Source organism: Streptomyces sp. AB3(2024), assembly GCF_041862025.1.
GTDB lineage: Bacteria > Actinomycetota > Actinomycetes > Streptomycetales > Streptomycetaceae > Streptomyces.
Map to the genome: position 1 here is coordinate 1 of NZ_JBGWAB010000054.1, position 48,955 is coordinate 48,955.

49 protein-coding genes and 1 pseudogene are annotated in these 48,955 nt (G+C 72.2%); 30 read left to right on the forward strand and 20 right to left on the reverse strand.

The genetic code is table 11. The annotated features are described in order from the left end of the window. Positions 1-55: 55 nt before the first annotated feature. From ACEPPI_RS21300 to ACEPPI_RS21355, 12 genes and pseudogenes are all read left to right on the forward strand, one after another. Positions 56-358 (forward strand): annotated as a pseudogene (locus ACEPPI_RS21300) (cytidylyltransferase domain-containing protein); the annotation flags it as partial. A 381-nt stretch (positions 359-739) separates the two neighbouring features. Continuing rightward, the gene (locus ACEPPI_RS21305) at positions 740-1,654 is read left to right on the forward strand and encodes an N-acetylneuraminate synthase family protein (protein ID WP_373916875.1); all 915 of its coding nucleotides are present in this window, start codon (positions 740-742) and stop codon (positions 1,652-1,654) included. Positions 1,655-1,686: 32 nt separating this feature from the next. Then, entirely contained in the window at positions 1,687-2,874 is a 1,188-nt protein-coding gene (locus ACEPPI_RS21310; protein ID WP_373916839.1) for a hypothetical protein, read from the forward strand. Between the two features lie 137 nt (positions 2,875-3,011). After that, complete coding sequence (locus tag ACEPPI_RS21315; RefSeq protein ID WP_373916876.1) at positions 3,012-4,256, forward strand: amidohydrolase; 1,245 nt, start codon at positions 3,012-3,014, stop codon at positions 4,254-4,256. 242 nt (positions 4,257-4,498) lie between these two features. Further along, positions 4,499-5,572 (forward strand): BMP family protein, encoded by a 1,074-nt coding sequence (locus ACEPPI_RS21320; RefSeq protein ID WP_373916840.1) that lies wholly within the window; start codon positions 4,499-4,501, stop codon positions 5,570-5,572. Between the two features lie 165 nt (positions 5,573-5,737). Next, positions 5,738-7,471, forward strand: coding sequence for an ABC transporter ATP-binding protein (locus ACEPPI_RS21325; protein ID WP_373916877.1), 1,734 nt, complete (start codon positions 5,738-5,740; stop codon positions 7,469-7,471). Beyond that, positions 7,468-8,583, forward strand: a complete 1,116-nt coding sequence (locus tag ACEPPI_RS21330) for an ABC transporter permease (RefSeq protein ID WP_373916841.1) — start codon at positions 7,468-7,470, stop codon at positions 8,581-8,583. Before ACEPPI_RS21325 ends, ACEPPI_RS21330 begins: the two co-directional genes overlap by 4 nt. Next, on the forward strand, positions 8,580-9,845 hold the full coding sequence (locus tag ACEPPI_RS21335; RefSeq protein WP_373916842.1) for an ABC transporter permease: 1,266 nt from the start codon (positions 8,580-8,582) through the stop codon (positions 9,843-9,845). Before ACEPPI_RS21330 ends, ACEPPI_RS21335 begins: the two co-directional genes overlap by 4 nt. After that, positions 9,842-10,240, forward strand: coding sequence for a cytidine deaminase (locus ACEPPI_RS21340; RefSeq protein ID WP_371677015.1), 399 nt, complete (start codon positions 9,842-9,844; stop codon positions 10,238-10,240). The genes ACEPPI_RS21335 and ACEPPI_RS21340 overlap by 4 nt, the downstream gene beginning before the upstream one ends. A gap of 138 nt (positions 10,241-10,378) precedes the next feature. Then, positions 10,379-11,656 carry a thymidine phosphorylase gene (locus ACEPPI_RS21345; RefSeq protein ID WP_030231066.1) on the forward strand — a complete coding sequence of 426 codons (1,278 nt, stop codon included), beginning with the start codon at positions 10,379-10,381 and terminating at the stop codon, positions 11,654-11,656. Positions 11,657-11,753: 97 nt separating this feature from the next. Further along, positions 11,754-12,344 (forward strand): Uma2 family endonuclease, encoded by a 591-nt coding sequence (locus tag ACEPPI_RS21350; protein WP_356219665.1) that lies wholly within the window; start codon positions 11,754-11,756, stop codon positions 12,342-12,344. Positions 12,345-12,443: 99 nt separating this feature from the next. After that, the gene (locus tag ACEPPI_RS21355; RefSeq protein ID WP_373916843.1) at positions 12,444-12,782 is read left to right on the forward strand and encodes an STAS domain-containing protein; all 339 of its coding nucleotides are present in this window, start codon (positions 12,444-12,446) and stop codon (positions 12,780-12,782) included. On the opposite strand, the gene ACEPPI_RS21360 is transcribed toward ACEPPI_RS21355, so the two are convergent. From ACEPPI_RS21360 to ACEPPI_RS21370, 3 genes are all read right to left on the reverse strand, one after another. Continuing rightward, positions 12,678-13,676 (reverse strand): sigma-70 family RNA polymerase sigma factor, encoded by a 999-nt coding sequence (locus tag ACEPPI_RS21360; protein WP_373916844.1) that lies wholly within the window; start codon positions 13,674-13,676, stop codon positions 12,678-12,680. The two genes, ACEPPI_RS21355 and ACEPPI_RS21360, sit on opposite strands and share 105 nt — an antisense overlap. 80 nt (positions 13,677-13,756) lie before the next feature. Then, on the reverse strand, positions 13,757-14,473 hold the full coding sequence (locus ACEPPI_RS21365) for a L,D-transpeptidase family protein (RefSeq protein WP_373916845.1): 717 nt from the start codon (positions 14,471-14,473) through the stop codon (positions 13,757-13,759). A gap of 191 nt (positions 14,474-14,664) precedes the next feature. Continuing rightward, complete coding sequence (locus ACEPPI_RS21370) at positions 14,665-15,960, reverse strand: MFS transporter (RefSeq protein WP_373916846.1); 1,296 nt, start codon at positions 15,958-15,960, stop codon at positions 14,665-14,667. A 92-nt stretch (positions 15,961-16,052) separates the two neighbouring features. Between ACEPPI_RS21370 and ACEPPI_RS21375 the strand changes: the two genes are divergently transcribed. Further along, positions 16,053-16,997 (forward strand): LysR family transcriptional regulator, encoded by a 945-nt coding sequence (locus tag ACEPPI_RS21375; protein WP_373916847.1) that lies wholly within the window; start codon positions 16,053-16,055, stop codon positions 16,995-16,997. A gap of 15 nt (positions 16,998-17,012) precedes the next feature. Here ACEPPI_RS21375 and ACEPPI_RS21380 read toward each other — a convergent pair whose 3' ends face one another. Then, entirely contained in the window at positions 17,013-17,654 is a 642-nt protein-coding gene (locus tag ACEPPI_RS21380) for a hypothetical protein (RefSeq protein WP_373916848.1), read from the reverse strand. A gap of 20 nt (positions 17,655-17,674) precedes the next feature. After that, positions 17,675-18,736 (reverse strand): LuxR C-terminal-related transcriptional regulator, encoded by a 1,062-nt coding sequence (locus tag ACEPPI_RS21385; protein WP_373916849.1) that lies wholly within the window; start codon positions 18,734-18,736, stop codon positions 17,675-17,677. A 144-nt stretch (positions 18,737-18,880) separates the two neighbouring features. Between ACEPPI_RS21385 and ACEPPI_RS21390 the strand changes: the two genes are divergently transcribed. Together ACEPPI_RS21390 and ACEPPI_RS21395 are read left to right on the forward strand one after the other, a co-directional pair. After that, entirely contained in the window at positions 18,881-20,134 is a 1,254-nt protein-coding gene (locus ACEPPI_RS21390; RefSeq protein WP_373916850.1) for an ATP-grasp domain-containing protein, read from the forward strand. 57 nt (positions 20,135-20,191) lie between these two features. Next, positions 20,192-21,691 (forward strand): CehA/McbA family metallohydrolase, encoded by a 1,500-nt coding sequence (locus ACEPPI_RS21395; RefSeq protein ID WP_373916851.1) that lies wholly within the window; start codon positions 20,192-20,194, stop codon positions 21,689-21,691. Here ACEPPI_RS21395 and ACEPPI_RS21400 read toward each other — a convergent pair whose 3' ends face one another. Together ACEPPI_RS21400 and ACEPPI_RS21405 are read right to left on the reverse strand one after the other, a co-directional pair. Continuing rightward, positions 21,692-22,060, reverse strand: a complete 369-nt coding sequence (locus tag ACEPPI_RS21400; protein ID WP_373916852.1) for a cupin domain-containing protein — start codon at positions 22,058-22,060, stop codon at positions 21,692-21,694. It lies immediately after the preceding gene. Between the two features lie 83 nt (positions 22,061-22,143). After that, positions 22,144-22,866, reverse strand: coding sequence for an alpha/beta hydrolase (locus tag ACEPPI_RS21405; RefSeq protein ID WP_373916853.1), 723 nt, complete (start codon positions 22,864-22,866; stop codon positions 22,144-22,146). 113 nt (positions 22,867-22,979) lie between these two features. Between ACEPPI_RS21405 and ACEPPI_RS21410 the strand changes: the two genes are divergently transcribed. The 3 genes from ACEPPI_RS21410 (at position 22,980) to ACEPPI_RS21420 (ending at position 25,413) form a co-directional block, all read left to right on the forward strand. Continuing rightward, a complete protein-coding gene (locus tag ACEPPI_RS21410) occupies positions 22,980-24,128 on the forward strand; it encodes an adenosine deaminase (protein ID WP_373916854.1) in 1,149 nt (382 codons plus the stop codon). A gap of 136 nt (positions 24,129-24,264) precedes the next feature. Beyond that, positions 24,265-24,534 (forward strand): hypothetical protein, encoded by a 270-nt coding sequence (locus ACEPPI_RS21415; RefSeq protein ID WP_373916855.1) that lies wholly within the window; start codon positions 24,265-24,267, stop codon positions 24,532-24,534. 132 nt (positions 24,535-24,666) lie between these two features. Beyond that, positions 24,667-25,413, forward strand: coding sequence for a hypothetical protein (locus ACEPPI_RS21420; protein ID WP_373916856.1), 747 nt, complete (start codon positions 24,667-24,669; stop codon positions 25,411-25,413). A gap of 79 nt (positions 25,414-25,492) precedes the next feature. Here ACEPPI_RS21420 and ACEPPI_RS21425 read toward each other — a convergent pair whose 3' ends face one another. The 3 genes from ACEPPI_RS21425 to ACEPPI_RS21435 all read right to left on the reverse strand — a co-directional run bounded on the left by ACEPPI_RS21425 (position 25,493) and on the right by ACEPPI_RS21435 (position 27,095). Beyond that, the gene (locus ACEPPI_RS21425) at positions 25,493-25,711 is read right to left on the reverse strand and encodes a PspC domain-containing protein (RefSeq protein WP_371676991.1); all 219 of its coding nucleotides are present in this window, start codon (positions 25,709-25,711) and stop codon (positions 25,493-25,495) included. Between the two features lie 68 nt (positions 25,712-25,779). Beyond that, the gene (locus ACEPPI_RS21430; protein WP_373916857.1) at positions 25,780-26,355 is read right to left on the reverse strand and encodes a VanZ family protein; all 576 of its coding nucleotides are present in this window, start codon (positions 26,353-26,355) and stop codon (positions 25,780-25,782) included. Positions 26,356-26,456: 101 nt separating this feature from the next. Next, positions 26,457-27,095, reverse strand: coding sequence for a PH domain-containing protein (locus ACEPPI_RS21435; RefSeq protein WP_373916858.1), 639 nt, complete (start codon positions 27,093-27,095; stop codon positions 26,457-26,459). A gap of 114 nt (positions 27,096-27,209) precedes the next feature. On the opposite strand from ACEPPI_RS21435, the gene deoC reads away from it, so the two are divergent. From deoC to ACEPPI_RS21450, 3 genes are read left to right on the forward strand one after another with little or no spacing between them, the layout of a single operon-like run. Next, a complete protein-coding gene (gene deoC, locus ACEPPI_RS21440) occupies positions 27,210-28,172 on the forward strand; it encodes a deoxyribose-phosphate aldolase (RefSeq protein WP_373916878.1) in 963 nt (320 codons plus the stop codon). A 5-nt stretch (positions 28,173-28,177) separates the two neighbouring features. Next, complete coding sequence (locus ACEPPI_RS21445) at positions 28,178-29,614, forward strand: aldehyde dehydrogenase family protein (RefSeq protein WP_371676988.1); 1,437 nt, start codon at positions 28,178-28,180, stop codon at positions 29,612-29,614. Further along, on the forward strand, positions 29,607-30,506 hold the full coding sequence (locus tag ACEPPI_RS21450) for an aldehyde dehydrogenase family protein (RefSeq protein ID WP_373916859.1): 900 nt from the start codon (positions 29,607-29,609) through the stop codon (positions 30,504-30,506). Before ACEPPI_RS21445 ends, ACEPPI_RS21450 begins: the two co-directional genes overlap by 8 nt. A gap of 183 nt (positions 30,507-30,689) precedes the next feature. Here ACEPPI_RS21450 and ACEPPI_RS21455 read toward each other — a convergent pair whose 3' ends face one another. Next, positions 30,690-31,040, reverse strand: a complete 351-nt coding sequence (locus ACEPPI_RS21455) for a hypothetical protein (protein WP_373916860.1) — start codon at positions 31,038-31,040, stop codon at positions 30,690-30,692. 186 nt (positions 31,041-31,226) lie between these two features. Here ACEPPI_RS21455 and ACEPPI_RS21460 point away from each other — a divergent pair, with 186 nt between their 5' ends. Beyond that, a complete protein-coding gene (locus ACEPPI_RS21460; protein ID WP_373916879.1) occupies positions 31,227-31,823 on the forward strand; it encodes a uridine kinase in 597 nt (198 codons plus the stop codon). A gap of 156 nt (positions 31,824-31,979) precedes the next feature. On the opposite strand, the gene ACEPPI_RS21465 is transcribed toward ACEPPI_RS21460, so the two are convergent. After that, entirely contained in the window at positions 31,980-32,675 is a 696-nt protein-coding gene (locus ACEPPI_RS21465; protein ID WP_373916861.1) for a SigE family RNA polymerase sigma factor, read from the reverse strand. 172 nt (positions 32,676-32,847) lie between these two features. Between ACEPPI_RS21465 and afsQ1 the strand changes: the two genes are divergently transcribed. From afsQ1 to ACEPPI_RS21480, 3 genes are read left to right on the forward strand one after another with little or no spacing between them, the layout of a single operon-like run. Next, complete coding sequence (afsQ1, locus tag ACEPPI_RS21470; RefSeq protein ID WP_373916862.1) at positions 32,848-33,525, forward strand: two-component system response regulator AfsQ1; 678 nt, start codon at positions 32,848-32,850, stop codon at positions 33,523-33,525. Further along, positions 33,522-35,009 (forward strand): ATP-binding protein, encoded by a 1,488-nt coding sequence (locus ACEPPI_RS21475; protein ID WP_373916863.1) that lies wholly within the window; start codon positions 33,522-33,524, stop codon positions 35,007-35,009. Before afsQ1 ends, ACEPPI_RS21475 begins: the two co-directional genes overlap by 4 nt. Continuing rightward, complete coding sequence (locus tag ACEPPI_RS21480; protein ID WP_373916864.1) at positions 34,993-35,649, forward strand: hypothetical protein; 657 nt, start codon at positions 34,993-34,995, stop codon at positions 35,647-35,649. The genes ACEPPI_RS21475 and ACEPPI_RS21480 overlap by 17 nt, the downstream gene beginning before the upstream one ends. 476 nt (positions 35,650-36,125) lie before the next feature. On the opposite strand, the gene ACEPPI_RS21485 is transcribed toward ACEPPI_RS21480, so the two are convergent. Beyond that, positions 36,126-36,383: a hypothetical protein gene (locus ACEPPI_RS21485; RefSeq protein ID WP_373916865.1), complete on the reverse strand. Its 258-nt coding sequence runs from the start codon at positions 36,381-36,383 to the stop codon at positions 36,126-36,128. Between the two features lie 287 nt (positions 36,384-36,670). Between ACEPPI_RS21485 and ACEPPI_RS21490 the strand changes: the two genes are divergently transcribed. Next, complete coding sequence (locus tag ACEPPI_RS21490; RefSeq protein ID WP_373916866.1) at positions 36,671-37,972, forward strand: DNA-binding protein; 1,302 nt, start codon at positions 36,671-36,673, stop codon at positions 37,970-37,972. A gap of 3 nt (positions 37,973-37,975) precedes the next feature. On the opposite strand, the gene ACEPPI_RS21495 is transcribed toward ACEPPI_RS21490, so the two are convergent. Continuing rightward, positions 37,976-38,995 (reverse strand): NAD-dependent epimerase/dehydratase family protein, encoded by a 1,020-nt coding sequence (locus ACEPPI_RS21495; RefSeq protein WP_373916867.1) that lies wholly within the window; start codon positions 38,993-38,995, stop codon positions 37,976-37,978. Between the two features lie 83 nt (positions 38,996-39,078). Between ACEPPI_RS21495 and ACEPPI_RS21500 the strand changes: the two genes are divergently transcribed. Further along, positions 39,079-39,387, forward strand: a complete 309-nt coding sequence (locus ACEPPI_RS21500; protein WP_373916868.1) for a putative quinol monooxygenase — start codon at positions 39,079-39,081, stop codon at positions 39,385-39,387. A 71-nt stretch (positions 39,388-39,458) separates the two neighbouring features. Here ACEPPI_RS21500 and ACEPPI_RS21505 read toward each other — a convergent pair whose 3' ends face one another. The 3 genes from ACEPPI_RS21505 to ACEPPI_RS21515 form a co-directional block, all read right to left on the reverse strand. Further along, positions 39,459-41,123: a phospho-sugar mutase gene (locus ACEPPI_RS21505; protein ID WP_373916869.1), complete on the reverse strand. Its 1,665-nt coding sequence runs from the start codon at positions 41,121-41,123 to the stop codon at positions 39,459-39,461. A gap of 28 nt (positions 41,124-41,151) precedes the next feature. Next, a complete protein-coding gene (locus ACEPPI_RS21510; protein WP_373916870.1) occupies positions 41,152-41,958 on the reverse strand; it encodes a purine-nucleoside phosphorylase in 807 nt (268 codons plus the stop codon). Between the two features lie 140 nt (positions 41,959-42,098). Further along, positions 42,099-42,536, reverse strand: coding sequence for a gamma-glutamylcyclotransferase (locus ACEPPI_RS21515; RefSeq protein WP_030231145.1), 438 nt, complete (start codon positions 42,534-42,536; stop codon positions 42,099-42,101). Positions 42,537-42,720: 184 nt separating this feature from the next. Here ACEPPI_RS21515 and ACEPPI_RS21520 point away from each other — a divergent pair, with 184 nt between their 5' ends. Together ACEPPI_RS21520 and ACEPPI_RS21525 are read left to right on the forward strand one after the other, a co-directional pair. Further along, positions 42,721-44,160 (forward strand): NAD(P)H-quinone dehydrogenase, encoded by a 1,440-nt coding sequence (locus ACEPPI_RS21520; RefSeq protein ID WP_373916871.1) that lies wholly within the window; start codon positions 42,721-42,723, stop codon positions 44,158-44,160. Between the two features lie 224 nt (positions 44,161-44,384). Next, the gene (locus ACEPPI_RS21525; RefSeq protein ID WP_373916880.1) at positions 44,385-45,323 is read left to right on the forward strand and encodes a DeoR/GlpR family DNA-binding transcription regulator; all 939 of its coding nucleotides are present in this window, start codon (positions 44,385-44,387) and stop codon (positions 45,321-45,323) included. Between the two features lie 145 nt (positions 45,324-45,468). Here the strand turns inward: ACEPPI_RS21525 and ACEPPI_RS21530 are convergent, their stop codons facing one another. Then, positions 45,469-47,232 (reverse strand): biotin carboxylase N-terminal domain-containing protein, encoded by a 1,764-nt coding sequence (locus ACEPPI_RS21530; RefSeq protein ID WP_373916872.1) that lies wholly within the window; start codon positions 47,230-47,232, stop codon positions 45,469-45,471. Between the two features lie 377 nt (positions 47,233-47,609). Between ACEPPI_RS21530 and ACEPPI_RS21535 the strand changes: the two genes are divergently transcribed. Beyond that, complete coding sequence (locus tag ACEPPI_RS21535) at positions 47,610-48,047, forward strand: hypothetical protein (protein WP_373916873.1); 438 nt, start codon at positions 47,610-47,612, stop codon at positions 48,045-48,047. Here ACEPPI_RS21535 and ACEPPI_RS21540 read toward each other — a convergent pair. Then, positions 48,028-48,645, reverse strand: coding sequence for a nucleoside triphosphate pyrophosphatase (locus ACEPPI_RS21540; protein WP_373916874.1), 618 nt, complete (start codon positions 48,643-48,645; stop codon positions 48,028-48,030). The two genes, ACEPPI_RS21535 and ACEPPI_RS21540, sit on opposite strands and share 20 nt — an antisense overlap. Before the next feature lie 39 nt (positions 48,646-48,684). Further along, positions 48,685-48,819 (reverse strand): morphogenic membrane protein MmpB, encoded by a 135-nt coding sequence (gene mmpB, locus ACEPPI_RS21545; RefSeq protein WP_356219583.1) that lies wholly within the window; start codon positions 48,817-48,819, stop codon positions 48,685-48,687. Positions 48,820-48,955: the final 136 nt, after the last annotated feature.

The following is a 48,955-nucleotide window of genomic DNA, read 5'->3' on the forward strand; positions in this document are numbered from 1 at the left end:
TGGGCGAGCTGTGAGGGTCCTCGCGGTGATCCCGGCCCGCGGCGGGTCCAAGGGGGTGCCCGGCAAGAACACCGCACCCGTCGGCGGGATCCCGCTCGTCGCCCGCGCCGTGCGGGCCTGCCGGGCCGCGCCCACCGTCACCGACGTGGTGGTCTCCACCGACTCCCCGGCCGTCGCGGCGGCCGCCCGCGCCGCGGGAGCCGCGGTGCTCACCCGGCCCGCGGCCCTCTCCGGGGACACCGCGAGCAGCGAGGCGGCCCTGCTGCACGCCCTGGACTCCTTCGAGGAACTGCACTCCCTCACCGTGGACGTGCTCCTGCTGGTCCAGTGCACCAGCCCCTTCCTGACCCCCTCGGACGTCGAGTCGGTGGCCGCGGCCGTGGCCTCGGGCGCCGCCGACACCGCCCTGACCGCAGCCCCCTTCCACGGCTTCCTGTGGCGGACGGGTCCCGACGGCCGCGGAGCCGGGGTCAACCACGAGGCGGCGTACCGGCCCCGCAGGCAGGACCGCCCCGCCGAACTGCTGGAGACCGGCGCCGCCTACGCCATGGACGCGGCCGGCTTCCGCACGGCCCGCCACCGCTTCTTCGGCCGGACCCTGCCGGTGCCGGCCGACCCGGCGCGGGTCCTGGAGGTCGACGACCCGCACGACCTCGCCCGCGCCCGCCTCCTGGCGCCCCTCCTCGACGCCCCCCACGTACCGGACTCCGCCCCCACCGACCGAAGGACACCCCCTGCCATGACCGTCGCCACCCCCAACTCCCGCCAGCGCGGCTTCGGTTCGCGCATCGCGGGCCCCGGCCACCCGGTCTACGTCGTCGGCGAGATCGGCATCAACCACAACGGCGACCTCGGCACCGCCTTCGCCCTCGTCGACGCCGCCGCCGACGCGGGCTGCGACGCCGTCAAGTTCCAGAAGCGCACCCCGGAGATCTGCACCCCGCGCGACCAGTGGGACGTCGAACGCGACACCCCCTGGGGCCGGATGACGTACATCGACTACCGCCACCGCGTGGAGTTCGGCGAGGCCGACTACCTGGCCATCGACGAGCACTGCGCCCGCCGCGGCATCGCCTGGTTCGCCTCCCCCTGGGACACCGAGGCCGTCGCCTTCCTGGAGAAGTTCGACCTGCCCGCCCACAAGGTGGCCTCCGCCTCCCTCACCGATGACGAACTCCTGCGCGCCCTGCGGGCCACCGGCCGCACCGTCGTCCTGTCCACGGGCATGTCCACCCCGAAGCAGATCCGGCACGCCGTCGAGGTGCTCGGCAGCGACAACATCCTCCTCTGCCACGCCACTTCGACGTACCCGGCGAAGGCGGAGGAGCTCAACCTGCGCGTCATCAACACCCTCCAGGAGGAGTACCCGAACGTCCCGATCGGCTACTCCGGCCACGAGACCGGCCTGCAGACCACGCTCGCCGCCGTCGCCCTCGGCGCCACCTTCGTCGAGCGGCACATCACCCTCGACCGCGCCATGTGGGGCTCCGACCAGGCCGCCTCCGTCGAACCCGGCGGCCTCGCCCGCCTCGTGCGCGACATCCGCACCATCGAGACCGCACTCGGCGACGGCGTCAAGAAGGTCTACGGGTCCGAGCTCGGCCCCATGAAGAAGCTCCGCCGCGTCCAGGGCCAGGCCCCGGCAGCGGTCTGACCCGGCCCCACCCCTCCTCCAAGAGCGGAACAGTGGTGAACTCTCCCGCCCCCACGCTGGCCCTCGTCGAGAGCCCGGTCCAGCTGCTCAACGTGCTCGAATGGGCCCACGCCCACGCCCACACCCACGCGCATGCCGAGTCCGAGACCGGGGACACCGCGCCCCTGCTGTCCGCCGTCCCCCGCCAGCCCGGTTCCCTCCCCGGCCGCGCCGGCCGCCCGCAGGACGGCCCGCCGCGGCCGGCCGCCGGGTGGCTGCGCGTCGTCGTCCTGCCGCCCACCGACCCGATGTCCCGCGGACAGCTGCGCCGGGTCGCCGGAATCGCCCGCGACGAGGGCCACGCCGTGCACTGGCAGGAGGCCCGCGGCGGCTCCGGCAGCCCCGTGGGGGCCCTGACCGCGCTCACCCCGGCCGTGCGCCGGGCCGGGCGGATCGTCGTCGGAGACCCCTTCTCGCGGCTCGTTCAGCTGCTGCTGGTCCCGGCCCGCACCGCCGAACTGGTCGTCGTGGACGACGGCACCGCCACCATGGAGTTCATCGCGCAGCTCGGGCGCGGCGAGCGGCTGCGCCGCTGGCACCGCACCGGCGGCGGGCCCCTGTCCCGGGCGCGCGAGCTCGCGTACGCCCCGGTGTCGGGGACGGCGCGGCGCCGGCTGACCCCGCGCGGCGGGCGCGTCACCGAGGTCTTCACCTCGATGCCGGTCACCCCGCTGCCCGGGATGCGGTTGCGCGTCAACGACTTCGCCTGGACCCGCTCCCGCTTCGGCCCGCCCCGCCTGACCAAGGGCACCGACCTCGTCGGCACCTCCCTGGTGGAGACCGGGGTCGTCGACCCGGCCCGCTACCTCGACGCGGTCCGCGCCCTGACCCTGGAGCACGGCGTGACCCGCTACTTCGCGCACCGCCGCGAGTCCCCGGAGAAGCTGCGCGCGCTGAGCGGGGCGACCGGGCTGGAGATCGTGCGCCCGGACCTTCCGCTGGAGCTGATCGCCCGGCGCGGCCCGGTCGGCCGTACGATCGTCAGTTTCCCGTCCACCGTCGTCCACACGTTGCCGTTCGCGCTGACCGGGACCGGCGTGACGGTGGCCGTATGCGATATCGACCCCGCCTGGCTCACCGCCGCCGCCTCGCCGAGGGCCCGCAGCTTCCTCGCGGGCGTCACCGAAACGGCCCGTGATGTGCGCAGACTCCCCGCTCAGGCAGCCCCCGCGGCCGGATGAGCGCGCGAGTTTACCCCCGGCAGCATACGGTCATGCGTCCAGAGGCCGGGTTTCTTTCCCCTAACGGCATGAACTTTTGGTGATCCCCGGCCAGTTGACCCATCCGTGGGCCTACCCTTCAACGGGTGAACCAGTTGATGTCCCGCGAGTCCCAGACCGCCCTGCCCGGCACGCCCGACCGGCCCGAGCTGCCCGGCAAGCTTCCGGACCACCTGCGTGCCGAACTGATCGCCTTCCGACGGGACTTGCACATGCATCCCGAGCTAGGACACCAGGAGTTCCGCACCACGGCGGCGATCAAGGCCCGGCTCGAAAAAGCCGGCCTGCGCCCACGCGTGCTGGAGTCCGGCACGGGGCTGATCTGTGACGTCGGGACCCGGGACGGGGGGCGGCCGATGCTGGCCCTGCGCGCGGACATCGACGCCCTGCCGATTCCGGACGCCAAGACGCACGTCGCGTACCGCTCCACCGTCCCGGACCGCGCCCACGCCTGCGGGCACGACGTGCACACGGCCGTGGTCCTCGGCGCGGGCCTGGTGCTCGCCGAGCTCGACCGCCAGGGGCTGCTGCCCCGCCCGGTGCGACTGCTGTTCCAGCCCGCCGAGGAGGTGCTGCCGGGTGGCGCGAGCGAGGCCATCGAGTCCGGGGTGCTGGACGGCGTGGGGCGGATCATCGCGGTCCACTGCGACCCGCGCGTCGACGCGGGCCGGATCGGGCTGCGGACCGGAGCGATCACCTCTGCCTGCGACCGGCTGGAGGTCAGCCTCTCCGGCCCGGGCGGTCACACGGCCCGCCCGCACCTGACCACCGACCTGGTGACGGCGGCGGCCCGCCTCGCCGTCGACGTCCCCGCCCTGCTGACCCGGCGCATGGACGCCCGCTCGGGCATGTCGGTCACCTGGGGCCGGATCGAGGCGGGTCACGCCTGCAACGTCATCCCGATGCAGGCGGAGCTGTCCGGCACCGTCCGCTGCCTCGACCTGAACGCCTGGTACGAGGCCCCCGACATGATCCACGCGGCGATCGACGAGGTCGCCACGATGCACGGGGCGAAGTTCGAGATCAACCACGTGCGCGGGGTCCCCCCGGTGGTCAACGATCCGGTCGTCACCGAACTGCTCCGGGAGGCGATGGCGGCCCGCTGCGGCGCCGGGTCGATCGAGGACACCGAGCAGAGCCTCGGCGGCGAGGACTTCTCCTGGTACCTGGAGCACGTCCCCGGCGCCATGGCCCGCCTCGGCGTCCGCAGGCCCGGCGACACCGCCAAGCGCGACCTGCACCGCGGCGACTTCGACGTCGACGAGAGCGCGATCGCCGTCGGCGTGGAGTTCTTCACCGCCGCCGCGCTGCTCGACGGCTGCCGCGCGGGTGTGGTCGGTTAGCGCACGAGCGGCAAAGCAGGGGCAAAGTCTCTACCCCAATCCGTTCTTTGCCGGCGGAGCTGTCCAGCCCTTGGTACGCAAGGGCTGGGCACCTGTCGCGTTACCAACCGGTCACTGTCCGGTTCGCGACGATCCGATAACGACTCATGAACGGGCCTTTAACTGACATCTACGCGCGTTACGATCGCCGCTAAACCAGCGCCGGTCGTGGCGCTTCGGTCAGGTTTTGAAGGAGCCTCCCCTTGCGCCGGATCACCAGGATCGCCACCGTGGGCATCGCGTCCGCGGCGCTGGCCCTCTCGGCCACCGCCTGTGGCGGAAAGAAGTCCTCGGACGCCTCGTCCTCGTCGTCGTCCTCCTCGTCCTCGGAGACGAAGAGCGCCGGCGCCGCCATTGCCTACGACGTCGGTGGCCGCGGCGACCAGTCGTTCAACGACGCCGCCTACGCGGGCCTGGAGAAGGCCGCGAAGGACCTCAAGGTCAAGACCGCCGAGGCGGAGCCCACCGAGGGCGAGAGCGAGGCCGACAAGGTCCAGCGCCTCACCGAGCTGGCGCGCAAGGGCAACAACCCGGTCATCGGCGTCGGTTTCTCCTACGCCCCGGCCATCAAGAAGGTCGCCGCGAAGTTCCCGAACACCACGTTCGGCATCATCGACGACACCTCGGTGACCGAGAAGAACATCGCCAACCTGGTCTTCAACGAGGAGCAGGGCTCCTACCTGGCCGGCGTCGCCGCCGCCAAGGCGTCGAAGTCCAACACCGTCGGCTTCATCGGCGGCGTCGAGGTTCCGCTGATCAAGAAGTTCCAGGCGGGCTTCGAGCAGGGCGTCAAGGACACCAACCCGAACGCCAAGGTGCTGTCGGCCTACCTGACCCAGCCGCCGGACTTCTCGGGCTTCGCCAAGCCCGACCTCGGCAAGGCCACCGCCAAGGGCCAGCTCGACGGCGGCGCCGACGTGATCTACGCCGCCGCCGGTCTCGCGGGCTCGGGCGCCATCGAGGCCGCCTCCAGCGCCGGCAAGTGGGCCATCGGCGTCGACTCCGACCAGTACAACCAGGCCGGTCTGTCGAAGTACAAGGACCACATCCTGACCTCGGTCACCAAGGACGTCTCCGACGCGGTCTACAACCTGATCAAGTCGGTCAAGGACGGCAAGCCGGAGTCCGGCGAGGTCCGTTACGGCCTGGACAAGAACGGTGTCGGCCTGGCCGACTCCAACCCGAAGTACAAGGAAATGACGGACGTCACCGCCGCGGTGGAGAAGGCCAAGGCCGACATCATCGCGAAGAAGATCACCGTCAAGACCACGCCGTAAGGCCCTTGTCTGACGCGTAGTCGTGGTCCCCGGGGTCCGGAAGCGGTCAACCCGCTCCCGGACCCCGAACCGCGTCTTCGCCCCCAGTCCGTGCGAACTTGTGGCCAGTTGGCCGCAAGTTTTCACTTTCGACAGTGCTACGCGCGTAGAGGCATCGTGGACGCGATACCTTCTCTCCCCCGCCCTGTCCCCCCTGCCAACTTGGCTTTCCAGCTCCTTCCGCGCCAAGGAGAGTGCGTCATCAACGCGTCCAGCCCCCCTCTCGCCGTAGAACTGCACGGCATCACCAAGCGTTTCCCCGGCGTCGTCGCCAACAAGGACATCGCCATCTCCGTCCGCAAGGGCACGGTCCACGCCCTCATCGGCGAGAACGGTGCCGGCAAGTCGACCCTGATGAAGATCCTCTACGGCATGCAGAAGCCGGACGAGGGCACCATCGCCATCGACGGGGAGCAGGTCTCCTTCAACAACCCGGGCGAGGCCATCGCCCGCGGCATCGGCATGGTTCACCAGCACTTCATGCTGGCCGACAACCTCACCGTCCTGGAGAACGTCGTCCTCGGCGGCGAGAAGCTCTACGGCATCGGCGCCAAGGCCCGCAAGAAGATCATGGAGATCTCGGACGCGTACGGCCTCGGCGCGCGCCCCGACGCCCTGATCGAGGACCTCGGTGTCGCCGACCGCCAGCGCGTGGAGATCCTCAAGGTCCTCTACCGCGGCGCGAAGACCCTCATCCTCGACGAGCCCACCGCCGTGCTCGTGCCGCAGGAAGTGGACGCGCTCTTCGACAACCTGCGCGAGCTCAAGGCCGAGGGCCTGACCGTCATCTTCATCTCGCACAAGCTGGGCGAGGTGCTGAAGGTCGCCGACGACATCACCGTCATCCGCCGCGGCACCACGGTCGGCACCGCCGACCCGAAGACGGCCACGACCAAGCAGCTCGCCGAGCTGATGGTCGGCACCGAGCTGCCCTCGCCGGAGACCCGCGAGTCCACGGTGACCACGACCCCGATGCTCAAGGTCGAGAGCCTGACCGTCGCCGACTCCGGCACGGTCACCACCCCCGAGACCTCCGCGCCGGCCCTGGGCGACTCCGACACCGACCTGCGAGAGGCCCCGGTCGCCGGCCGCCTCCTGCTCGACGGGATCGGCTTCACCATCCACAAGGGCGAGATCCTCGGCATCGCCGGCGTCGAGGGCAACGGCCAGACGGAGCTGATCGAGGCCCTCATGGGCATGATCAGCCCCGACGCGGGCGTCATCACCCTCGACGGCGCCGACATCACCAAGATGCCGGTCCGCAAGCGCCGCGAGGGCGGCATCGGTTACATCCCCGAGGACCGCCACCGGCACGGCCTGCTCCTGGAGTCCCCCCTCTGGGAGAACCGCATCCTCGGCCACGTCACCGAGAGGCCCAACTCCAAGGGCGGCATCCTCGACCCGAAGGCCGCCCGCAAGGACACCGAGCGGATCGTCCGCGAGTACGACGTCCGCACCCCCGGTATCGACGTCACCGCGGCCTCGCTCTCCGGCGGCAACCAGCAGAAGCTGATCGTCGGCCGCGAGATGAGCCACAACCCGAAGTTCCTCATCGCCGCCCACCCCACCCGTGGTGTGGACGTCGGCGCGCAGGCGCAGATCTGGGACGCCATCCGCGAGGCCCGTCGCGAGGGCCTGGCCGTGCTCCTGATCTCGGCGGACCTGGACGAGCTGATCGGCCTGTCCGACACGCTGCGCGTCATCTACCGCGGTCGCCTGGTCGCGGACGCGGACCCTGCGACGATCACCCCCGAGGAGCTCGGCACCGCCATGACCGGCGCCGCCAGCGGCCACCTCGAAGCCCAAGACGACCACTCCGCCGGGGTCGACGGCGACACCACGGAGGACGAGGCCCGATGAAGAAATTCGACAAGGACCGGCTGCTCCTCGCAGCCGCCGGACCGGTGCTCGCGCTGGTCAGCGCCCTGGTGCTGACCATGATCGTGCTGGCCGCTTCGGGCGTGGACCCGATCGACCCGCTGCGGATCATGATCGAGCAGGCGAGCTACGAGGACATCCAGGTCCTGATCATCAATCAGGCCGGCATCTACTTCCTGGCAGCCCTGGCCGTCGCCATCGGCTTCCGGATGAACCTCTTCAACATCGGCGTCGACGGCCAGTACCGCCTCGCGGCGATGGTCTCCGCCGTGGTCGGCGCCTCGGTCTCGCTGCCGGGTCCGCTGCACGTCCTGCTGATCGTGCTCGTCGCCATGGCGACCGGCGCCTTCTGGTCCGGCATCGCGGGCATCCTCAAGGCCCGGCGCGGCGTGAGCGAGGTCGTCTCCACGATCATGCTCAACGCCATCGCGACCTCGCTGATCGCCTGGCTGATCCTGCCGAAGAACCTCGGCGTGCAGCCGCCCGGCTCGAACGACCTGACCACCGGTGACATCCCGGAGTCCGGCTGGTTCCCGGCCCTGTCCCTGTCCGGCGGCGACATCTACGGCTTCACCTTCATCGCCTTCGCGCTCGGCGTCGTCTACTGGTTCGTGCTCAACCGGACCCGCTTCGGCTTCGACCTGCGCGCCTCCGGCGCCAGCGAGTCCGCCGCGCAGGCCTCCGGCGTCGAGCCCAAGAAGATGATCATGACCGCGATGCTCATCTCGGGCGCGGTCGCCGGTCTGACCGGCATGCCGCTGCTGCTGGGCGAGTCGCACACGTACAACCTGTCCTTCCCGCTGGGTGTCGGCTTCACCGGCATCACCGTCGCTCTGCTCGGCCGCAACAACCCGATCGGCATCTTCTTCTCGGCCTTCCTGATCGCCTTCATCGACAAGGCGTCCGCCGGTCTCGACACCGAGGGCTACGCCAAGGAGATCGGCACGATCATGCAGGGCCTGATCGTGATCGCGGTCGTCGTCAGCTACGAGCTCGTCCGCCGCTACGGCATCCGCCGCCAGCAGCAGAAGGTCGGCGAAGAGCTGGCCGCCGGCCACGCCCTCAAGACCGACAACAAGGAGGTCGCGGCGTGAGCACCAGCACCGTTTCCGCGACGAGCGCCGCGCCCAAGAAGGGCGGCGGCCGCCGCAAGCTCACCCTGCCCTGGATCCTGCTGATGATCGCGGGAGGCCTCGCACTGGTCTCGGTCGTCCGCCTGATCTCCGGAGCCAACGACCTGACCTCCGTCGGCCAGGTCTCCGGCGCCCTCCAGCTCGCGGTGCCGATCGCCCTCGCGGGCCTCGGCGGCCTGTGGGCCGAGCGCGCGGGCGTGGTCAACATCGGCCTCGAAGGCATGATGATCCTCGGCACCTGGTTCGGCGCCTGGGCCGGCTACCAGTGGGGTCCGTGGACCGGTGTCCTCGTGGGCATCATCGGCGGCGCGATCGGCGGCCTGCTGCACGCCGTCATCACCGTCACCTTCAACGTGAACCACATCGTCTCCGGTGTGGCGATCAACATCCTGGCCGTCGGCTTCACCCAGTACCTGTCGAACTTCACCTTCGACAAGACCCCGGGCGGCTCCTCCAAGCAGTCCCCGCGCATCGATTCGATCACCGAGATCACGATCCCGGGACTCTCGGACTGGATGGCGACCCTCCAGGGCAAGCACTGGTTCCTGATCTCGGACTTCGCCGGCGTCATCGGCGGTCTGGTCACCGACCTCTCGCTGCTGACCGTCGTCGCGGTGCTCCTGGTCCCCGCCACCTGGTGGGTGCTGTGGCGCACGGCCTTCGGCCTGCGACTGCGCTCCTGCGGTGAGAACCCGATCGCCGCGGAGTCCCTCGGCGTCAACGTCTACAAGTACAAGTACATCGCGGTGATCGTCTCCGGCGGGATGGCCGGCCTCGGCGGTGCCTTCCTCGCGATCGTCTCCACCGGCATCTACCAGGAGGGCCAGACCGGCGGCCGCGGCTACATCGGTCTCGCCGCGATGATCTTCGGTAACTGGATGCCGGGCGGCATGGCCCTCGGCTCGGGTCTCTTCGGCTTCACCTACAGCCTCCGCCTGCGCGGCGGCGCCGAGAACGTCCACGCGATGCTGCTGCTCCTGGCGATCCTGCTGGTGCTCGTCGTCGCCTGGCAGCTGTACAAGAAGAAGCACGTCCAGGCCGGCATCGCGGCGGTCTGCGCCGCCGGGCTCTTCATCTGGTACGCGCTCACCGACCAGGTGCCGAGCCAGTTCGTCGACGCCGCCCCGTACCTGACCACGCTGCTCGTGCTCGCCCTGTCGGCGCAGCGCCTGCGCATGCCCAAGGCGGACGGCATGCCGTACCGCAAGGGCCAGGGCAAGTGACCGCGGAGCACGCGGTGGACTGGGAAGCCCTGCGGGCCGCCGCCCGGGTCGCGATGACCCGGGCGTACGCCCCCTACTCCGGCTTCCCGGTCGGGGTGGCCGCGCTGGCCGACGACGGCCGGGTCGTCACCGGCTGCAACGTCGAGAACGCGAGCTACGGACTCGGCCTGTGCGCCGAGTGCGGCCTGGTCTCCTCCCTCCAGGCCACCGGCGGCGGCCGTCTCACCCACTTCACGTGCGTGGACGGCAAGGGCCAGAGCCTCGTCCCCTGCGGGCGCTGCCGCCAGCTGCTCTACGAGTTCGGCGGCCCGGACCTGCTGGTGGACACGCCCGACGGGATCCTCCCGCTGAGCGCGATGCTGCCGCAGGCCTTCGGGCCCGACCACCTGAGATAGCCGTGCCGACGGCCCTCCGCCCCTGCCGGGCGGAGGGCCGTCCCGCTTCCCCCGGGCCGGTCGGGCCCCGCTCGAACCCCCCCTCGAATTCCCTGAACTCCCTCCCTCATCTCTATGCGCGTAGAAGGAAGTCACCTCATGGACGTCATCTCCGTCATCCGGACCAAGCGGGACCGTGGTGAGCTGAGCCCCGAGCAGATCGACTGGGTCATCGACGCCTACACCCGCGGGGTCGTCGCCGACGAGCAGATGTCCGCTCTGGCCATGGCCATCCTGCTCAACGGCATGAACCGGGCCGAGATCGCCCGCTGGACCGCCGCGATGATCGCCTCCGGCGAGCGGATGAACTTCGACTCCCTTTCCCGCCCCACCGCCGACAAGCACTCCACCGGCGGCGTCGGCGACAAGATCACCCTCCCGCTGGCCCCGCTCGTCGCCGCCTGCGGCGCGGCCGTTCCGCAGCTCTCCGGCCGCGGCCTGGGCCACACCGGCGGCACCCTGGACAAGCTGGAGTCCATCCCGGGCTGGCGCGCGCTGCTCTCCAACGAGGAGATGCTGAACGTGCTCGACACCACCGGCGCCGTCATCTGCGCGGCGGGCGACGGCCTGGCCCCGGCCGACAAGAAGCTGTACGCCCTGCGCGACGTCACCGGCACCGTCGAGGCCATCCCGCTCATCGCCTCCTCGATCATGTCGAAGAAGATCGCCGAGGGTACGGGCTCGCTCGTCCTGGACGTCAAGGTCGGCACCGGCGCGTTCATGAAGAACATCGAGGACGCCCGCGAGCTGGCCTCCACCATGGTGGCCCTCGGCACCGACAGCGGCGTCAAGACGATCGCCCTGCTCACCGACATGTCCACCCCGCTCGGCCTGACCGCGGGCAACGCCCTGGAGATCCGCGAGTCCGTCGAGGTCCTGGCCGGCGGCGGCCCCTCCGACGTGGTCGAGCTGACGCTGGCCCTGGCCCGCGAGATGCTGGACGCCGCGGGCATCAAGGACGCGGACCCGGCGAAGGCCCTGGCCGACGGCTCCGCGATGGACGTGTGGCGCCGGATGATCTCCGCCCAGGGCGGCGACCCGGACGCCGCCCTGCCGGTGGCTCGCGAGCAGCACGTGGTCACCGCCTCCGCCTCGGGCGTCCTGACCCGCCTCGACGCGTACGCGGTCGGCGTCGGCGCCTGGCGCCTGGGCGCGGGCCGCGCCCGCAAGGAGGACCCGGTCCAGGCCGGCGCGGGCATCGAGCTGCACGCGAAGCCGGGCGACACGGTCACCGCGGGCCAGCCGCTGATGACCCTGCACACGGACACCCCGGAGAAGTTCGAGTACGCCCTGGCCTCCCTGGAGGGCTCCTACGACGTGGCCCCGGCGGGCACGGCCTTCTCGGCCACCCCGATCGTCCTGGACCGCATCGCCTGACGCACGGCCCACCCGTACGGCTGAACGGGACCGGTGGACGCCCACCGGTCCCGTTCGTCATGCTGGGATCGGTGACGAACCGATTGAGGAGCACACCATGAGCGCACTCACCGTCCAGCACGAGCCATCCGGTGGCGAGGGCTGGGACGCGCTTGTCCGCCTCTGGGAGGAGTCGGACTGGCCGGAGGGCTGCAAGGTGGAGATCATCGAGGGGATCGTCACCGTGGCACCACCGCCCGCCAACCAGCACAACTACATCGCAGGGAAGCTGCACCGGTCACTACTGGCTGCCGTTCCCGACGACTGGGATGTCTACCAAACCCTCAACGTCGCAGTGCCGTCGCGCAGTGGGCTCTACGTTCCGGATCTGGCTGTGGTACCCGCCGAGGTGGTCAACGCGGAGGGGAACTTCGTTCCGGCCGCGGCAGCCGAGCTCGTCGTCGAGATCACGTCCAGGTCGAACGCCGTCAACGACCGTGTGTGCAAGCTCAACGGCTACGCCGCCGCAGGCGTCCCCCTGTACCTCCTCATCGACCCGCACGCGACGGGCGGGCCCGCCATCTACCTCTACGGTGAGCCCAGCGACAGCAAGTACCGCGTCCTGCACGCGGGCAAGTTCGGTGAGGCCGTCCTGCTGCCCAAGCCGTTCGAGCTCACTCTCGACACCTTCAGCTTCCCCCGCCCCTGACCCTCAGAGCCGCGGCAGCGCCTCCCCGCCCCGGGGGCGCGCCGCTGGCCATTGTGCTGGCCACCGATGAGTTCCGGGAGCGCCGCCGGTCAACCCATCATGAAGATCGGACGACTCGTACTGCCCGGACCCGGCTCCACCGAGCGGGACGCGGCGCGGCTCTGCGCGCGCCTCGCCCTGCTCTACGACGGCGGGGCCGCCGCGGTGGTGTGTGACGCCGGGGCCGTCACCGCGCCCGGGCTCGGGGCCGTCGAGGTGCTCGCGCGGCTGCGGCTCGCCGCGCGGGGGCGCGGGGCCTTCACCGTGACCGGCGCGACCCCCGCCCTACGGGCCCTACTCGACCTCGTAGGCCTCGTCGAGCTGCTCGGGGAGCCCGAAGAGCGGGAACCACCGGGCGGTGTCGAGGAAGGCGTTGAGGCCGACGATCTTCCCGTCTGAGATCTCCAGCACCTGGAGCGCCCACGGCACGTGCCCGGTCCCCGAGGCGGCGGGCCGGTACTGGCCGAAGGCCGGCAGGCCGTTCGCCGTGGTGGGGACCAGACGGGAGCCCTTGCAGCCGATGCCCTGGTTCAGGTGCCACGCCGCGATGTCGGCGTGGCCCCGCAGCCACAGGTCGAACGGCGGCATCGACAGCACCGCGTCCTCGTGCAGCAGGGCCGTCAGCCGGGTGATGTCGTAGGCCTCGAAGGCGGACAGGTACCGCCCCAGCAGCTCCGCCTGGGCGGCGTCGAGGGGGTCGGCCGCCTCGCTCTCGCGGATCCGGTGTCCGGAAAGGGTGGCCCGGGCCCGCTGGAGGGCGCTGTTCACCGACGCGACCGTGGTCTCCAGGAGCCGCGCGACCTCCTCCGCCTTCCAGGCCAGCACCTCCCGCAGGATCAGCACGGCCCGCTGCTTGGCCGGCAGGTGCTGGAGGGCGGCGACGAAGGCCAGCCGGACGGACTCCTTGGCCAGCGCCAGCTCCGCCGGGTCGGAGGTCTGCGGCAGCACCCGCCCGTCGGGCACGGGCTCCAGCCAGGTCACCTCGGGCCGCTCGTTGAGCACGGCGGAGGCCTGGTGCTGCGGGGCGGTGAGGTCCATGGGACGGGCCCGCTTGTTGCCCGCGTTCAGCAGGTCCAGGCAGACGTTGGTGGCGATCCGGTACAGCCAGGACCGCAGCGAGGAGCGGCCCTCGAACTTCTCGTACGCCCGCCAGGCACGGATGTACGTGTCCTGCACCGCGTCCTCGGCGTCGAAGGCCGAACCGAGCATCCGGTAGCAGTACCCGGTCAGTTCGACGCGGTACCGGTCCATCGCGGCGTCGAGGTCCGGCGGTGTCGTCGCGAGGTCACTCATGGTGTCGCCCCCAGGTAGGTCCGTCTTCGACAGAAACTACCCGAGGGGTCCGACAACGGCAGCCGGGAGTGCGGGGAGTGTCAGGTTCCGGGCTTGCGCCCGTACACGAAGACGTCCTCGCCGTTGCCCAGCATGTTCCAGTACGCCTTCGCGTCGGCCGTCGTCATGTTCACGCAGCCGCCCGAACCCGGCGGGTTCCACATGCTCTTGGTCACCGAGTGGAAGGCGATCCCGCCGTCGAAGAACTGCGCGTACGGCATCGAGACGTTGTAGAGCGTCGACCAGTGGTCGATGGACCGGTAGTAGATCTTCTTCAGGCCGGTCCGCGTCGGCGTCTCCGCCTTTCCGGTGCGCACCGCCACCGGCCCGTACTTCAGCGTCGCGCCGTCCTGGATCCAGCTGAGCTGGCGGGTCAGGTCCACGCAGGCGATCCGGCCCAGGTTGGTCGGGCAGGTCCCGGCCGCGTTCGGGTTCTTGCCCGCGGCGCGCTGCGCGAGCATCGTGTTCATCGTCTGCCAGGTCAGCGGGCCCGCGTACCCCATCGTGGGGGTGATGCCGTGGGTGGCCTGGAAGGACTGGATGGCCGCGCAGTCGGCCGCCGACTGCACTCCGTCCACCGGCCGCCCCAGGAACTGCTCCACCTGACGCTGGTAGGGCCCGGTGGTCACGTTGCACGAGGCGGTGGCGGCGGCCTGGGCCGTCCCTCCCCCCGTCAGCACCACCGGTACCGCGAGGGCCAGCGCCCCGCCGAACACCACCGCGGCACGCCGCTTCGCGCGCACCCGTATCCCCGCCATCGGGTCCTCCCCTGCGCCCGCCCCGGGCGTTCGGGGCCCCATGCCCCGGAAACACGGCGAGTCGCACCGCGAGCGTAGGGTCTGGGGCCGCTTTCGTCAGGAGGTCCGGCAAAGAGAAATATGCAGATCGGACGGCCGTTCGCCCGGCCGTCCGATCTTCTGTCCCGGTGGTTCCCCGTCGGTCCCGTCCGTCAGCGGGCCGCCGCGGCCGGAGCCGCGAGCCGCCGTCCGCGCGCCCGCTCCACCCGGGCCGCGTGGGACCCGTAGAGGGTGATCGACGCGACGCCCACCACCGCCAGCAGGGCGATGCCGACCGTGGCCGCCCAGCCCGAGGCGTGGTAGGCCAGCGCGCCCAGGGTGCCGCCCGCGCTGGAGCCCAGGTAGTACGCGGACTGGTACAGCGCGGAGGCCTGCGCCCGGCCCGACGTCGCCGTACGGCTCACCGCCGCCGAGGCCACGGCGTGGCCCGCGAAGAAGCCCGCCGTGATCAGCACCAGCCCCGCCAGGATCGCGGCGAGGGAGTCTGCCAGCGACAGCAGCAGACCCAGCGCGGTCGTGGTCACCGCCAGGTACAGCGCCCCGCGCCGCCCGGTACGGGCCACCAGCTGACCGGCCGCGGCCGAGGAGGCCGTACCCACCAGGTAGACGAGGAACACCGAGCCGACCACGCCCTGCGGCAGCGAGAACGGCTCGTCCACCAGCCGGAAGCCGATGACCGTGTACACCGCCCCGAAGACGGTCATGAACAGCGCGCCGATCCCGTAGAGCCGCAGCAGCAGCGGATCGCGCAGGTGCCCGGCGACGGTACGTCCCACCGCGCGCGGGTTCAGCGAGGCCGGCCGGAAGAACCGGGCCCGGGGCAGCAGCACCAGGAAGGCCGCCGCGCAGGCCAGCGCCATCAGCCCGACGGCCAGCAGCCCGGCCCGCCAGCCCCACAGCTGCGCGGCCCAGCCGGTCACGATGCGGCCGCTCATGCCGCCGATGGAGTTGCCCGCCACGAACAGGCCGATCGCCCCGACCAGGGCCTTCGGCTTGACCTCCTCCGCGAGGTACGCCATCGCCGAGGCCGGGATCCCGGCGATCGCCGCGCCCTGCACCGCGCGCAGCGCCACCAGCCACTCAAGGTTCGGGGCGAAGGGGACGAGGAGGCCGACGCCGACGGCGATCACCATCGACCAGGTCATCATCCGGGTCCGCCCGAACCGCTCCGACAGCGCGCTGAGCGGCAGGACGAACAGGGCGAGCGCGCCGGTGGCCGCCGATACCGTCCAGCTGGCCTGACCGGCCGTCACGCCGAAGCCGGCGGAGACCGCGGGCAGCAGCGCCTGGGTGGAGTAGAGGAGGGCGAAGGTCGCCAGTCCGGCGGCGAAGAGCGCGAGGCTCATCCGGCGGTAGCCGGGGCGGCCGGGGGAGTGGGCTTCGGGCTGCGGGAACGACGCGGTGGAGGCACCCGAGGTGACGGGTGCCCCGGTATGAGCGGGAGGCATACGTCGAAGGTAGGCCTCTGTTTTTCATGCGTCCAATGCACGAATTCGCGATAATCGATCCACTCGCGCATCACCACAGCTCAGGGGCGTACATGTCAACGAACCGTTACGAAGAAGACATGGCCGTGACACGCCTGCTGGCCCCGCGCCTCGCGTACTTCACCGCCGTCGCCCGGCACGAACACGTCACCCGTGCCGCGCACGAGCTGGGCGTCCCGCAGTCCACCCTGTCGAGGGCCATGGTCCGCCTCGAACAGGACCTGGGCGTCACGCTGTTCGCCCGCAAGGGCCGCACCGTCGCCCTCACCACGGCCGGCCGCACCTTCCTCGCCTCCGCCGAACGGGCCCTGGACGGCATCGCCCGCGCGGCCGACTCCGTCCAGGAGGACGCCGACCCGTCTTTCGGGAAGGTCGCCTTCGGCTTCCTGCACACCCTGGGCCCCGAGACCGTGCCCGGCCTGATCCGCGCCTTCCGGGCCGACCACCCGCGCGTACGGTTCTCCCTCGTCCAGAACTACGGCGAGGCCATGCTGGAGAAGCTCCGGGCCGGGGAACTCGACCTGTGCCTGACCTCGCCCCTGCCCGACGCCCCCGACCTGGTGGCCCGCAGGCTCGACGAACAGCGGCTGCGCCTGGTGGTCCCGGACGACCACCGCCTCGCGGTGCGCAAGCGGATCCGGCTCGCCGAGGCCGCCGAGGAAACCTTCGTCACGCTGGAGGCGGGCTACGGCCTGCGGCGCATCACCGACGACCTGTGCGCGGAGGCGGGCTTCACCCCGAAGGTCGCCTTCGAGGGCGAGGAGGCCGAGACCCTGCGGGGCCTGGTCGCGGCGGGCCTGGGGGTGGCCCTGCTGCCGCCGCCCGCCGTGCCCCGGCCGGGGGTGGTGGAGCTGACGGTGACGGCGCCGCGCGCGGTGCGCCAGATCGGCGTCGCCTGGCTGGACGGCCACCCCGACACCCCGCCGGTGGCGGAGTTCAAGCGCTTCCTGCTGTCCCGCAGGGGGCGCCTGATCCCGGAACTGGAGCCGCTCGCCTAGCCGGGCGGTCACGTTTCAGTACGGCAGCCCGATCAGCCCCCAGCCGCGCTCCCCGGCCCCCGTGACCACGTCACCCCACTCGCGCAGGAGCGCGCCGGCGACGTCGAAGGTGGCGAACCAGGCCGGCCGGCGGCCGGCCGCGGCGGCGAAGGGCTCCCGGAGCTCCTCCAGCCGTGGCGCGGCCGTCTCCCAGGCGCGGGCCAGCGCCGCGACCTCGTCCGGGGAACCGAGCGCGAGCACCTCGGGGCGCCACGGTGCGGGGTCGGCCGGGAAGCCGGGGGCGGGCCGGGGGCCGTCGTCCGGGTCCGCCCCCGCCCCCGCCCACCGGTCCGGGCCGTGCCAGACCAGGCCGCCCAGGAAACGGTCGAGGGACTCCCGCAGCGCGGGCGCGGTCGACGGGCGCAGGTCCTCCCAGGCCTCGGCGAGCCGGAAGTGCCAGGCGTAGGTACCGGTGGTCCCGAAGAACCGGTACTCGGCGCACCACGGCGTCCGCCGCTGCCACACCCAGCCGCCCGGCACGGCGCGGTCGGCCTCCTCGCACGGATCGCAGCAGTAGTCCGGGCACACGGCGTCGATCAGGGCGTCCAGGCGCGCGGCGGCCGGTATCCGGGCCAGGTGTTCCCAGTCGGCCATGACCACGGTGATGTCCAGTCCCATCGCCGCAGACTAACAACGCGTCAGCGGACCGGTCCGCCGGTTCCGGGGTCCTGGTCCGGGCGGTGGTCCGGGTGGTGGTTCGCGGCAGCGGACAGCAGGTACCCGGCCTGGAAGCGGGACTTGGCGCCCACCGCCCGCATGATCTCCGCGATGTGCCGCTGGCACGTCCGCTCCGACATCCCCAGCCGGCGCGCGATCACCTTGTCCTCCAGCCCCTCCGACAGCAGCCGCACGATCGTCTGCCGCAGCTCGTCCGAGATCGACCGGGCCGCCTCCGGACTCACCGTCGTGGCGAACGGCTGCGCCCCCAGCCAGGACCGCTCGAAGGCGGCCGTCATGAAGTGGACGACGCTCGGCTCCCGGACCACCAGCGCCGCCCCCGTCCGGTCCGGCACCGCCATCAGCCCCGTCCGCGCGTCGAAGATCAGCATCCGCATCAGCCCGTCGCCCAGCGTCCGCACCTGCGCGCCCAGCGCCGTCACCCGTTCGACGTACGCCGCCGTCGGCCGTGAGTAGCGCGCCGTGTGCTGGTAGATCGTCCGCATCCGGACCCCGCGGGCCAGCAGCGACTCGTCCCGTCCGACCGCCTCCTCCAGGGTTTCCTGCGGCCGCCCGCCGCCCGGCTGGGAGGTCAACAGCTCCCGCTCGCACCCCGCCGCCAGCTCCGTGATCAGCCCGCGCACCGCCCCCAGGTCCGTCACCAGCTCCAGCCGGCCCGCCCCGCTCAGGTCCCGGTGCGCGGCCCCCGCCTCGTACGCGGGCACCAGCGCCTCCAGCCGTCCGCGCAGCCGGTCCATCTCGTCGTGGGTCTCCCGTACGAGCAGCGCCAGCGGGGCCAGCGCACGGGCCGCCGCCGCCCGGGGCGCCACCGCGGTCCACCGCTCCGGGCCCGTCCCCGGGGCCCGCTGGAGCAGGTGCCCGGCGGCCAGCTCCGTGATCGCGGCGCCCGCGCGGACGCCGAGGGCCGAGGTGGCCTCGGCGGCGGTGAAGGCCGGCCGCTCCACCGCGTAGGCGTAGAGGCGTCGCGCGGCGGGGCTCAGATCGCCCCCGCCCCCCGCCCGGTCGACTTCCTCGGCATCCACTGGCATATGCCTATTCGTCCCTGTGTGTGTCCCTTTATAAACCCCTCGTGTTCCCGCAAGGCGGCAACTCGACGCCTGAAAGGGCGACTCAGGCATATGCCGGACCGGCACAGTGGGGGCACGGCGTGACGGGGGGAGCGCGGTATGCGGCAGCAGGGGACGACCACCGGACCACGGCACCGACCCGTGGCGGTCCTGCTCGGCCCGCGTCCAGCCGAGGTGGCCGCCGCCCGCCGTGCGGGCGCGCGCACCGTGGTGGTCGCGCCGGATCCATCGGTGCCATCCGACCGTGAGGGGGCGGAGCGGCGGGTACGGACGGACTGGCGCGACCACCCCCGCCTGGTCGGGGCCGTCGCCCGGCTGGCGGAGGTCGGCCGCGGCAGGGCCCGCGTCTTCGGCTTCGGCCCCGCCACGGCCCTGGCCGCCGCCCGCGCCAACGAGGCCCTCGGCCTGCCCGGCACCCCGGCCTCCGCCGTCACGGCCCTCATGGACAAGGCCTCCCTGCGCGCCCGCGCCAACACCCTCCACCCCGCCCGGCCCGTCTCCTTCGCGCGCTGCGGCCGGGCCGCCCTGATCCCCTTCCTCACCACCCTCATCGGCTACCCCTGCGTCATCAAGCCCCGGGCGGGCACCCAAGGCGAAGGCGTGCTCGTCGTCCACGACGAGGCCGGGGCGCGGGCCGCAGCCCCGTACTACCCCGAGGTCACCGACCTGCTGGTGGAGGAGTTCCTGGAAGGCCCCGAACTCGCCGTCCAGACCCTCTCCCGGCAGGGCCGCCACCGCGTCCTCGGCTGGACCAGGACCCTGCCCGCCCCCACCCCCGACCCGGGCCCGCCCGCCCACGCCCCCACCGCCGCCGGCCACGACGCGCCCGTCGCCCTCGACCCCGCCACCGCCGAAGCCGTACGGGCCCTCGTACGCGGCGTGCTCGACCTCGCCGGCCACCGCGACGGCCCCTCCCACACCGAGGTCGTCCTCACCGCCCGCGGCCCCCGGCTGATCGAGACGCACCCCCACCCCGGCGCCGAGGAGGTCACCCAGCTGCTGCGCCTCGCGCACGGCACCGACGTGCTCGCCCACGCCCTCACCGCCGGCCTCGGCCTGCCCACGCCCGTCCGCAAACCGCCCGCCACCGCCCACGCGGGCCTGCGCTACGTCGACTTCCCGCCCGGCAGCGGCCCCGCCGGGGCCGCCGACGCCCTCGCCGCCGCCCGCGCCCTGCCCGGAGTGGTCCGCGTCCAGCTCCAGGTCCCGCCGGACGCCACCGTCCGCCGGGCCCCCACCGGCGCCCTCCGCCACGCGTACGTCCTCGCCACCGGCCCGACCCGCCCCGCCCTCACCCGCAGCCTGGACCGGGCCACCACCCTCCTCCACACCCCCGCCCCGGCCCAGCACTAGACCCGGCCCGCACACCGAATCCACGCGGGATTCACCTCCCCCGGTCACCCTGGGGACATGGCGATGACCCGACGCGATCTGCTGGCGGCCGCCGCGGCCGCCCCGCACGTCCCCTCCGCCGTCACCGGCACGGGCACGGGCACCGGCACCGGGGGAGCCCCCACGACCAGGACCCTGCGCGGCACCATCCCCGCGGGCGCCCCGGACTTCGTCGAAGTCCCCCTGGACGTCCCCGCCGGCGTAAGCGAGTTGCACGTCTCCTACACCTACGAGAAGCCCCCGGTGCCGTCCGGCACCCCCGGCAACGCCCTCGACATCGGCATCTTCGACCCGCGCGGCACCGCCCTCGGCGGCCACGGCTTCCGCGGCTGGTCCGGCGGCGCCCGCGCGGAGTTCTTCCTGCGCACCGACGGGGCCACCCCCGGCTACCTGCCCGGCCCCATCGACGCCGGCCGCTGGCACCTGCTCCTCGGCCCGTACACGGTGGCCCCGCAAGGACTCCCGTACGAGATCACCGCGACGTTCTCCTACGGACCCGCCGCCCCCGCTGCCCCGCTCCGCTACCCGCCGCAGCGTGCCCGGGGCCGCGGCCGCGCCTGGTACCGCGGCGACTGCCACATCCACTCCGTGCACTCCGACGGGCGCCGCACCCCGGCCGAGATAGCCGCCCTCGCCCGCACCGCCGGCCTGGACTTCATCAACTCCTCCGACCACAACACCCACTCCGCGCACACCGCCTGGGCCGACGTCGTCCCCCCGGAGCTCCTGGTCCTCACCGGTGAGGAGGTCACCACCCGCACCGGCCACGTCCTCGCCGTCGGCACCGACCCCGGCACCTTCGTCGACTGGCGCTACCGGGCCCGCGACGACCGCTTCGGCCGGTTCGCCCGTACGATCCGGGGCGCGGGCGGCCTCGTCGTGCCCGCGCACCCGCACGCCACCTGCATCGGCTGCGCCTGGAAGTTCGGCTTCGGCGAGGCCGACGCGGTGGAGGTCTGGAACGGGCCCTGGACCCCGGACGACGAGGTCGCGCTGGCCTCCTGGGACGCCACCCTGCGCGGCGCCCGGGGCGAGCGCTGGCTCCCGGCCGTCGCGGGCAGCGACCACCACCGCGACCCGGACCGGGTCGGCACCCCGCAGACCGTCGTCCTGGCCGACGACCTCACCCGCGAGGCGGTCCTCGCGGGCCTGCGCTCCGGCCGGTCCTACGCCGCGGAGTCCGACCGCATCACCGTCTCCTTCGACGCCGTGACCGGCCGCGGCGCCCACGCCGGCATCGGCGGGCGCCTGTCCACCCCCGACCCGGACACGGACGTGTTCGTACGGCTCTCGGTGACCGGCTCCGCCGCCGAGGGCTGCGAGCTGCGGCTGGTGACCGACCAGGGCGTGGTCCTCACCGTCCCGCCCGCCGCCGGCGCGGTGCCCGTCCCGGTGGAGTGGCACACCACGCCGGCGCGCTCGGCTTACGTACGGGCGGAGGTCCGCCACCCGGCGGGCACCCCGCCGCTGCCGGGCGCCCCGGCGGCGCTCACCAATCCGGTCTTCCTCGACGGCTGATCAGGCGGCCGGCTTCCCGAAGTTCCCGTACCCGGTCCAGTCCAGGACGACGCAGGGTTCGTCGCCCAGCACCCAGGCGTCGTGTCCGGGCGCGATCTGCAGGAAGTCGCCGGTGCCGTACTCGCCGCTCTCCCCGTCGTCCATGACGACCTGGATGCGTCCGCTCACCACGTACCCGGTGTGCGCGGCCTCGCAGCTGTCGGTGCCCGCCAGCGGCTTCACGTGCTCGGACCACTTCCAGCCCGGCTCGAACACGGCCCGCCCGACGGGCCCGTCGGTGGTCTGGAGGAGGTCCATCCTGCCCTTGCCGCCCCCGAACGGCCGCGTCTCGTCGGCGCTGTCGAAGCTCCTGCGCACCAGTCCGGCCATGGGTGATCGCCTCCCGCAAGGCACCCCGAGCCACCCCGAGTCCACTCCTCACTCTACGCTCGCGCGGCCCGTCCGACAGCGGATCACCGGCCCCGCAGGGACCGCCCGAATCCCGCGGCCAGCGGCATCCGCAGCCCCAGCGGCGGCGGCGCGGCCAGGGCATCGGTCACCGGCCGCGAATACCGCCCGGAGAACATGGACCCGAGGACGAAGTCCACGCAGAGCGCCACCACTTCCGCCTGGTGGTCCCGCAGCCCGTGGCCGTCGGAGTGCACCTCGAACCGGCAGGTAGAACGATTCGCCTTCTTGGCCCGCGCCGCCAGCCGGAAGGAGGCCTCCGGGTCGCTGCGCGCGTCGTTCGTGCCGTGCACGATCAGCACGTGACGGCCGGCGAGCTGTTTCACCGGTTCAGGGGAGGCCTCGCGCGCCCCCTCCGTCAGGCAAGGGGCGAGCGCCAGCACCGAGTTGACGGCATCGTGCCCCGCCTCCCGCAGCGCCGCCCCGCCGCCCGCGGAGTAGCCGGCCAGGCACACGGGCACGTCCCCGTAGAGCCGTACCGCCTCGTCCACCGCCCACCGTGCGGCCTCCTCCCGGGAGCCCGCGCCGTGCGCCACGGTGTGCGCGACCAGCCCGTCCCCTCCACCCGTCCGGGCCAGTGCCCGCGCGAGCGGACGCACCGGACCGGGGGAGAATCTGGACGCTCCGGGTAGCAGGAGCACCACACCACTGACCGTCGAACCCGAGCCGTTCGCGCCGGCCGCCCGCCCCAGACGGGCCCCGCGCGCCGGCGGCGCATGCTGTGCCATGGCGGAACAGTCTCAGACCGACAGGTGTACGCCACCCGTCCGTACGGTCTCTGTTACATATCGACCCCCTGCGCCGACCGGTGCTCTACGCGCGTAGGAGCTAGAGTGCGCAGATGACGAGCGAGACCCCCAACCTGCCCACCCCGGATCAGATCCGCCGCTCCCCGAAGGTGCTCCTGCACGACCACCTCGACGGTGGCCTGCGCCCCGGGACCATCATCGAGCTGGCCCGCGAGGTCGGCTACGAGAACCTTCCCGAGACCGACGCCGACAAGCTGGGCATCTGGTTCCGCGAAGCCGCCGACTCCGGCTCCCTCCCGCGCTACCTGGAGACCTTCGCGCACACCTGCGCGGTCATGCAGACCAAGGAGGCCCTCTTCCGGGTCGCCGCGGAGTGCGCCGAGGACCTGGCCGAGGACGGCGTCGTGTACGCCGAGATCCGCTACGCCCCGGAGCAGCACCTGGAAGCCGGCCTGAGCCTCGAAGAGGTCGTCGAGGCGGTCAACGACGGCTTCCGCGAGGGCGAGCGCCGCGCCAAGGCCAACGGTCACCGCATCCGCGTCGGGGCGCTGCTGACCGCCATGCGGCACGCGGCCCGCGCGCTGGAGATCGCCGAACTGGCCAACCGCTACCGCGACAACGGCGTGGTCGGCTTCGACATCGCCGGCGCCGAGGCCGGGTTCCCCCCCACCCGCCACCTCGACGCGTTCGAGTACCTCAAGCGCGAGAACAACCACTTCACGATCCACGCGGGCGAGGCCTTCGGTCTGCCGTCGATCTGGCAGGCCCTGCAGTGGTGCGGCGCCGACCGGCTCGGCCACGGCGTGAAGATCATCGACGACATCGAGGTCGCCGGGGACGGCTCGGTGAAGCTGGGCCGCCTGGCCTCGTACGTCCGGGACAAGCGCATCCCCCTGGAGATGTGCCCGACCTCGAACCTGCAGACGGCCGCGGCCGCCTCGTACACCGAGCACCCGATCGGTCTGCTGCGCAAGCTGCACTTCCGCCTGACGGTCAACACCGACAACCGGCTGATGAGCGGCACCAGCATGAGCCGCGAGTTCGAGCACCTGGTCGACGCCTTCGGCTACTCGCTCGACGACATGCAGTGGTTCACCGTCAATGCGATGAAGTCCGCGTTCATTCCTTTCGATGAACGACTGGCGATGATCAACGACGTGATCAAGCCGGGCTATGCGGAGCTGAAGTCCGAGTGGCTGTTCCGTCAGACCGCTTCGACCAGCGGAACCGTGTCGGCCTAGGCCACGGAATGACGCACGGAAAGCGCCCGGGAGCACCAACTCCCGGGCGCTTTCTCATATTGGCGGATGTTTGCGGCCGGGGGTTTGAAGTGACTAGCTTGCGGAGCCGCTCAATTCCCCGTCGCAAGGACAATTCATGAAGCTGTCAGCTGCCAAGTCCCTCGGTCTCGCTGTCGTCGGAGCCGCCCTCGCCGCGGGCGCTGCCGGTACCGCCTCCGCCGCCGGGCTTCCGGCCGCCAACCTGACGGACGCCCTCGGCACCGTCACGGGGGCCACCAGCTCGCTCACGAACCAGACCGGGCACGGCCAGGACGGCCAGCAGTCCTCCGACCCGACCGCGCCGGTCACCGGCCTGCTCGGCGGCCTGGCCCCGGCCACCGGCGCCCTGAACGGCCTCGGCGGCTGACGCTGCCGCGATGCGCACGCGCGTGCGGCGGACGCACACCCCTTCGAACGGGTGTGTACTCCGCCGCGCGGTGTGCCACGATCGCCACCAACTGCCCGCCGACGTACGGGGTATGAGGTCTAGGTCATGCGCATGAAGGCACGAGCGACGATGGTCGCGCTGGTTCCCTGCCTGCTCCTCGCGGCGGTGGGGTGCAGTGGATCCCCGGCCCCGGCCGCGGGCAGGTCACCGGATCCGAAGGGTTCCGCGGCGGCCCCCGCCCCGGGAGCCTCCGGCGCCCCGGCCGTCTCCGCCGCGCCCAAGGCGAAGGACGCCACCCTGGAGGCGGCCGCCCTGCAGCAGGGCGATCTGGCCGGATACCAGATCTCCGCTCAGGGCAAGAACCCCAACGCCCCCGAGGGCCAGCCGCAGGCGGACAAGAAGGCCTGCCAGCCGCTCGCCGACGTCATGGGCGACAAGCCGGACCCGGCGGCGCACGAGACCGTCAACCGCGGCGTCGGCTCGCAGAAGCAGGCCGGGCTCGCGGTGTCCGCATCCGTCAGCTCCTACAGCGAGAGCGACGCCAAGCGGGTCCTCTCCCGGCTGCGCGAGGCCGTGGCGGCCTGTGGCGCGGGCTTCACCGCCACCGTCCAGAAGCAGACCGGCAGCTACCGCGACGTGAAGGCGACCCCCTACAAGGCCGACGGCGACGAGAGCGTCAGCTGGACCACGACGGCCGCCGCCGCGGGCGTCTCGGCGCAGGTCCACCTGGTCGTCGTGCGCGAGGGGGACCGGGTCGTGCGTCTGATGGCCCTCAACGTGGCCTCCACCGACAAGAAGGTGCTGGTCCCGCAGGAAGTGGCCGACAAGCAGCTGGAGAAGGTGCGCAAGGCGGGCTGAGCGCTGCTCGGATTCCGCTCGGGCCCGCCGCCGGACCGCGGCGGGTCCACCCCTGCGACCGGGGTCGCCCCGGCCCGGACTACCAGGCGGTCCGCGCCGAACCGGTCGCGGAAGAGGCCTTCTCGTTCGGCATCAGCAGCCACAGCGCCAGGTAGATCAGGAACTGCGGGCCGGGCAGCAGGCACGAGAGCACGAAAATGATGCGCATCGTCCGCGTCTTGATTCCGAAGCGGCGCGCGAGGCCGGCGCAGACGCCACCGATCATCCGGCCGTCACGGGGGCGGGTCATCGCGCTCATGGTCTGTCTCCTTCGTAGCGGGACTTTCGTATCGGAACCGCTCGGAATCCCGTGTCCCGTGCGATGTCTCAATACTCCCGCGGTACCGCCGACAGGACCTCGGCCCAAGGGGCGAGGCCGACCCTGGTAATTCTCGGGGTGGACCCCTGAGGCCGCAGCGAGCGCCGCATCCGGGCCCTCAGCGCCGGCAGCACGGCCAGGTGGACGAGGACCACCCCGAGCGTGTTCAGCAGCAGCGAGTCCACGTCCACGACCCGGCCCGGGACCGCGCTCTGCAGCATCTCGATGCTCAGGGAGATCAGTACCGTCGCGGCCGTCGTGCGGCCCAGCGAGGACCACGCGCCCAGTGACGTGTGGGTGAGCCGGCCGCCGGCCAGCGGCAGCAGCGCCCCCAGCGGGGCCAGCAGGGCCACGCCCTCGCCGATCCGCTGTGCGGCCTCCAGCGGCCCGTAGGCGAGGTCGGCCCGGATGCCCTCCAGGAAGTCCAGGTTCGCCGCCGCCGCCCAGGGGACGTCCAGCGGGCGCAGGGTGAGCCATCCGACGAGGACCAGATGAGCGGCCAGCAGGGCCCCGCTCAGGAGGCGGAGCCGGAGCGGGAGCTGTGTGGCGGTGGCGGCGCTGCCGCTGCCCTCAAGACGGTGCACACCAGGGAGGACGCACCCCCCGGCGGCGCCGGTTCCGGACCTGTCGGGGGAGTGACGCAATTCGCTGATCGCGCGGCGCGCGCCGCGCGTCGCGCGCCGGGTCAGCCCGTGACGAGCAGGACGATCAGCGCGACCCCGCCGACGACGGCGGGAGCGATGATCTCGTAGGCCCACTTCACGGCGACGGAGCCCTGCGCCGTCGGCCGCCCCGCCCCGCGCTCGGCGAGCTCGCGCAGCTCGTCCACGACCTGGTCGGCGGCGGCCCGCTCGGGACCGGCCGCGGCGGCCGCCGTGCCCGCGCCGCCGTCCTGCCCGAGCCCCTTGCCGCCCAGCGCGTCGCGGCGGCTGAACTTGCGGCTCGCCTTCTTGCGCTCGCGCAGCGACACCGGCACCGACCAGAGCTGGTACTTCGACCCCTCCGCGAGCACCTCCGCCGAGTACCCGGCGCGCACCGCGTCCACCGCGCCCCAGGGCAGCTCGATGACGCGGAAGGGGTTGCGCACCCGCATCCGGTCGTCGTTGGCGAAGACGGCCGGCCGCAGGGTGAAGGCGACCGTCAGCGGTACGGCGAACAGCGCGATGGCGAGCCCGACCCAGCGGGCGCTGCCCTCGCCGCGCACGACAGCGTCCCCGCACAGCCACGCGATCAGGGCCAGCAGCACCACCCCGGTGACGACGGCCATGGGGGAGCGGTAGACGCGGTCGGCGTAGACCGGCTCGTGGGGGGAGGGCGTAGTCATGCCGCCGATTGTGCCGTACGCCCGGCCGGGTGCACCGATGACGGATGTCACGCGCAGATGTGCGCGAGGGGGGTGACAGGCAGCTACGCGCGTAGATATGCTCATGTGGTGACCATGCCCACCACCCTCACCGCATTCGCTGACGTGACGACGTCCGACAGCGCGCTGCGCCGCTTCCTGCACGGGCTGCCCGGCGTAGACGCAGTCGGCCTGGAGGCCCGCGCGGCCTCGCTCGGCACCCGCTCGATCAAGACGACGGCCAAGGCTTACGCCATCGACCTGGCCATCTCGATGATCGACCTGACCACGCTTGAGGGTGCGGACACCCCGGGCAAGGTGCGGGCGCTCGCCGCCAAGGCCGTCAACCCCGACCCGACCGACCGCAGCGCGCCGATGACCGCCGCGGTCTGCGTCTACCCCGACATGGTGGCCACCGCCAAGGCCGGGCTGAACGGTGCCGACGTCAAGGTCGCCTCCGTCGCCACCGCCTTCCCGGCCGGCCGCGCGGCCCTGCCCGTCAAGCTCGCCGACACCCGTGACGCCGTCGCCGCCGGCGCCGACGAGATCGACATGGTCATCGACCGTGGCGCCTTCCTCGCCGGCCGCTACCTGGAGACGTACGAGCTGATCAAGGCCGTCAAGGAGGCGTGCGTCCGCGAGGACGGCACCGCCGCCCGGCTCAAGGTGATCTTCGAGACCGGCGAGCTGTCGACCTACGACAACATCCGCCGCGCCTCGTGGATCGGCATGATCGCGGGCGCCGACTTCATCAAGACCTCCACCGGCAAGGTCGGCGTCAACGCCACCCCGGCCAACACGCTGCTGATGCTCGAAGCCGTCCGCGACTTCAAGGCGCAGACCGGGATCCAGATCGGCGTGAAGCCGGCCGGCGGCATCCGGACCACCAAGGACGCGCTGAAGTTCCTGGTCCTGGTCAACGAGACCGCGGGCGCGGACTGGCTGACCAACGAGTGGTTCCGCTTCGGCGCCTCCAGCCTGCTGAACGACCTGCTCATGCAGCGCCAGAAGCTGAGCACCGGGCGTTACTCCGGTCCCGACTACGTGACGGTGGACTGATCACCATGGCATCCCTTTTCGAGTACGCACCGGCCCCCGAGTCCCGCTCGGTCGTCGACATCGCCCCCTCCTACGGGCTCTTCATCGACGGCGAGTTCACCGACGCCGCCGACGGCAAGGTCTTCAAGACCGTCTCCCCGTCCTCCGAGGAAGTCCTCGCCGAGGTCGCCCAGGCCGGCGCCGCCGACGTCGACCGCGCCGTGAAGGCCGCCCGCAGGGCCTTCGAGAAGTGGTCCGCGCTGCCGGGCTCCGAGCGCGCCAAGTACCTCTTCCGCATCGCCCGGATCATCCAGGAGCGCAGCCGCGAGCTGGCCGTCCTGGAGACCCTGGACAACGGCAAGCCGATCAAGGAGACCCGCGACGCGGACCTCCCGCTCGTCGCCGCGCACTTCTTCTACTACGCGGGCTGGGCCGACAAGCTCGACCACGCGGGCTACGGCGCGAACCCGCGCCCCCTCGGTGTGGCCGGCCAGGTCATCCCCTGGAACTTCCCCCTCCTCATGCTCGCGTGGAAGATCGCCCCGGCGCTCGCCACCGGCAACACGGTCGTGCTGAAGCCGGCGGAGACCACCCCCCTCTCGGCCCTGTTCTTCGCGGACATCTGCCGCCAGGCGGGCCTGCCCAAGGGCGTCGTCAACATCCTCACCGGCTACGGCGACGCGGGCGCGGCCCTCGTCGAGCACCCGGACGTCAACAAGGTCGCCTTCACCGGCTCGACCGCCGTGGGCAAGAAGATCGCCCGCCACGTCGCCGGCACCGACAAGAAGGTCACCCTGGAGCTGGGCGGCAAGGGCGCCAACATCGTCTTCGACGACGCCCCCATCGACCAGGCCGTCGAGGGCATCGTCAACGGCATCTTCTTCAACCAGGGCCAGGTCTGCTGCGCGGGCTCCCGCCTGCTGGTCCAGGAGTCGATCCACGACGAGCTGCTGGACTCCCTCAAGCGCCGCCTCTCCACGCTGCGCCTGGGCGACCCGCTCGACAAGAACACCGACATCGGCGCGATCAACTCCGCCGAGCAGCTCGCCCGGATCACCGCGCTCGCCGAGACCGGCGAGGCCGAGGGTGCCGAGCGCTGGTCCCCCGCGTGCGAGCTCCCGTCCGCCGGCTACTGGTTCGCCCCGACGCTCTTCACCAACGTCACCCAGGCGCACACCGTCGCCCGCGACGAGATCTTCGGCCCGGTGCTGTCCGTGCTGACGTTCCGCACCCCGGACGAGGCCGTCGCCAAGGCCAACAACAGCCAGTACGGCCTGTCCGCCGGCATCTGGACGGAGAAGGGCTCGCGCATCCTCGCGGTCGCGAACAAGCTCCGCGCGGGTGTCGTCTGGGCCAACACGTTCAACAAGTTCGACCCGACCTCGCCCTTCGGCGGCTACAAGGAGTCGGGCTTCGGCCGCGAGGGCGGCCGCCACGGCCTGGAGGGCTACCTCGATGTCTGAGTCGTCGTCGGCGCGTCTGAGCGTCTTCAAGACCTACAAGCTGTACGTCGGGGGCAAGTTCCCCCGCTCCGAGAGCGGCCGGGTGTACGAGGTGAGCGACTCCAAGGGCAAGTGGCTGGCCAACGCCCCCCTGTCCTCCCGCAAGGACGCGCGTGACGCCGTCGTCGCCGCCCGCAAGGCCTTCGGCGGCTGGTCCGGCGCGACCGCGTACAACCGCGGCCAGATCCTCTACCGCATCGCCGAGATGCTGGAGGGCCGCCGCGAGCAGTTCGTCCGCGAGGTCGGCGAGGCCGAGGGCCTGTCCAAGTCCAAGGCGGCGGCCGTCGTCGACGCAGCCATCGACCGCTGGGTCTGGTACGCGGGCTGGACGGACAAGATCGGCCAGATCGTGGGCGGGGCCAACCCGGTCGCCGGCCCGTTCTTCAACCTCTCCACCCCGGAGCCGACGGGCGTCGTCACGGTCGTGGCCCCGCAGGACTCGTCGTTCCTGGGCCTGGTCTCGGTGATCGCCCCGGTGATCGCCACGGGCAACACCGTCGTGGTCATCGCCTCGGAGAAGTCCCCGCTCCCCGCCCTGTCCCTGGGCGAGGTGCTGGCCACCTCCGACCTGCCGGGCGGCGTGGTCAACATCCTCTCCGGCAAGGCCGGCGAGATGGGCCCCCACCTGGCCTCCCACCAGGACGTCAACGCGATCGACCTGGCGGGTGCCGACGCGGCACTCGCCAAGGAGCTGGAGATCGCGGCGGCGGACAACCTCAAGCGCGTCCTGCGTCCACAGCCTGTGGACGACTGGAGCGCCGACCCGGGCACCGCGCGCATGACCGCCTTCCTGGAGACGAAGACGGTCTGGCACCCGACGGGCTCCCTGGGCGCGGGCGGCTCCTCTTACTAGGTTGGCTTCACCCCTCCTTTTTGGTCGGCTTCGCCTCCGGGGCCGCCGATGCCGGCTCCAGGCGGGCGTGCGTCCTCAGGGTTCGCTCGTTCCTCGCGAATCCTTCCGGGCGCTCGCCCGCCTTCGCCGACGCGGCCCCTTCGGCTCAGCCGACCGTGGGGGCTGCGGGCGCAGGCGGAAGGCCTACTTCGGCAGGACCGGGGACAGGAGTGAGGACACGGCGGCCGTCGGGAGCTCCTTCACCGACGGGCCCTGCGTCAGGATTCCGGTGACCGCGCCGGTCCCGACCGAGGGGAAATCGGCCACCTTCGTGGCCACGCCGTTGTCCAGGGGGTCCACGCCGGTGTGCGCCAGCGGGTTCACCTTCAGGTTCCCGATCGGATTGGCCACCCCCGCCACGGCCGCGGGGACGTCGAGTTCCCCTGCCTGAGCGGCGCCCGCCGCCATCGCCAGGGCCGCGCCGGCCATCGAGAGGGTCAGGCCGGCGGAGCGGAGCCGCTTCGGCGAAGGGTCGGAGGCTGCGTGACGTCCCATGGGTTCCCGCCTGTGGTCGTAGTCGCGTGCGCACGCAGCGTAGCCGAGGGCGTCGGCCGGATTCCAACCGCCGATCGGTGTGAGGGTCGTCGCAGCGGCTGTCCGCGGTGTGTTGATACGCCGGGTAATGCCGCACACTTATGACCCGTGAGCTGTTCATCTCCCCTTCCCACGCGCGTCGTCCTGCTGACCGGTCCCTCGGGATCCGGCAAGTCCTCGCTCGCGGCCCGCTCGGGCCTGCCCGTACTGCGCCTGGACGACTTCTACAAGGAGGGGACGGACCCCACCCTCCCGCTGGTCGAGGGCAGCTCCGACATCGACTGGGACTCCCCGCTCTCCTGGGACGCGGACGCCGCCGTCGCCGCCATCGAGGAACTCTGCGCGACGGGCCGTACGGAGGTCCCCGAGTACTCCATCGCCACCTCCTCGCGCACCGGCGCGGAGAGCCTGGACATCGACCGGACCCCGCTGTTCATCGCGGAGGGGATCTTCGCCGCGGACATCGTGGCGCGCTGCCAGGAGCTCGGGCTGCTCGCGGACGCGATCTGCCTGCGCGGGCGGCCCTCGACGACCTTCAGGCGGCGGCTAGCCCGCGACCTGCGGGAGGGGCGCAAGTCCATCCCGTTCCTGCTGCGCAGGGGTTGGCGGCTGATGCGGGCCGAGCGCGGGATCGTGGCGCGCCACGTCGGGCTCGGAGCCCACGCCTGCGCCCGCGACGAGGCCCTCGGCCGTCTCGCAGCCGCGGCGGCCGGCCGCCACCGTACGGCGAACACCCCGGCCTGATCCGCCCGGACCTGATCCGCCCGGACCTGATCCGTGCCGGAACGTGAAAAGGCGGGATCGCACGGCCCCCCGGCCGTTTGATCCCGCCTCTTCTCCCCCCGCGGCCCCCGCCCCACCCCCGTAGGACGGACCCCCCGACCGCTTGGTCTTTGGCCGTTACGCGACGAGCTCCCCGAAGGACTCCGCCTCGTCCCGCCCGAAGCTCAGCGCCTCGTCGTCCCGCAGCCGCCGCAGTGACCGCCAGATGCTCGACTTCACGGTGCCGACGCTGATGCCCAGGATTTCGGCGATCTCCGGGTCCGTGCGGCCCTCGTAGTAGCGCAGCACCAGCATCGTGCGCTGCGGCTCCGGGATCCGGGCCAGCGCCTGCCACAGGACCGCGCGCAGTTCCGTGCCGCGCATCGCGTCCGTGTCGGAGGCCGTCTCCGGCAGTTCCTCGGTCGGGTACTCGTTCAGCTTGCGCCGACGCCAGGCACTGATGTGCAGGTTGGTCATCGTGCGCCGCAGGTAGCCGCCGACGGCCGCCTTGTCGCTGATCCGGTCCCAGGCGCGGTACGTGGAGAACAGCGCGCTCTGCAGCAGGTCCTCGGCCTCGTGGCGGTCGCCGGTGAGGTGGAAGGCCGTCGCGTAGAGCGCCGCGCGCCGCTCCTGGACGTATGCCGTGAACTCCGCCTCCGAGGTGGAAGACGGGGTGCGCGGTGCGGGAACCGCCTGGTACTGGTTCGCGTCAATGGCTGTGATGTGTGCCGGCCGCGGACGGGCGACCGTGACGTTACGGACACCCGCCCGGCGGTTCACATCGTGCAGCCGCGTGACAACCGTGCTGGTCGTGGTGCTGTGCAGCGTGTTCATCTCGCGCCCCCCGTCGTGGAGTCTGCTTCGGTCCGTGCTTGATGACAGAAGCCTGCCCGCCCGAGATAACCGGGGTGTCCTTCGACTGTCACAGGCCTGTCACAGCCACCGGCGGCCGGATCCGGACCGCACGACGGTCGAGTCCCGACGGCCGATGGGACAGAATGAGCGCGTGCCTTTCCTGCTGCTGATCGAGGACGATGACGCCATCCGCACGGCCCTCGAACTTTCCCTGTCACGCCAGGGCCACCGTGTGGCCACCGCGGCGACGGGAGAGGACGGCCTGAAACTGCTGCGCGAGCAGCGGCCGGACCTGATCGTGCTGGATGTGATGCTGCCCGGGATCGACGGCTTCGAGGTGTGCCGGCGGATCCGCCGCACCGACCAGCTGCCGATCATCCTGCTCACGGCCCGCAGCGACGACATCGATGTCGTCGTGGGCCTGGAGTCGGGTGCCGACGACTACGTGGTCAAGCCCGTCCAGGGCCGGGTGCTCGACGCCCGGATCCGGGCCGTGCTGCGCCGCGGTGAACGCGAGGCGAGCGACTCCGCCGTGTTCGGGTCCCTGGTCATCGACCGGGCCGCGATGACGGTGACGAAGAACGGAGAGGACCTCCAGCTGACTCCGACCGAGCTGAGGCTGCTGCTGGAGCTCAGCCGCCGGCTCGGCCAGGCGCTCTCGCGCCAGCAGTTGCTGCGCCTGGTCTGGGAACACGACTACCTGGGCGACTCGCGTCTCGTCGACGCCTGCGTGCAGCGGCTGCGCGCGAAGGTCGAGGAAGTGCCGTCCTCACCCACGCTGATCCGTACCGTCCGGGGTGTCGGCTACCGGCTGGACTCCCCGCAGTGATCAGAGCCCTGTTCGCGGGCCGGCGCTGGACCAGCCTGCGGCTGCGGCTGCTGGTGGTGTTCGCACTGGTCGCGCTGACGGCCGCGGTCTCCGCGTCCGGGATCGCGTACTGGCTCAACCGCGAGGCGGTGCTCACCCGTACCCAGGACGCGGCCCTCGGGGACTTCCGCCAGGAGATGCAGAACCGGGCCGCGGCACTGCCCGCCGACCCGACCGCGGAGGAGATGCAGCGCACCGCCGAGCTGATGGCGGGCAGCAGCCCCGGTTACAGCGTGCTGCTCGTGCACGAACGCAAGGACGGCCGCAAGGTCTTCGGCGCCGCCGGCGCGGACTCCTTCGGGCTGGACGACGTACCGAAGTCGCTCCAGCACGCCGTGAACGACCGACAGAAGACGACCGCCGCGAACGACGCCGAGTACCACATGTACTGGCAGCGGACGAAGCCGAACGGGAACCCGTACCTGGTCGGGGGCACCCGGATCGTGGGCGGCGGGCCGACGGGCTACATGTACAAGTCCCTCGCCACGGAACGGGCCGACCTCAACGCCCTGGGCTGGTCGTTGACCATCGCGACGGGTCTGGCGCTGCTCGGCTCGGCGCTGCTGGCGCAGGCGGCGGCGCGGACCGTGCTCAAGCCCGTACAGCGGCTCGGGGACGCGGCGCGCCGGCTCGGCGAGGGTGAGCTGGACCACCGGCTGGAGGTGTCGGGCACCGACGAACTCGCCGACCTGGCACACACCTTCAACAAGACGGCGGAGGCGCTGGAGAAGAAGGTCGCCGACATGAGCGCGCGCGAGGAGGCGAGCCGGCGGTTCGTGGCGGACATGTCGCACGAGATGCGCACGCCGCTGACGGCGCTGACCGCGGTGGCCGAGGTGCTGGAGGAGGAGGTCGAGTACCTCGATCCGATGATCGCGCCGGCGGTGGGGCTGGTCGTGAGCGAGACGCGGCGGCTGAACGACCTGGTGGAGAACCTGATGGAGGTCACCCGCTTCGACGCGGGTACGGCGCGCCTGGTGCTGGACGACGTGAACGTCGCCGACCAGGTGACGGCCTGCATCGACGCCCGTGCCTGGCTGGACGCGGTCGAACTCGACGCCGGGCGCGGGATCGTGGCGCGGCTGGACCCGCGCCGGCTCGACGTGATCCTGGCCAACCTGATCGGCAACGCCCTCAAGCACGGCGGCTCGCCGGTGCGGGTATCGGTGGCCGTGGAGGGGGAACAGCTGGTGATCGCGGTCAGGGACAACGGCCCCGGCATCCCCGAGGAGGTGCTCCCGCACGTCTTCGACCGCTTCTACAAGGCGAGCGCGTCCCGGCCGAAGTCGGACGGCAGCGGGCTGGGCCTGTCGATCGCGATGGAGAACGCGCACATCCACGGCGGTGACATCACGGCCGAGAACGGTGCGGACGGCGGGGCCGTCTTCACCCTGCGGCTGCCGATGGACGTGGGGAAGGTGATCCCGGATGACGTGGACGCGTAGGGCGCCGGTGGGGCTTCGGGTGCTGGGCGGGGCGGCGGCGGTGCTGGTGCTGTCCGGCTGCGGGATCCGGGCGACGACGGTGCCGGTGGACGTGGGCGCGGCGCCGTCCCGGGTGTCCTGCGACACCTCGGCGCAGCCGGCCGGCGAGAGCGGGGTGAAGGGCTTCCGGGCCACGGTGGAGCTGGTGTGCGGATCGCAGCTGGTCGGCGTGGAGCGGGTTGTTCCGGCGCCCGAGAAGCGGTCCGGGCGCGACCCCGTGGTGCTGGTGGCGCAGGCGCTGCTGGAGGCGCTGGAGAAGCAGCCGTCAGGTGAGGAACGGGACGCGGGCTTCACCACCGGGGTCCCGGACGGGCTGTCGGCCGCCCCGGCGCGGCAGGGCGACCCGGCGGGGACGCTGCGGCTCAGCCGCAAGCCGGAGGACCTGGAGCCGGTGGCGCTGGCCCAGGTGGTGTGCACGCTGGCGGCGAGCGACGCGGTGTCGGCGGGGCCGGGGCCGGTGGTCCTGGGCGGCCCCGACGCGGACCCGCCGCGCGCGTGGGAGTGCACGGAGGCCGTCCGCTCCCGCCCGGAGTCGGTCCCGACCCTGGGGGAGCTGGTACGGCCTTCGGCTTCGCCGTCGGGGTCGGGGTCGGGGTCTTGAGGCGCTGAGGGGCGGGCCCGCTTTTTCCCCCTCGGCCCCGCCCCGGGTGCGGGCCGGTGGGTGGGGAGCGGGACGCCGGCCGGGCGGCATCGGGGAGGGGCTGGGGTTTCCCGGCCGTCCATCGTCCTTCCGTGCCGTGCCGCCCCGTCAAGGGCGCTCCTGCGTCGCGTCGCTGCGCGATCGCCTTCGGCGACCCTTGACCGACCGACCCGTCCCGGAAAGACAACAGACTGCCGGGAAGCCCCAGAAGGACGGTCAGGGGGAAGGAGCAGGAGGAGCGGCCCGATCAGCGAAGCGACGGGCCGCCTGCGGCCGGGCGCGCCCGGGAGCGGGTCGATGTGCCGTCGATCCGGGGCCGGGTACGGCCTCCCCGCACGAAACGGCGACCTGAGCGTCCTGCGGGGCATTCGGGCGCGTCGGATCGCTACGCGCTTCGCTCGGTTTGGCGTCCGGCGGCCGTCCGGGGCTGATCGTGGTCAGTTCGGTGGCCGGCGGCGGTTGAGGGTGGCTTCGAGCGTGTCGATGTAGTCGGCGGGCACGATGTTGGCCACTGCGGTGGTGAATTCGAGACCGGAAGGGTCGCGGATGTACGCCAGCCGCGTCCACCGCTCTGCTCCGGTGTCGGAGACGTTCTCGTTGACCACGGCCATCAGCACGCCTTCGGCACCGGACGCGATGTCGCGGACGCGGCGGTGCAGGAGACGGTGGGGGACGTACTCGTACTGCTCACTCATCGGACGCCCCCTCGAAGCCTCGGGCTTTGGCCAGGGGCCGTCCTGGGTGGCCTGAGTCATGGCGTACCTCCGGTTCTGGGCGACGTGGGGTGCCCGGGGCCCAAGACTCTTCGTCCGGCGGGTGTCACCGCCATGCCCCCGTGGATGTCATGTGTCGCTCGAACGGGGAGCTGGGCGTCACGGATGTGGCGCCGACCTGTCTTCTGCCTGGAATCCGTTGTGCATGAGGACAGTTGGGCGGAATCATCGGAGCGGCAACATGGCCCGCGACAAGAGGGGGCGGACGCATGGGTCCCGTTCCGGGGACGCTGTTGAAGGTCTTGGTGGCGCAGAGGTCCTGGCGGTATCGGGATTTCGCCGCCGCGTTCGAGCGAGCTGCCACGAAGGTCGGCCTGCGCAATCAGACCGTGTCCGAGGCGCAGTTCCGCCGCTGGACGTCAGGTCGGGTCAAGACCATGCCCTCCCCGGACGCGTGCCGGGTCCTGGAATCCCTGTTCGGGATGGAGGCCGTCGCCCTGTTCGCCGCGCCACCACAGGGCGTGCCGAGGACGGTCCCCACCGCGTACGACATCGAAAGCGAAATCGCCATGACCGCAAGGGACGCAGCCGACGAGGCGGGCGCCGCAGCCGCGCAGTCCGTATCCGACACCACCATCGATCAGCTCCGCGACGATGTGGCAGCCCTTGCCACCGCGTATGCGACGACCCCGCCGTTCGATGTGTTCCGCAGGGCGAAAGGGCTTCGTCAAGACGCGGAGTATCAGCGGGGTGCCACCCGGGTTCCCGTGCAGCAGCAGGAACTCCTGATCCTCGCCGGGCAGGCGTGTGCCCTGCTGTCCACCGCCGCCTTCGACCTCGGTGCCCTGGACGATGCCACCCGACTGGCGCGGTCGGCGGCGCTCTACGGGGAGACTGCCAGGTTCGATCCGATGCGCGCGTACGCTGCCGGTTCGCTGGCCATCGTTGCGTACTTCGCCGGACGTCCCTCGGAGGCAGTACGGCACGTACGAGCGGCACTCGCCTACGGAGGCCTCGGCGATGCCGGCCGCCGACGGTTGCTGTCGATCGCGGCTCGCGCCTACGGGCACCTCGGTGACGGGGAACAGGCGGGGCGTGCCACGGTCGCGGCGGTCGGCTTGGACGCCGGTGCTCGGGACGATCTCCATGATGGCGTAGGGGGTGAGTTCGCGTTCGACGAGGAACGGCTGGTCATGTCCGCCGCGACCACTGCGCTGCTGACGGGAGACGGTTCTCGTGCCGAGGGGCAGGCTCGTCATGCCCTGGAACTGGTGGCCGGGCGGCCTCCGGCGCGGCAGTCCGGCACGGTGAAGGCGAAGGCGTCGGCCGACCTGGCTGCCGCCCTGCTGCTGCGCGGCGATCTGGAGGCTGCGGAGGAGGCACTGACACCCGTCTGGGAGATCCCGGGCGACCGGAGGTCCGCCGGCCTCCTCGGCCGTGTCACGGGCCTCCGGGTGGCTCTCACCGCTCCTTCGTGGCGAACGGCCCGGGTGGCCGTGGACCTGGGCGAGCGCATCGAGGACTACGGGCGCCTTGCGGCGGGGCGGGGCATGTCGGCCATCGAGCCTTGACGGTCAGTGCCCGAGGGCTGTGAGGATCGCGGCCTCCTTGGCCGGGGCGATGCCGTGCTCGGCGGCTCGGGGATGCTCCACGGGACGCCCGTCGGCCTTCAGCCACTCCCACGTGTCGTTGATGGTCGTGGTCAACGGCCGACAGGACAGTCCGGCGGCCACGGCGCGTGACGCGTCCACGGACCACACCCCGGAGGCCGTGCGCCACAACGGCATCTCGGTCCACTGGTGGACACCGTGTTCCTCCAGCACGGCCGGATCGGCCCAGACGACATGTCCGGCGCCACCGGTGACAGCAAGGCAATGGGTGAGGAACTCCCCGATGGAGAGCGGAGCCGGATGGGCGACGTTGAACGCTCCGCCGCCGTCCCGAGCGGCTCGGTCCAGGGCGAACGCGGCCACGTCGCGCACGTCCACGGGCTGGATCGGGCGGAGGGACGGAGCGGCCGCGAGGATCGCCCCGCCGCGCTCGGCCCGCCGCAGCCACCACGGCAGTCGCCCCACGTACTCGCCCGGCCCCAGGATCACCCCGGGACGGAGGATCACGGCCTCGTCGTCGAAGGTCTGACAGACGGCCTTCTCCGCCCCGGCCTTCTGGAACCCGTACTTCGTCGGGGAACCGTCGGCACCGGTGTGCCCGAACGACTCGTCGGCATCGGCCGGGGCATCCAGCAGAGCCGAGTCCTCCGTCAGAGACCGATGCGGCCAACCTTGGTAGACGGACACGGTGGAGACGTGCACCCAGCGGCCGGCCGCCGGACGCAAAGCCTCGGCGGCGGCCAACACCGTGCGGGGAGGCATCTCCCCGGACGACGTGTCGATGACGGCGTCCCATGAGCCCGACTCGGCCAGCCGCTTCAGATCGGTGTCGCTGGTCCGGTCTCCCCGTACCGTCTTGATGCCCTCGGGCACGGCGCCGGAGCGGCCCCGGTTGAACGCCGTCACGTCCCAACCGCGAGCGAGCGCGCCCTCGATCACCGCTTTGCCGAGGAACCAGCCGCCACCCAGTACCAGGATTCGCATGCCGGTGACCCTGCCACGAACACGCTGGGTCGCACCACCGGTCATGGCGTCGGTGAGACCGTCCGAAAGGTGAGGGAGTACGTATGAACGAGGGATTCGGCCTGGTCGTGCGCTTCTCGCTGCGCGACCAGGAGTGCGCGGCGGCGTTCGACGAGCTGTGTGCGGTCACGCTGGAGGGGATCAAGGCCGCTGAGCCGGGGACGCTGGCCTACGTGGTGCACGTGCCGGAGGGGGAGCCGCTGGTCCGGGTGTTCTACGAGCTGTACGCCGACCGCGCGGCGTTCGACGCCCATGAGGCGCAGCCGCACACCAGGCGCTTCCTCGCCCGGCGGGAGCAGTACCTCGCCGGGGTCGAGGTCACGTTCCTCGATGTGATCGGGGGGAAGCGGTAAGCCCCCGCCGCAACGCCGACGGCCCCCCGAACCGGGCTGGGTTCGGGGGGCCGTGAGGGGGATGGGGCTTGCTACAGGCCCATCGCCGCCGAGAGGTCCTTCTTGACGGCGTCCAGGATCTCCTGGCCGGTCACGCGGGCGCCCGCGAGGTCGGAGGCCTCGGCCACCGGGACCACGACCTCCAGGTAGCACTTGAGCTTGGGCTCGGTGCCCGACGGGCGGCAGATCACCCGGGCCTTGTAGGCGCCGTCCAGGTAGTAGCGCAGGCCGTCCGTGGGCGGGAGCTTGTCCGTGCCCCGGTTCAGGTCCTCCGCCGAGACCACGCGCAGGCCCGCCAGGGAGGCCGGCGGTTCGGCGCGCAGCGCGGCCATGGCGTTCGCGATGACCGAGAGGTCCTCCACGCGCACCGACAGCTGGTCGGTGTGGTGCAGGCCGTGGGCCATCGCCAGGTCGTCCAGCAGGTCGGTCAGGGTGCGGCCCTGCTCCTTGAGGACCGAGGCCAGCTCCGCCACCAGCAGGGCGGCGGTGACGCCGTCCTTGTCGCGGACGCCCTCGGGGTCCACGCAGTAGCCGAGCGCCTCCTCGTAGCCGTAGCGCAGGCCCTCGACGCGGGCGATCCACTTGAAGCCCGTCAGGGTCTCCTCGTAACCGACGCCGGCCGCCTCCGCGATCCGGCCCAGGAGGCTGGAGGAGACGATCGACTCGGCGAAGACGCCCCGGGCGCCCTTGTGGACCAGGTGGGCCGCCAGCAGCGCGCCGACCTCGTCGCCGCGCAGCATCCGCCAGCCGTCGGCGGTGGGGACGGCGACCGCGCAGCGGTCCGCGTCCGGGTCGTTCGCGATGACGATGTCCGGGTTGACCTCGGCGGCCTTCGCGAAGGACAGGTCCATCGCGCCCGGCTCCTCCGGGTTGGGGAAGGCGACCGTCGGGAAGGCCGGGTCCGGCTCCGCCTGCTCGGCGACGAGCACCGGGGTCGGGAAGCCGTGCCGGGCGAAGGCGGCCAGGACGACGTCCTTGCCGACGCCGTGCATGGCCGTGTAGACGGTCCGCACGCCGCGCGGGGACCCGGGGGTCAGCACGGCGTCCGTACGCTCCAGGTAGGCCTCCAGGACCTCGTCGCCGAGGTCCTCCCAGCCGGATCCGGGGCGGGGGACGGAGTCCAGCGTGGTGACCTTGGCGATCTCCGCCGCGATCTCGCTGTCCGCCGGGGAGACGATCTGCGAGCCGTCGCCGAGGTAGACCTTGTAGCCGTTGTCCCGGGGCGGGTTGTGGCTCGCGGTCACCTCGACGCCGGCGACGGCGCCCAGGTGCCTTATGGCGTACGCGAGGACCGGCGTGGGGAGGGGGCGGGGGAGGACCGCCGCGCGCAGGCCGGCGCCCGTCATGACGGCCGCCGTGTCGCGGGCGAAGTCCGCCGACTTGTAGCGCGCGTCGTAGCCGACGACGACCAGGCCGTCGGCGTGGCCCTGGGCCTTCAGGTAGGCCGCCAGGCCCGCCGCGGCCCGGATGACCACGGCGCGGTTCATCCGCATCGGGCCCGCGCCGAGCTCACCGCGCAGACCGGCGGTGCCGAACTGGAGCATGCCGGAGAAACGGTCCGCGAGCTCCGCGGTGTCACCGGCCTCGACGAGGGCGGCGAGCTCCGCCGCCGTCTCCGGGTCCGGGTCCTCGGCCAGCCAGGCCCGAGCCCGGGTGATCAGGTCGTCCTGTGCCTGTGCCTGTGCCTGTTCCTGCACTACTTCCGCCTTCCCTCTCGTACGTCGATCAGATGCGGGCGAGGACCTGCGTCAGCAGTGTGCCCATGCGGGCGGCCGAGTCGCGGCCGGCCTGGAGGACCTCTTCGTGGTTCAGCGGCTCGCCGGACAGGCCCGCCGCCAGGTTGGTGACCAGGGAGATGCCCAGGACCTCGGCGCCGGCCTCACGGGCGGCGATGGCCTCCAGCACGGTGGACATGCCGACCAGGTCGGCGCCCATCACGCGGATCATGTTGATCTCGGCCGGGGTCTCGTAGTGCGGGCCGGGGAACTGGACGTAGACGCCCTCCTCCAGGCTCGCGTCGATCTCCTTGCACATCGCGCGCAGGCGCGGCGAGTACAGGTCGGTGAGGTCCACGAAGTTCGCGCCGACGATCGGCGAGGTGGCCGTCAGGTTGAGGTGGTCGCTTATCAGGACGGGCTGGCCGGGCTTCATGCCCTCGCGCAGACCGCCGCAGCCGTTGGTCAGGACGATGGTCTTGCAGCCGGCGGCGACGGCGGTGCGGACACCGTGCGCGACGGCGGCGACGCCGCGGCCCTCGTAGTAGTGGGTCCGGCCGAGGAAGAGCAGCGCGCGCTTGTCGCCGATCTTGTACGAGCGGATCTTGCCGCCGTGGCCCTCGACGGCCGGGGGCGGGAAGCCGGGCAGCTCGGTGACGGGGAACTCGGCCTCGGGCGCGCCCAGCGCCTCGGCGGCGGGGGCCCAGCCGGAGCCCATGACGAGGGCGACATCGTGGGAATCGACGCCGGTCAGCTCGCGCAGGCGAGTGGCGGCGGCGTCGGCGGCGGCGAAGGGGTCGATAACAGATGCGTTCACGCTGACGAGCGTAGCCGCTTATCTCCTACGCGCGTAGATGGCGCAGCTCACGGTGTTCGGATCGTTGCCTTGTCGTTTCCGCCGAAACGTCCCCCGTGGTCCCGGTCCGGCCTTGAGGGCCGGTCGGGGAACCGTGGAGGTCAGCAGGGGCGCTTGCGGAGTTCCATCACGTAGTCGTGCGGGGCGCCGGCCGATTCGGCGGCGTCGGCGATCTCGCCCAGGTACCGCGCCGAGGGCAGACCGCCCTCGTAGCCGTTGAGCACGTACACCCAGGCGGCCTCTTCGCCGTCCAGGGTGTGCACCCGGATCCGCATGCGCCGGTAGATGTCCAGACCGACGCCCTCCCAGCGGTCCATGGAGTCCTCGTCCAGCGGGGCGATGTCGTAGAGGGCGACGAAGACCTGGTGGCGGGGGGCTTCGACGATCGTGGCGAGGGCGCCCTCCCACCCCATCTGCTCGCCGCCGAAGGTCAGCCGCCAGTCGTTGATCCAGCCCGTGCCGCGCAGCGGCGAATGCGGAGCGCGGCGCGTCATCAGCCGCGGGTCGAGGTTGCCGGCGTACGCGGCGTAGAGCGACATGAGGTCGAGGGTACGGGAGGGGCGGCCCGGCACGCTTGCCCGGATGGCGCAGCGGGGTCGGGACCGGGGGCGAAGCACCTTGATGAGTGCGGGACAATGGAGCACGGAATGCATCCCCCGGGGAGACCCCCCGGACCGCCGGCCGGGGCGGCAGCCGGCCGGGTAGACGTGAGGCGGACTTTTCGTGACCCGGATCGTGATCATCGGCGGCGGACCCGGCGGGTATGAGGCGGCCCTGGTGGGGGCCCAGCTCGGCGCGGAGGTGACCGTCGTCGACTGCGACGGTCTGGGCGGGGCGTCGGTGCTCACCGACTGCGTGCCCTCGAAGACTCTCATCGCGACCGCCGAGGTCATGACGACCTTCGACTCGTCGTACGAGGAGCTGGGCATCGTCGTCGCGGACGACACCCCGCCCCTGGAGCAGGCCGCGCGCGTCGTCGGCGTGGACCTCGGCAAGGTGAACCGGCGCGTCAAGCGCCTCGCGCTCGCCCAGTCCCATGACATCACCGCGTCCGTGACCCGGGCCGGCGCCCGCGTGCTGCGCGGCCGCGGCAAGCTCGGCGGCCCGCAGGGCATCGACGGGACCCGGGACGTCATCGTCACCGCGGCCGACGGCACGGAGACGATCCTGACCGCCGACGCGGTGCTGATCGCCACCGGCGGCACCCCCCGCGAGATCCCGGACGCGATGCCCGACGGTGAGCGGATCCTGAACTGGACCCAGGTCTACGACCTGGAGGAGCTCCCCGAGGAGCTCATCGTGGTCGGCTCGGGCGTGACGGGCGCCGAGTTCGCCGGCGCGTACCAGGCCCTCGGCTCCCGGGTGACCCTGGTGTCCTCGCGCGACCGCGTGCTGCCGGGCGAGGACCCGGACGCGGCGGCCGTGCTGGAGGACGTCTTCCGGCGCCGCGGCATGAACGTGGTCGGCCGCTCGCGCGCCGAGTCCGTCAAGCGGGTCGGGGACCGGGTCGAGGTCACCCTGTCCGACGGGCGGGTCATCACCGGCACGCACTGTCTGATGGCCGTCGGTGCCATCCCGAACACCCGGAACATGAACCTGGAGGAGTCCGGGGTCCGGCTCAAGGATTCGGGCCACATCTGGACCGACAAGGTCTCGCGCACCTCCTCGCCGGGCGTGTACGCGGCCGGTGACGTGACCGGGGTCTTCGCGCTGGCCTCCGTGGCCGCCATGCAGGGCCGCATCGCGATGTACCACTTCCTCGGCGACGCGGTGACCCCGCTGAACCTGAAGACCGTCTCCTCGAACGTCTTCACCGACCCGGAGATCGCCACCGTCGGCTACACCCAGGCCGACGTGGACGCGGGCAAGATCGACGCCCGGGTGGTGAAGCTGCCGCTGCTGCGCAACCCGCGCGCGAAGATGCAGGGCATCCGGGACGGCTTCGTGAAGATGTTCTGCCGTCCGGGCACCGGCATCGTGGTCGGCGGTGTGGTCGTCTCGCCGCGCGCGAGTGAGCTCATCCACCCGATCTCGATCGCGGTCGACAACAACCTGACGGTCGAGCAGATCGCAAACGCGTTCACCGTGTACCCCTCCCTGTCCGGTTCGATCGCGGAAGTGGCGCGTCAGTTGCACACCCGCAAGGCGGCGGGCGAGGCGTAGGCGTCGGGCAACCGCCCCTGCCCGTACGGGGTTTGGGGCGGTCCCCGAGGTGGGCGGGCGGAGCGGCCCCGACAGTGCACCCGGCAGTCGGGCCGCGTATACCACCAGTCGACCCACCGTATGGACAACTTCGGTATTCCGGCGCAAAGAGCTGAAAGCAGTCGATCGCTGGGGTTACTGTCAGTTTCGTGTTCGCTGCAGAACGTCGCCAATTGATCCTCGAAATGGTGCGGGCCAACGGAGCGGTATCGCTCCGGGAGCTCGCCCGCGTAGTCCAGACCTCCGAAGTGACCGTACGCAGGGACGTGCGGGCACTGGAGGCAGAAGGACTCCTCGACCGCCGGCACGGCGGTGCGGTCCTGCCGGGCGGTTTCACGCGGGAGTCCGGCTTTCCGCAAAAGTCCCACCTCGCGACGGCGGAGAAGACCGCCATCGCCGATGTCGCGGCCGGCCTCGTCGAAGAGGGCGAGGCCGTGGTCGTCGGCGCGGGGACGACCACTCAGGAGCTGGCCCGCCGGCTCGCCCGGGTGCCCGGTCTCACCGTCGTCACCAACTCGCTGCTCGTCGCCCAGGCGCTGGCACACGCCAACCGGGTCGAGGTGGTGATGACCGGCGGCACCCTGCGCGGGTCCAACTACGCCCTCGTCGGCAGCGGGGCCGAGCAGTCCCTGCAGGGGCTGCGGGTGTCGCGGGCCTTCCTGTCCGGGAGCGGCCTGACCGCCGAACGGGGGCTGTCCACCTCCAACATGCTCTCCGCGAGCGTGGACCGGGCGCTGGTGCAGGCCGCGGCCGAGGTGGTGGTGCTCGCCGACCACACGAAGCTCGGCACCGACACCATGTTCCAGACGGTGCCGACGGACATCATGACCCGGCTGGTGACGGACGAGCCGCCGCCCCACGACGACCGGGCCGCCACCGAGCTCCAGTCGCTGGCCGACCAGGGCGTGCAGATCACCGTGGCGGGTTCCTCGCCGGCCTCCGGCGGGGGTCACGGCGGAGTCCCGGGCGGGGACGGCATGCAGGGGCGCAGGCCCCGCCGGGAGTCCCCCCTGCCGGTCCAGCGGCGGGGCGGCCCCACCGCCCAGCTGCGCAGCGCTCCCGCCTCGATGCTGGAGCAGCAGGCCGGCGAACGGGCGCGCGTCGCGGACATGCGGCGCCGCTGACCCCGGACCGTTCCCGGACGGTGTCCGCCGGGCGGCTCCCGCCAGGGTGGCCCGCCGTGCACCGTGGGGACGGTCCGGACGACAACGAGGCCCCGCCCGGTCAGGGCGGGGCCTCGTCCTCGTTGCCGCGGTGCGGTCCCGGACGTCAGTCCTTGATCTCGCAGATGGTGGCGCCGGAGGTGAGCGAGGCGCCGACCTCGGCGTTCAGGCCCACGACGGTGCCCGAGCGGTGCGCGTTGAGGGGCTGCTCCATCTTCATGGCCTCCAGGACGACGACGAGGTCGCCCTCGTTGACCTGCTGGCCCTCCTCGACGGCCACCTTGACGATGGTGCCCTGCATCGGCGAGGCGAGGGTGTCGCCCGAGGCGGCCGGGCCGGACTTCTTGGCGGCGCGGCGCTTGGGCTTCGCCCCGCCGGCGGCGGCGGTGCGGGCCAGGGTCATGCCCAGCGAGGACGGGAGGGAGACCTCCAGGCGCTTGCCGCCGACCTCGACGACCACGGTCTCGCGGCCCGGCTCGTCCTCGGTGTCCTCGGCCGCCGGTACGACGAAGGCCGGGATCTCGTTGACGAACTCGGTCTCGATCCAGCGGGTGTAGATCGTGAAGGGGTTGCCGTCGGCGGGCGCGAAGGCGGGGTCGGCGACGACCGCGCGGTGGAAGGGGATGGCGGTGGCCATGCCCTCGACCTCGAACTCGGCCAGGGCGCGGGCGGCCCGCTGGAGGGCCTGCTCACGGGTGGCGCCGGTGACGATCAGCTTGGCCAGCAGGGAGTCCCAGGCGGGGCCGATGACCGAGCCGGACTCGACGCCGGTGTCCAGGCGGACGCCGGGACCGCTGGGCGGGGCGAACCTGGTGACGGTGCCCGGCGCGGGCAGGAAGCCGCGGCCCGGGTCCTCGCCGTTGATGCGGAACTCGAAGGAGTGGCCGCGCAGGACGGGGTCGCCGTAGCCGAGCTCCTCGCCGTCGGCAATGCGGAACATCTCGCGGACCAGGTCGATGCCGGCGACCTCTTCGGTGACCGGGTGCTCCACCTGGAGGCGGGTGTTGACCTCCAGGAAGGAGATCAGGCCGTCGGCGGAGACGAGGAACTCGACCGTGCCGGCGCCGACGTAGCCGGCCTCCTTGAGGATCGCCTTGGAGGCGGCGTACAGCTCGGCGTTCTGTGCCTCGCTCAGGAAGGGTGCGGGGGCCTCCTCGACGAGCTTCTGGTGACGCCGCTGGAGGGAGCAGTCGCGGGTGGAGACGACGACCACGTTGCCGTGGCTGTCGGCCAGGCACTGGGTCTCCACGTGGCGCGGCTTGTCGAGGTAGCGCTCGACGAAGCACTCGCCGCGGCCGAAGGCGGCGACGGCCTCGCGGACGGCGGAGTCGTAGAGCTCCGGAACCTCTTCGAGGGTGCGGGCGACCTTCAGGCCGCGGCCGCCGCCGCCGAAGGCGGCCTTGATCGCGATCGGCAGGCCGTGTTCCCGCGCGAAGGCGACGACCTCGTCGGACCCGGACACCGGGTCGGGGGTGCCCGCGACCAGCGGGGCGCCGGCGCGCTGGGCGATGTGCCGGGCGGCGACCTTGTCACCGAGGTCGCGGATGGCCTGCGGCGGCGGGCCGATCCAGGTCAGGCCCGCGTCGATGACGGCCTGGGCGAAGTCCGCGTTCTCGGACAGGAAGCCGTATCCGGGGTGGATGGCGTCCGCTCCGGAGTCGGCGGCGGCCTGCAGGACCTTCGCGATGTCGAGGTAGCTGGTGGCCGGGGTGTCACCGCCCAACGCGAAAGCTTCGTCTGCCGCGCGGACGTGCAGGGCGTCCCGGTCCGGATCGGCGTAGACGGCTACGCTCGCGATTCCGGCATCCCGGCAGGCCCGAGCAACGCGGACAGCGATTTCGCCACGGTTGGCGATGAGCACCTTGCGCACGATGGCTCCCTCCTTGAAACAAGCTGAGTTTAGGGACAGCCGACACGGCCTTTCGACCCTTCCCCGGTGGTGAGCTTGCCCACACAGAGCGTGATGCGAGCGGCCCTCCGGCGCGAAAGCCCTTGTGTCGCCCCAGGTCAGGGAGATCCCCGACTGCACAGTAACCCCGTTGCACAGTGCAGGTCTCTGTTCGGCGGGTCAGCGGCCCCCGCTGATTCTTTGTCGAGTCCCTACGAACGGCCTATGCATTCTTTGAGTGAGAGCCGTCACGGAGGGCTCCCGTAACGAAGCCGCCCCGACCTCTTGTCCGCAGGTTTACTCGTTAGTAGCCTCCAGTGCGTCGAACACACTTGTGGTGTGCGGGGGATGGGGGCGTCGTGCTGCGCAGACTCGTGGCCGGACTGGGCGCGCTCGCGCTCGTCGGGGAAGCCGCGGTCCTGGTGCTCGTCCACCTCGTGCTCGGGCGGACCACCGCGAACCAGTCGATGTCCATCGCCGGCAGCGATCCGGACCTCATGAGCAAGGCGACCTACGCGCTGGGGGCGGCCATCGGCGCCTTCTTCCTGCTGGGCGCCGTCCTGCTCGCCCTGACGGCCCTGCACGACCGCGCGCCCGGCCGCTTCGCCCGCGTCGTGCTGATCGCCGCCGCCCTGACCCACGTCCTGCTCGGCGCCATCGCCGCGGCGCTCGTCGGCTGGGGCGCCTTCACGGCGGCGATGGTGATCCTCTGTCTGCTCGTCCTGACCCTGACGCTCTACGCCGGGGGCCGGGACGAGCCGTCGGACTTCAAGGGGCTCAGGCCCACAAGTCCGTGATGGACACGTCCAGTTCGCCCAGCAGGGAGCGCAGCAGGGGCATCGACAGGCCGATGACGTTGCCGTGGTCCCCGTCGATGCCGTCGATGAACGGCGCCGACAGCCCGTCCAGGGTGAACGCCCCGGCCACGTGCAGCGGCTCGCCGCTCGCCACGTACGCGGCCACCTCGGCGTCCGTCGGCTCGCCGAAGCGGACCGTCGTCGAAGCGGTGGCCGAAACCTGACGCCCAGTGGTCGTGTCGATCACGCAGTGCCCCGTGCGCAGCACCCCGGCGCGTCCGCGCATCGCCTTCCAGCGGGCCGTGGCCTCCGCCGCGTCGTCCGGCTTGCCCAGGGCCTCGCCGTCCAGTTCCAGCACCGAGTCGCAGCCGATCACCAGCGCGCCCGCGGCCTCCGCCAGGCCCGCCACCACGCCCGCCTTGGCCTCGGCCAGGGCCAGGGCCAGACCGGCCGGCTCGTCGTGGCTGAGCGTGTCCTCGTCGAACCCGCTGACGATCACGTGCGGGGCCAGCCCGGCCTGCCGCAGCAGGTTCAGCCGGGCGGGGGAGGCGGAGGCGAGGACGAGCGTGCGCTGTGGCTCTACGGTCATGGGGGCCATCGTAGGGCGGACGCGGCCCCCGCCGACGGGCCGTCCCCCTCAGAAGGGGGCGATGCCGAGCACGTACACCCCGACGGCCATCGCGAGGGCGAGCACGACGAGCAGCCGCCGGAGCATCGCCTGGGCGTCGCGCATGTCCTTCGGCGGCTCGTTCTTCGGGTCTGACCAGAGCATGCTCCGATCCTTGCCCCGGGACGCCGGTGGGGGGGGGGGGGGGGGGGGGGGGGGGGGGGGGGGGGGGGGGGGGGGGGGGGGGGGGGGGGGGGGGGGGGGGGGGGGGGGGGGGGGGGGGGGGGGGGGGGGGGGGGGG

Coding starts and splice junctions, on each gene's coding strand:
- ACEPPI_RS21450 (WP_373916859.1), top strand. CDS start 29,607: ATGTCTGAGTCGTCGTCGGCGCGTCTGAGCGTCTTCAAGACCTACAAG.
- ACEPPI_RS21500 (WP_373916868.1), top strand. CDS start 39,079: ATGAACGAGGGATTCGGCCTGGTCGTGCGCTTCTCGCTGCGCGACCAG.
- ACEPPI_RS21485 (WP_373916865.1), bottom strand. CDS start 36,383: ATGAGTGAGCAGTACGAGTACGTCCCCCACCGTCTCCTGCACCGCCGC.
- ACEPPI_RS21400 (WP_373916852.1), bottom strand. CDS start 22,060: ATGGCCGGACTGGTGCGCAGGAGCTTCGACAGCGCCGACGAGACGCGG.
- ACEPPI_RS21445 (WP_371676988.1), top strand. CDS start 28,178: ATGGCATCCCTTTTCGAGTACGCACCGGCCCCCGAGTCCCGCTCGGTC.
- ACEPPI_RS21305 (WP_373916875.1), top strand. CDS start 740: ATGACCGTCGCCACCCCCAACTCCCGCCAGCGCGGCTTCGGTTCGCGC.
- ACEPPI_RS21415 (WP_373916855.1), top strand. CDS start 24,265: ATGAAGCTGTCAGCTGCCAAGTCCCTCGGTCTCGCTGTCGTCGGAGCC.
- ACEPPI_RS21465 (WP_373916861.1), bottom strand. CDS start 32,675: ATGAACACGCTGCACAGCACCACGACCAGCACGGTTGTCACGCGGCTG.
- ACEPPI_RS21355 (WP_373916843.1), top strand. CDS start 12,444: ATGAAGATCGGACGACTCGTACTGCCCGGACCCGGCTCCACCGAGCGG.
- ACEPPI_RS21390 (WP_373916850.1), top strand. CDS start 18,881: ATGCGGCAGCAGGGGACGACCACCGGACCACGGCACCGACCCGTGGCG.
- ACEPPI_RS21375 (WP_373916847.1), top strand. CDS start 16,053: ATGTCAACGAACCGTTACGAAGAAGACATGGCCGTGACACGCCTGCTG.
- deoC (WP_373916878.1), top strand. CDS start 27,210: ATGCCCACCACCCTCACCGCATTCGCTGACGTGACGACGTCCGACAGC.
- ACEPPI_RS21480 (WP_373916864.1), top strand. CDS start 34,993: ATGACGTGGACGCGTAGGGCGCCGGTGGGGCTTCGGGTGCTGGGCGGG.
- ACEPPI_RS21395 (WP_373916851.1), top strand. CDS start 20,192: ATGGCGATGACCCGACGCGATCTGCTGGCGGCCGCCGCGGCCGCCCCG.
- ACEPPI_RS21490 (WP_373916866.1), top strand. CDS start 36,671: ATGGGTCCCGTTCCGGGGACGCTGTTGAAGGTCTTGGTGGCGCAGAGG.
- ACEPPI_RS21435 (WP_373916858.1), bottom strand. CDS start 27,095: ATGACTACGCCCTCCCCCCACGAGCCGGTCTACGCCGACCGCGTCTAC.
- ACEPPI_RS21315 (WP_373916876.1), top strand. CDS start 3,012: ATGTCCCGCGAGTCCCAGACCGCCCTGCCCGGCACGCCCGACCGGCCC.
- ACEPPI_RS21405 (WP_373916853.1), bottom strand. CDS start 22,866: ATGGCACAGCATGCGCCGCCGGCGCGCGGGGCCCGTCTGGGGCGGGCG.
- ACEPPI_RS21330 (WP_373916841.1), top strand. CDS start 7,468: ATGAAGAAATTCGACAAGGACCGGCTGCTCCTCGCAGCCGCCGGACCG.
- ACEPPI_RS21455 (WP_373916860.1), bottom strand. CDS start 31,040: ATGGGACGTCACGCAGCCTCCGACCCTTCGCCGAAGCGGCTCCGCTCC.
- ACEPPI_RS21495 (WP_373916867.1), bottom strand. CDS start 38,995: ATGCGAATCCTGGTACTGGGTGGCGGCTGGTTCCTCGGCAAAGCGGTG.
- ACEPPI_RS21515 (WP_030231145.1), bottom strand. CDS start 42,536: ATGTCGCTCTACGCCGCGTACGCCGGCAACCTCGACCCGCGGCTGATG.
- ACEPPI_RS21365 (WP_373916845.1), bottom strand. CDS start 14,473: ATGGCGGGGATACGGGTGCGCGCGAAGCGGCGTGCCGCGGTGGTGTTC.
- ACEPPI_RS21425 (WP_371676991.1), bottom strand. CDS start 25,711: ATGAGCGCGATGACCCGCCCCCGTGACGGCCGGATGATCGGTGGCGTC.
- ACEPPI_RS21525 (WP_373916880.1), top strand. CDS start 44,385: ATGGTGCGGGCCAACGGAGCGGTATCGCTCCGGGAGCTCGCCCGCGTA.
- ACEPPI_RS21540 (WP_373916874.1), bottom strand. CDS start 48,645: ATGGCCCCCATGACCGTAGAGCCACAGCGCACGCTCGTCCTCGCCTCC.
- ACEPPI_RS21410 (WP_373916854.1), top strand. CDS start 22,980: ATGACGAGCGAGACCCCCAACCTGCCCACCCCGGATCAGATCCGCCGC.
- ACEPPI_RS21420 (WP_373916856.1), top strand. CDS start 24,667: ATGAAGGCACGAGCGACGATGGTCGCGCTGGTTCCCTGCCTGCTCCTC.
- ACEPPI_RS21360 (WP_373916844.1), bottom strand. CDS start 13,676: ATGAGTGACCTCGCGACGACACCGCCGGACCTCGACGCCGCGATGGAC.
- ACEPPI_RS21350 (WP_356219665.1), top strand. CDS start 11,754: ATGAGCGCACTCACCGTCCAGCACGAGCCATCCGGTGGCGAGGGCTGG.
- ACEPPI_RS21380 (WP_373916848.1), bottom strand. CDS start 17,654: ATGGGACTGGACATCACCGTGGTCATGGCCGACTGGGAACACCTGGCC.
- ACEPPI_RS21345 (WP_030231066.1), top strand. CDS start 10,379: ATGGACGTCATCTCCGTCATCCGGACCAAGCGGGACCGTGGTGAGCTG.
- ACEPPI_RS21370 (WP_373916846.1), bottom strand. CDS start 15,960: ATGCCTCCCGCTCATACCGGGGCACCCGTCACCTCGGGTGCCTCCACC.
- mmpB (WP_356219583.1), bottom strand. CDS start 48,819: ATGCTCTGGTCAGACCCGAAGAACGAGCCGCCGAAGGACATGCGCGAC.